This is a genomic window from Mediterraneibacter sp. (assembly GCF_030825015.1).
Classification (GTDB): domain Bacteria; phylum Bacillota; class Clostridia; order Lachnospirales; family Lachnospiraceae; genus Mediterraneibacter.
In genome coordinates, this window is the sequence record NZ_JAPJQP010000005.1 from 1 (window position 1) to 57,671 (window position 57,671).

The window sequence follows — 57,671 nt, forward strand, 5'->3', positions numbered from 1 at the left end:
TGTTTGTCTTGGTCAAAAATCACTACTAGCAATTCTTTCCCTCTTTACTGTTTGGCATTGAACACTTAATGAGGTCTTTCACGAATTTTGTGTGAAAGCCGTTCGACGTAGTCGAACCTCATTTCGGATCAATGTAGTTCTTAAAAATTTTTCTCTTTAAAGAAATTTTCAAGGGTTGTTGTCTATTGTTCAGTTATCAAGGTTCTTTCTTTGTTCTGTCTCAAGCGACAGCTTTTATATTTTATCAAAAGCACTTTCGTTTGTCAAGAACTTTTTTATTTTTTTGCTGACCGCTCAAGCGACAGCTTTAATAGATTACCACATCGCCGTGAGATTGTCAACAACTTTTTTTCACTTTCTGTTTTTCGCCTCCGCGTTCTCAGATAAGTTCTTTCGTTGTCTTTCGCTATCCGTCTTTTCCAGTTTCCATTCTTTGGCTGTTCCGCCTCCGCGTCTCCAAAAGTCTGTCTCTGTATTTTGAATAGCTGTCATCAGCGACAAGTGATATCCTATCATGTACAGCGGTAATTGTCAATGTTTTTCTTGTTTTTTATTTATTTCAGACAATTCAAACAATTTTCCTTTTTCTTCTTTCTTTTCAGTCACAGCCACTGCCCGGACCGAGGCAATGTTTCTCCATAATATTTTTATCAGATTTATGAATGTTTCTGCAATCACCGAAAGCGCCAAAAGGCACTTTTCGGGATTGTAAGCGATCGCCAAGGTATCAGGCAAGCCCAAACTTCGGCTCGTCGCCATCTCAAAAAAACAGTCCGCTTTCGGAACTTTCAAATCACTCCGACTGCCGAACTGTTTTTATTTGCTCTTTATCCCTGCTTTATTTACGAATCACATTGCTGCTTTGTTATCGTTAAATATGTTTTCCCATCTCATACGCTTTTTCTAATGCCTCATGTCCTTTAATAGTCCCCGGTTCATTCACTCCCCCTGCAAATACACTTCCCACCAGATGCGCTCGCTCAAAACAGTCTATCCACCCAGTCAATCCACTGACTGCCCGCTCAGGAACTCCCGGTTCATCTTCTGCTGCAGACGACAGCATATAAATATCCGTAAACTTATAATCTGAATCATACAAACTGTTTGCCCGGTCAATCATTGTTTTCATCTGACCGCTCATTTCATAATAATAGATCGGAGTAGAAAATGCGATAACATCTGCGTCATGCATTTTTTGTGTAATCACATTTGCATCATCGTCAATGACACAATGTCCCAATTTATGACATGCCATACAGCCTTTGCAAAACGCAATCGTTTTATCTTTTAACGAAAGTATCTCCACCATATTTCCGGCAGCTTCAGCGCCTGATGCAAATGCCTCCGCAAGTTCTTCTGAATTGCTGTTATTCCTTAAACTTGTACTGATTACAAGAACCTTTTTCCCCATAAATTGACCTCCGTATACAAAATATCATTTTAAAACGATATTTCTGCCTCTCTTTACTTACATTTTTGCATGTACCAATTTTAATCTGTGAAAATCATTGCCTTCCAGCTCCTGCCGAAGATTCCACAGACGCTTAATTTGCCTGCAGTCACCGGAAGAGCCAAAAAGCACATTCCAGGATTGTAAGCGGTTCCAAGATCTCGGGCAAGCCCGGACTTTGGCTCATCGCCATTGCAAAAAATTGCCCAGTCCTCACGGTCTGAGCAATTTCTCGCTTTCAGCCTGTTTTCACAGACTTATTTATCATTTTCATCGTTCATTTGGAATTAGAATTACATCATACCCATTCCACCTGCACCGCCTGCCGGCATAGCCGGTGCATCTTCTTTAATTGTGGCTACAACTGATTCTGTTGTCAGGAGTGTAGATGCAACACTCGTTGCGTTCTGTAAAGCGCTTCTTGTCACCTTAGCCGGATCGAGAATACCTTTGCTTACCATGTCGACATACTCTTCTGCATAAGCGTCAAATCCGACTCCCGGATCAGATTCTCTTACTTTATTTACAATGACAGCTCCTTCAAGACCTGCATTTGCAGCAATCTGGTGAAGCGGAGCTTCCAACGCTTTCAAAATAATCTTAGCGCCTGTTTTCTCATCGCCTTCCAATTCCTCTGTCAATTTAGCAACTTCTTTTGATGCATGGATGTATGCAGAACCGCCGCCTGCGATAATTCCTTCTTCTACTGCTGCTCTTGTTGCATTAAGCGCATCTTCCATACGAAGTTTCGCTTCTTTCATTTCTGTTTCTGTCGCAGCGCCGACACGGATCACCGCTACACCACCCGCAAGTTTTGCAAGTCTTTCCTGTAATTTTTCTTTGTCAAATTCAGATGTTGTCTCCTCGATTGCTTTCTTAATCTGTGCAATTCTGTCTTCAATCGCCTTCTTATCTCCGCATCCGTCTACAATGACAGTATTTTCTTTCTGCACTTTCACAGATTTTGCACGGCCAAGCTGATCCATTGTCGTCTCTTTCAGATCAAATCCAAGTTCTTCTGAAATAACCTGACCGCCTGTCAAAATCGCGATATCCTGAAGCATTTCTTTTCTTCTATCGCCATAACCCGGTGCTTTCACTGCAACAACATTAAATGTTCCGCGCAGTTTATTAACGATCAATGTTGTAAGCGCTTCGCCTTCGATATCTTCTGCGATAATAAGCAGTCTTGCGCCTGACTGGACAATCTGCTCAAGTACCGGAAGGATATCCTGAATATTAGAAATCTTCTTATCTGTGATCAAAATATACGGATCATCAAGAACGGCTTCCATCTTTTCCATATCTGTTGCCATATATGCTGAAATGTAACCACGGTCAAACTGCATACCTTCTACAAGATCAAGCTCTGTCTGCATTGTCTTGGACTCTTCGATCGTAATAACTCCGTCGTTCGATACTTTTTCCATCGCATCTGCAACCATCTGTCCAACTTCTTCATCGCCTGAAGAAACTGCCGCAACTCTTGCGATCTGCTCTTTTCCGTTTACTTTACTGCTCATAGCGCGGATTGCCTCAACCGCCTTATCCGTTGCTTTTTTCATTCCTTTTCTAAGAACGATCGGATTTGCTCCTGCTTCAAGGTTCTTCATACCTTCATGTACCATTGCCTGTGCAAGCACTGTTGCTGTTGTTGTTCCGTCTCCGGCTACATCATTTGTCTTGGAAGCAACTTCTCTGATAAGCTGTGCTCCCATATTTTCAAAACCATCTTCCAATTCAATCTCTTTTGCAATCGTCACACCATCGTTTGTAATAAGCGGCGCACCGAAAGATTTATCAAGAACGACATTTCTTCCTTTCGGTCCAAGTGTTACCTTTACTGTATCCGCCAACTGATTTACACCTTTTTCAAGCGCTGTTCTTGCTTCAGATCCGTATTTGATTTCCTTTGCCATCGCTAAACATCTCCTTATTCTTCTCTATTATCATCTATCTGCTGCTATTTTTACTCTGTTACGATTGCGAGAATGTCACTCTGTTTTACGATAATATACTCTTCTCCATCCAGTTCCACATCTGTTCCTGCGTATTTAGAGTAAATCACTTTATCTCCTGCATTCACCTGCATTACTACTTCTTTTCCATCTATATTTCCGCCCGGTCCTACAGCGATCACTTCTGCTTCCTGCGGTTTTTCTTTCGCCTGTCCCGGCAAAACAATACCGGATTTCGTCGTTTCTTCTGCTTCTAACTGTTTCAAAACAATTTTGTCACCCAACGGTACTAATTTCATTGTAATTCCTCCTTAATTTTCGTTTGTTAGCACTCTTTTATTACGAGTGCTAAACTTCATGAATATAAAATAGCACTCCATTTTCAATTTGTCAACACAGTTTATGAGGATTTTATAGAAAAAATAACGAAACGTATCTACACACGTTTCGTCATTTTTCTTCCTTCATATACATTATAAAATCCATTTTCGATCCGAAGTTTCAAAAACTTCCGGTCATCACGGCAATATCTCTCTTTCACAACGCCTGTACAATACAAAAGCTCCGTCCTTGCCGAAATATAACATCTGTATTTTGCATCAAGCGAAATTACCGTCAGTTCATCCTCTTTCAGTTCAAGATAGATATAATCCTCTTCCGGATCATATTTTTCAACTCTGCATTGTCTTGTAGACTCATCAAATATTCCATCTGCAGATATGATCTTCTCCATACGCAGATCTACGGGATTTCCTTCGTACATCGTCCTTCCTCCTGCCTGTCTTCCTCTGACTTTTCAACCTTGCCAAGAACTACATACGCTCCTTCTTGATTTTCTCAAGTTCTTCGAACACATAGTCATTCAATACTTTTATATAAGTTCCCTTCATTCCTGAAGAACGGGATTCGATCACTCCGGCGCTTTCAAATTTGCGCAGTGCATTCACGATAACCGAGCGTGTAATCCCCACTCTGTCTGCCACTTTGCTTGCCACAAGAATCCCTTCCGTTCCGCCAAGCTCATCAAAAATATGAATGATCGCTTCAAGTTCAGAAAAGGAAAGTGTACTGATCGCCGATTGCACAATATGTTCCTTACGTGTCTCTTCCGCACTCTCTTCATTTACAGAACGAAGCATCTCCAAACCGACAACAGCCGTTCCGTACTCACTCAAAATAATGTCATCAATCGAATACGTTTTGTCCTGCTTATAAATAAACAATGTTCCAAGACGTTCCCCTGCAATATCGATCGGAGTTACAATCGCCTGGCATCCCTGCACAGCGTCCGCTGAAAATCCAAGTGTTTCCAAATTCACATTTTCTTTCGTAGAAAGAATGCTGAGAAGTCTCTCGTTTAACATCTGATCAATGTGAGAGCCGACTGCTTCTGTAATCAGCTCATTAATTTCCTGCACTTTCGAACTTTTACTTACGCCGAGAATTTTTCCTTTCCTGCTTACAACAAGAACGTTCGAATCAAGAATTTCGGTCAACACCGCACAGATATCATTAAATACGACCTTACTTGAATTATTGTTATGAAGCAATTTATTAATTTTTCTTGTTTTGTCTAACAGTTGTACGCTCATTATTTCCTCCGTTTGCTTTTTAAAGCCAATAATTGTATACACAAATCCAGATAAACAAATAGATAATAATATGCTATCACACAATTTTTTGAATTTCAATACATTTCCAATTTTTACTTCTTTTTTGTTCTCTTTTTTATAAATTTTCTGCGTATAAACAATTTTATTCCTTATTTTTCGATTGTTTTAACATATCCGCACTTTTCATCTGCACAGACAAGCTTATTTCCCTTCTCCACCATATATCCTCCGCAATCAGGACACTTTTCTTTTGAAGGCTTCTGCCATGACATAAAATCACATTCCGGATTATTCTCACAGCCATAATATTTTCGCCCTTTTTTTGTTTTGCGGATCACAACATCTTTTCCGCATACCGGACACGGCACACCGATCTTTTCGAGATACGGCTTCGTATTCCTGCATTCCGGAAATCCCGGACATGCGAGGAATTTTCCATGAGGTCCGTACTTCACTACCATGTTTCTTCCGCACTCCTCGCAGATCACATCCGTTACTTCATCTTCAATCTTCACGCTTTCAAGCTCAATCTCTGCGCGCTTTACCGCTTCATCCAAATCAGGATAAAAGTTACGGATCACATCTTTCCATGCAACTTTTCCTTCTTCAACCATATCAAGAAGTCCTTCCATATTTGCCGTAAAATTCGCATCTACAATGCTGGGGAATGACTGTTTCATAATATTGTTTACCACTTCCCCTATTTCCGTCAAATACAGATTCTTTGCCTCTTTTGTCACATAACGACGTCCGAGAATAATAGAAATTGTCGGAGCATATGTGCTTGGACGCCCGATTCCAAGCTCCTCTAACGCTTTTACAAGCGTCGCTTCCGTATAATGAGCTGGTGGCTGCGTAAAATGCTGTTTCTTATCAAAACTTTCCTTTGTAAATACAGAATCCATACTCAAATGTCCTACTAAAACATTTTTCTCTTCTTTTTCTTCATCGGCTTCTGTATACACTGTGCGGAAACCATCAAACACAAGTCTTGAAGTAGAAACCGCAAACCGATATTCTTCAGCGGCAATCTTAACCGATGTAGACTCATATTTTGCCGGCATCATGCGGCTTGCCGCAAAACGTTTCCATATAAGCTGGTAAAGACGAAACTGATCTCTTGTAAGAGAGTCTTTGATAGACGCCGGAGTCCTGCTGATATCTGTCGGTCGGATTGCTTCATGAGCGTCTTGTATTTTCTTGCCTTCCGCCTGTTTTTTCTGACCTGCCGCAACGTATTCTTCTCCATATACAGATGCAATATATTCTCGAGCCGACGCATCCGCTTCCTCTGCGATACGGGTGGAATCTGTACGCAGATAAGTGATAACACCGACTGTTCCGCCGCCCTTAATATCAACGCCTTCATACAGCTGCTGCGCAATGCGCATTGTTTTCTGGGTTCCAAAATTCAACGCCTTTGCAGCTTCCTGCTGCAGCGTACTTGTCGTAAACGGAAGCGGCGCTTTTCGGATCCGCTCACTTGTTTTTATATCATCCACTTTAAATTCCGCATTTTCGATCTTCTCAACGATCTCATTCAATTCTTTTTCTGATCTGATCGTCATTTTTTTCTGATCTGTTCCATAAAACTTCGCTGTAAGCGGACGTTTTTCTCCTTTAATCTTCAGAATCGCATCAAGCGTCCAATATTCTTCCGGAATAAAAGCGTCTATTTCTTCTTCCCGATCCGCCACAAGGCGAAGAGCTACCGACTGCACACGACCTGCGCTCAGTCCTCTCTTTACTTTTGCCCAAAGCAGCGGACTGATCCTATATCCTACCATACGGTCAAGAACGCGTCGAGCCTGCTGAGCATCCACCAAATTCATATCAATATCCCGCGGAGCTTTTAGCGATGCTTTCACCGCATTTTTCGTAATCTCATTAAAGGTGATTCTGCGCATCTTCTTTTCATCCAGCTTTAGCGCTGTCGCAAGATGCCATGAAATCGCCTCTCCTTCACGGTCAGGGTCGGTTGCCAGAAAAACTTTATCTGATTTCTTCGCCTCTTTTCGCAAAGCTGCAAGAATATCACCTTTTCCCCTTATTGTAATGTATTTCGGTTCGTAATCGTGTTCAACGTCAATTCCAAGCGAACTTTTCGGAAGATCCCGTACATGTCCCTGCGAAGCCGCAACAGTATAATTACTGCCCAAAAACTTTTTAATTGTTTTCACTTTCGCAGGAGACTCCACGATAACAAGATAATGTGCCATAAAAAATAACTCCTCCATCCAGGCGGTATATGCCCATTTTTAACCCCAAACTATCTCTCAAATTACTAAATGCAGCTTAAAGCAGACTGCAAACTATTTTTTCCTCAAGTGATAATATAATAATTTTTTGATATCTCCCGTATGTACCCTCGCAATTCCAAAGAAACCAGAATCTCCATAACCTTTCGGACTTCCAATTTCGTTTCCCGCAAAATCTCTTCCACACTCTTTGGGTACAAACCGAGACAACTATACAACAATTCCTCTTGAGTTTCAAGCGTTTTTTTATTTTTGCTGTCTTTCCCGCTTTTTTTATTCATTTCCGGTGATCCATCTGTTTTTTGTTCAGATAAGTTCCATTCTTCCAATATCATTTCCGGTGAAAGTAAAATTCCCGCCCCCTGACGGATCAATTCATTGCATCCAATGCTCATTTGACTATTCACCGGTCCCGGAAGCGCGTACACCTCTTTTCCCTGCTCCAATGCCATATCTACTGTGATAAGAGAGCCGCTTTTTCTCCCCGCTTCCATAACCAGCACCGCATCAGACAGACCGCTTATAATCCGGTTTCGAGCCGGAAAATGCTGTGGAAGCGGAGGCGTCTTTGGCGGTAATTCCGAAAGGATTCCTCCCCCCTGCTCAAGAATATCTACATAAAGCCCGATGTGTTCCCTTGGATAGCATACGTCCACACCACATCCAAGTACCGCAAACGTCTTTCCCCTTCCCATCAAAGCTCCTCTGTGTCCCATTCCATCAACTCCCCGTGCCATCCCGCTGATAATCTGTATTCCACATTCTGCCAGTGCTTTCCCGAAATCAACCGCATACTTTTCTCCATAGGGGGTACAGCGCCTTGCCCCAACTAAAGCCACCTTTTTCGCTTCTTCATCCGGGAGATTGCCTTTCACATAAAGCGCATATGGATAATCTGTAATCTGCTTTAGATTTTTAGGATATTCCTCTGCAAAACAGGGGATAAAACGAATTTCTTTTTTGCGTAGTCTGTCATACTCTTTTTCCAAATCTTCTTGCTGTTTCGCCTGTAAAATTTTATTTCGTTCTCTTTCATTCAAGAACTCCATTTCTTTCAACTGCATTTCCTCCATAGAATAAATCGCTTCTGCCGTTTTCATACACTGACGCAGACGGATTTTTTTTCGCACATTTATTCCTTGTATTTTCGCAAACCAATATTCATATTCCATATAAGACCCTTTCAAATTATAATTCTGTTTTTACGTCATCCTTTTCCTTGTTTTCAACTATCTGTCCACTCTATTTTCCATTCTCATCAAGTATGCTTTCTGTAATCCATGCGATACCCCAGTGATTCTTTCAAATGACTTATCGTGATTGCTTCACTTGCTTCCAAATCCGCAATCGTTCTTGCTGTTTTCAAGATCCGGCTATATCCCCTTGCCGTCAGCCCCATAGTGGAAAACGCCTGCTCCATCACTTCTTTTTCCGCTTTGCCCAATCTGCAGTACTTGTTTAACGCCTTCCCTTCCAACATTGAATTTGTCGCAATCTCCGTTCCTTTGTATCTCTGTCTTTGTATGTCCCTGACACGGCAGATCCTTTTTCGTATTTCTTCCGAACTTTCTCCTTTCCTCTCATCTGACAAATATTCGTATTTTACACGGGGCGCTTCCACACAAAGATCGATCCTGTCCAGAAAAGGACGGCTGATACGATTCTGATATGTTTGGATCTGCATCGGCGTGCAAGTGCACTTTGCATCAGGAAAACATCCGCACGGACACGGATTCATCGCTGCCACAAGCATAAAATTTGCCGGAAATGTATAATTGCCGCATGTCCGTGACAGATTCACATATCTCTCTTCCAGCGGCTGCCTGAGCACTTCTAATGTATCTCTTTGAAATTCAGGCAGTTCGTCAAGAAACAGCACCCCTCCGTGAGCCAAACTGATTTCTCCGGGATGCGGAATCATCCCGCCTCCGACCAGCGCAGCCTTCGTCGCCGTATGATGTACTTCACGAAACGGACGATCTGTGATCAGCGGTATCCTCTCATCAACCAGACCCAATACACTATATATTTTTGTGATTTCCAAACTTTCCTTTAAATCAAGCGGCGGCAAAATACCGGCAATGCACTTTGCAGTCATTGATTTTCCGCTGCCCGGAGGGCCGATCAGCAGAAGATTATGACCTCCGGCAACCGCGATTTCCGCCGCCCTTTTGACAAATTCCTGCCCTTTCATATCCGCAAAATCGGGGAATTTTGATTCTCTTTGAACTGTTTTTCTGAAATTTTCATCCGTTTGTATTCTTTCGTTTTGGGCATTCTTTCTCTTTCTTCCGTACCTCATTGCCTCAACCGTTTCCTGTAGAGTTGCAACTCCTATAATCTCCATTCCACTGACAAGCGACGCTTCCGTTACGTTTTCAGACGGAACAATACATCTGCCTATTCCTTTCTCTTTGGCTTCCATTACGATGGGCAAAACCCCGGATACTTTTTTCACACTTCCCCCAAGACTAAGTTCTCCGATGATTAAACATTCTTTTTCTGTTTTTTGAATCTGTCCTAAAGCAGTTAAAATTGATACCGCAATGGGTAAATCAAACGATGCTCCATGTTTTCGCATTGTTGCAGGCGACAGATTCACAACGGTACGCTTTGCCGGATACTCAAACCCTGAGTTTTTGATCGCAGTTTTCACTCTTTCTCCCGCTTCTTTTACTTCTGATGACAAATAGCCCACCATATGAAATACCGGCAGCCCGTTCGACACATCTGCCTCCACATGGATAAATTCCACTTTCAGGCCTTCAATCACCGCAGATAAAATTGTGCTGAAACTCATTTTCACTCCTTTCTATGAGTTTCCTGTTCTCCTTTGTCACAAATAACAAAAAATCTTCTATCACTTTATTGCTGATTTACGCACTATTTATATAGAAGAAACACCACTTAACAATAATTGAATTCCGACCGATTCGGTCAGACACCTCTTTTAGAGGTTAGATTGCCGAAGATGAATTTCTTCGGGAATGTAGATTTATGATAATTCATAAAGGAAACACCGTCAAGAAAAATGACCTGATTATACAAAAATGAGAGTGAAATCTTTATGCAACGTATTGTCTCAAATCCATATTACTTTTTGCCCTGTCCGATATTTTGCTTCTCGCATAATCTCCTGCTGTTGTATATGTATTTCTATTTGGAAAAGCACGCACAACATGTCTTTTACATAAACTATATCAAATGTGCTAAGAGGTGTTATCTTGAAATCATTCCCAAATCCGCTTACTCCGTCGGAAGAAAAATATTATATCCGTAAATACACAGAAGGTGACCTCGAGGCAAAACACATTCTAATCGAACGTAATCTAAGACTTGTCGCACATGTGATCAAAAAATATCAAAATTCCGAAGAAGAATCTGAAGATTTAATCTCTATCGGTACAATCGGACTAATCAAAGCCGTTGTCACATTCAATCCTGACAAAGGAAATCGCCTTGCCGCCTATGCTTCCAGATGCATTGAAAATGAAATTTTGATGTATCTTCGTTCTAAGAAAAAATCTGCAAAAGAAATCTCTCTTTATGAACCAATCGGCACAGACAGAGAAGGAAATGAAATCAAATTATACGATATTATCGAAACCGACGAAGAGGAGATCGCAGAAAAAATACATCTGAAAGAAAACATCCAAACACTTTATGAAAAAGTCGAAAAAGAATTATCGCAGCGGGAACGTATTATTTTAAAAATGCGTTACGGACTCTATAACGGGGAAGAATATACGCAGCGGGAAATTGCAAGACAACTTGGAATTTCCCGTTCTTATGTCTCACGAATCGAAAAGGGCGCTGTGGAAAAATTGCGAAAATGTTTTTCCAAACAAGAATAATCTCCGGAAGTGCCAAAAGGCACATTCCGGGATGTAAACGATCCCAAAGTCTCGGGCAATCCCGGACTTTGGCTCGTCGCCATTGCAAGAAAAAATCCGAAAACGGGCAGATTTGAACTACTTCCCGCCCGCTCTTAACATGCAATTTTGTAACTGTTATATATAACTATTTGTCATTTTCGAGATCAAGTTCCCAACGTTCTTCAATAACGCCATGCCCCCACTCGGATTTATCATAAGATGCAGCCCTATAAAATCCATGTGTTTCATAAACGTGACGGGCTATAACTTGTGCAGTAATCGTAAGTAAGAAAACTTTCTTATATCCTTTTTCTTTACAAAAATCCAGCGCCATATTCATAAGACGGTTTCCGTATCCACGCTGACGCATTTCCGGTTCAAGCATAAAGAAACGGAGCTGTGCGGTAGAATCATCCGCTTTTGCGATTGCGATACTGCCAGCCGGAACGCCATTACATTCCAGTATTTTCAGACAATCGGTTTTAGAATTAAAGTTATGAACAAAATGATAAACAATTTCGTCCACATATGCGGAAAATGTTCCGCTGAGATGGCGCTCTGCATAATAAAGTGTCTTATGTCTGGAAATAACGTACTCTATATCACTCTGTGTAAACGGGCGTATTGTTATCACGTCGTTTGCATCACTCAGCTTATTGCGTATCAAAACCATAGACTGCCATACTGTATACTGGTCTTCCTCACTTAATTTATTGAAAATAGCCCCGATATGGTTGCTTTGAATATCACTCAATCGGTTGATCTCTTTTTGTCCCAGCTGCGTTAATCGGATATATCTAATTCGACTGTCAGTTTGAGACTGTGTTTTTTCAATCAGCCCATGCTTTTCGAATTTTGCAATCATTCGACTCATATAACTGCGGTCGATATTCAGCTGCTGAATCAAAATATTTGCCGTACAGCGCTCTGTTTTGCTGATTTCAAGTAAAACATCTTTTTCTGTCAGTGTATATCCTGTATCCAAAATAGCAGAGTCGATTTGTTTCAATAAGCTTTGATAAACTTTGTTGAAGCCTTGTATGTCAGCAATTTGGTCAGCGGAAAACATGATTACCTCCTAATTCCTGGCTTTAGGTGATATTTCATTCCAAAGAGTAAAACCCAGAATTAAAATTCCGCCTATAACCTGCCATATTGTCATTGTTTCACCTAAGATAGCGACAGAAATCAATACTGCAACCAATGGATCGATATAACTGAGAATAGCGGCTTTTTGTCCAGGTAACTCTTTCAGCGAAGAAAAGTACATACAGTATGTTACACCTGTATGGATAAAACCTACAATAAGAAGATTTACCCAGCCTGTAAGATTCAGATTTCCTAATGTCACTCCACCGGTCATTATAACATATGGAATCAAGATAACAATCGCAGAAAGGAACTGCAAAAAGGTTCTATGAATTCCTTCAACATTTTTAATGAATTTGTTAAGCAGAATAACGGCGGCATAAAACAGCGCCGCTCCTAATCCAAACAATATACCGATAAAATCATTACCATTCCTTAAATCACCAATACCGGTAATCAACACAAGACCTAACGTAGACATCAAAAAACATATAATTTGCTTACCGCTCAATTTTTCCTTAAAAAGAATTGGACAAACGACCGTAACAATAACCGGTGCAAAATAATAGCTTAATGTTGCAGCAGAAATAGTTGTATATTTGTATGCTTCGAAGAGTAAAATCCAGTTTATGCCCATTGCAATTCCTGATAATAATAAAAGCAGCAATTCCTTTTTTATTGATCTGAAGTCTATTTTTTGTTTTGTAAATATTAAATATACAAAAATCAATGCAGCCGCAAGAATAGCTCTATATAAAGCAAGTTCTCCCGAGCTTATGGCAATATTTCTTGTGAATATTCCCAATGTACCAAAAATAGCCATAGAAATACTCAACATAATTTTAGCATTTATTCGCCCCTTCATAATCTTTACCACTCCAATTTCTTCGAATTTCTTAATACTTCAATATCACTCATTGATATTTGAATATCACACACATGTTAATACATGTCCCCAGCTTCTGTTATTGCCGATGTAATATACTGCTTTCATTTTCTCTCCTACTTGGCATATTTTTATGCCAATACTTTAAATGTTGACTGAAACAATTATATTATGTATTGTGGACTGTGTCAACTAAATGTTGAACTATAAGAATCAGAATATATAAAAACAGAAACCTTGACCGTATCAATCATAAGATCAGCGGCTTTGCCAGTTTGATCGAAGAGAGGATAGAAAATAAAAATCGCTGAAGTATAAAACTCCAGCGATTTCTCTCATTCATCCTAAAGGTAACCCCGCATATTCTCTGGCGAATATGCCTTTTTGTACCTGATGAAATACTGTTCTTATAACTGCGGACCAGCCGAAACAAGAGCTTTTCCTGCCTCGTTGCTCTCATATTTTGCAAAGTTTTTAATAAATCTTCCCGCAAGATCTTTTGCTTTTTCATCCCACTCTGAAGCATCTGCATAAGTGTCGCGCGGATCAAGAATATTCGTGTCTACTCCCGGAAGTTCTGTCGGAACTTCAATGTTGAAGTACGGGATTGTCTTTGTCGGAGCATTTGCAATATCTCCGTTCAAAATAGCATCGATGATACCACGAGTATCTTTGATGGAGATACGTTTTCCTGTACCATTCCATCCTGTATTCACAAGGTAAGCCTTTGCTCCATTCGCTTTCATTTTCTTTACAAGTTCCTCAGCGTATTTTGTCGGATGAAGCTCAAGGAATGCCTGTCCGAAACATGCTGAGAATGTCGGTGTCGGCTCTGTGATACCCCGCTCTGTTCCTGCAAGTTTTGCTGTAAATCCTGACAGGAAGTAATATTCTGTCTGCTCCGGTGTAAGAATGGATACCGGCGGAAGTACTCCGAACGCATCTGCTGACAGGAAAATTACATTTTTCGCTGCCGGAGCTGCCGATACCGGACGTACAATCTTCTCGATATGATCGATCGGATAAGATACACGAGTATTCTCTGTTACGCTCTTATCATCAAAGTCAATCTTTCCGTTCTCATCAAGAGTTACGTTCTCAAGAAGCGCATTTCTCTTGATCGCATTATAAATATCCGGCTCTGACTCTTTGTCAAGGTTGATTACTTTTGCATAGCATCCGCCTTCAAAGTTGAATACGCCGTTGTCATCCCAGCCATGCTCGTCATCACCGATCAGAAGACGTTTCGGATCTGTAGAAAGTGTTGTCTTACCTGTTCCTGAAAGACCGAAGAAGATTGCCGTATTCTCACCGTTCATATCTGTGTTTGCAGAACAGTGCATAGAAGCAATTCCTTTCAGCGGCAAATAGTAGTTCATCATAGAGAACATACCTTTTTTCATCTCTCCGCCGTACCATGTATTCAGAATAACCTGCTCACGGCTTGTAATATTGAACATAGCCGCCGTCTCAGAATTCAAACCTAATTCTTTGTAGTTTTCTACTTTTGCTTTTGATGCATTGTATACAACAAAATCAGGTTCAAAGTTCTCAAGCTCTTCCTCTGTCGGCTGGATAAACATATTCTTTACAAAGTGAGCCTGCCAAGCAACCTCTACGATAAAACGGATTGCCATACGTGTGTCTGCATTCGCTCCGCAGAATGCGTCAACAACAAACAGTCTCTTATTGGAAAGCTCTTTCAGCGCGATTGCTTTACAAGCATCCCATGCTTCCTGGCTTGCCGGGTGATTGTCATTCTTATATTCATCTGATGTCCACCAAACTGTATCTTTGGAATTCTCATCCATTACGATGAATTTATCTTTCGGGGAACGTCCTGTATAAATACCTGTCATAACATTAACAGCTCCCAGTTCGCTCTCCTGTCCTTTTTCAAAACCTTCAAGGCTCGGATCTGTCTCTTCTTTAAAAAGCAGCTCATAGGAAGGATTGTAAACGATTTCCGTAGTTCCTGTAATACCATACTGACTAAGATCAATGTTTGCCATAATATGTCTTACCTCTCTCTTTCTAAAATGTATATTTCACATCTACGCCTCTTTACATCAGCGTTATGTCCTCATTATACAAAATCATCTTCCAAAAATCAACAATAATATTTATCTAACTCTCATGATTATATGAAAGTTTTATAAATTCTAAATTCATATCCATCCATTTGTTTCTGTTAAAAATAAAATCGCCATTGCAAAAAATGCAGGATTTCATTACAAATCCTGCATTTTCATACTAATAACTTTCTCTAAAAAAATTATACGTTCAAAATCTCCTTCACAATGTCTTTCATTTTGTCTGCATCGCATTCTCTTGTATGTCTGATCTGGGAATTTCGAATCTCTTCGATAGCATTCGGAACTTTCGTTGCCGACAAAGCGCTCAGTTCATCGATCAATTCAAATTCATCCTGATCTGCATATTTCTCATTAATTGCCGTCATCACACTGTGAATAAACTTATACGGACTTGCAGTTGAAGCTACAAGGCATTTCTTTTCATCCTGACTGTCATCGCGATACTGCGCACACACATAAGCCGCCACTGCCGTATGCGTATCCATAACATATCCCGTTTTCTCATAAGTCTTTCTGATTGTCTCTTTCGTCTCCTCTTCTGTTGCAAAACCTCCGATGAAATCACCGAGCTGACCACGCATCTCTTCTGTGATCTCATAAACGCCCTCTTCTTTAAGCTGTCTCATCAGTTCGGCGTTCTTCTCTGCATCCTGTCCTGCGATCGTATAAATCAGGCGCTCCAAATTACTGGAGATCAAAATATCCATAGACGGCGAAGATGTCAGGATAAATTCTCTGTTTCTGTCATAAACCCCTGTCTTAAAGAAATCAAAAAGCACTTTATTTTCGTTAGAAGCACAGATCAGTTTCGCGATCGGAACTCCCATCTGTTTTGCATAATAAGCAGCCAGAATGTTTCCGAAGTTTCCTGTCGGAACTGTCACATTGATTTCTTCTCCTGCCTTGATTTCCTCATTTTCAAGAAGTTTTGCATAAGCGTAAACATAATATACAACCTGTGGAACGAGACGTCCGATATTAATTGAGTTCGCGGATGAAAACTGATATCCCGCGTCTGCCAGTTCTTTTGCCAGCTCTTTATCTTCGAAGATTGCCTTCACGCCGCTTTGTGCATGATCGAAGTTTCCGTGGATTGCCACAACCGCCGTGTTCTCGCCTTTTTGCGTCACCATCTGAAGCTCCTGGATACGGCTGACGCCTCCCTTCGGATAAAATACGATAATCCTTGTTCCCGGAACATCCGCAAATCCTGCAAGAGCTGCTTTTCCGGTATCTCCCGATGTCGCCGTTAAAATTACGATCTCATTTTTTACTTCGTTCTTTTTTGCCGATGTAATCAAAAGATGCGGCAGAATCGACAACGCCATATCTTTGAATGCGATCGTCGCTCCGTGGAATAATTCCAAATGATAAGTGTCTCCTACTTTTACAAGCGGCGCAATCACTTCTGTGTCAAATTTTGAGTCATATGCGCTGTTGATGCAGTGTCTCAATTCTTCTTCCGTAAAATCTGTAAAAAACTGTTTCATCACAGCATAAGCTGTTTCCTGATAAGACATCCCCTTCAATTCATCCATCGTAACGTCAAGCTTTGGAATGGATTCCGGGACAAACAGACCTCCGTCGTCTGCCAATCCTTTTAAGATTGCCTCGGATGCTGTCACTGTTTTTTCGGAGTTTCTTGTGCTTTTATACAATAAATTCATCATTTTACCCTCTTTTTTTCTTTTTTGTAACACAATTTTCAACTACGCATATTGCCGGCTTGTCAGGCTCTTTTTCTTTCCCGCCTTATACAGATCGCCACGATGCCGCATATTGCCATCAGCATCGGATAGATCAGATATGGCATAAAATCAAACGGTGTCAGTCCGGTAAGAGCTGCAGCCGTAAGAAGCTGGGCGCCATATGGAATCAATCCCTGCCCTACAGATGTAAATATATCCAAAAGAGACGCTGATCTTCTGGGGTCAACGCCAAATTCCTCACTGATCTCTTTCGCGATCGGACCTGTCATAACGATCGCCACCGTATTGTTTGCCGTACAAAGATCAACAAGAAATGAAAGCAGGGCAATTCCTCCCTGTGCTCCTTTTTCTCCATGAATCCGGCTTTTGATCTGATCCAGAATAAACTGGATTCCGCCGTTCATCTTCACAAGCGATACGATACATGCCACAAGAATGGATATCACCGTAATATCATACATTGATACGACACCATCTCCTACAACAGTAAACATATCCTCTAAAACAATGTTTCCCGTTATCACTCCGGCTATAAGCGAAATAACCGTTCCGCCGATCAGTACAAGAAATACATTGATCCCGATCAGCGCTCCTATAAGCACAACAAGATATGGAACTACCTGCAAAAAATTATAGTCCAGATTTCCCTTGATATTATACGCTACATCACGCGTCATAAACCAAAAGAACACGACCGTAACAATCGCCGCCGGAAGTACGATCAGAAAATTCATCTTGAACTTATCTTTCATCTCGCAGCCCTGTGTTTTCACCGCTGCGATCGTCGTATCGGAAATCATCGACAAGTTATCACCGAACATTGCCCCGCACACAACAGCCGCCACACAGATCGCCATAGAAAATCCTGTCTGCTTACTGATCCCGACTGCAATCGGAGCAAGCGCCGTGATCGTTCCGACAGAAGTTCCCATCGACACGGAAATAAAGCATCCGATAAGAAACAATCCTGCCACTGCGAAATGAGGCGGAATAAGCGACAATCCCAAATGTACCGTACTGTCCACTCCGCCTGCCGCAGTCACCGCTCCCGAAAAAGCTCCAGCGCAAAGAAAGATAAGACACATAGTGATAATATTTTCTTCTCCGAGACCTTTGGCGATCACTCCCATCTTCTCCTGAAAGCTCACTTTACGATTCTGTAAAAATGCAACGAATAAAGCGATTAAAAATGCAACAACTGCCGGCATTGCATAAAAATCTTTAAACAGGATGCCCGCGCCTAAAAAGATTACTAAAAAGACACCAATCGGCAGAAGCGCAGAAGCCTTTCCCTTTTGTTTTTCATTTCCCATTAAATTCTCCCTTTCATTTTAGATATGATAACAAAAAGGCGGCAGCGCTGCCTGCCGCTTCCCTTTTTGTCTGAATTCCGGCTAAAAGAAGCCAAAACTTTGTATATTATTTCTTTTTACTGTTTGTATAATTGACAAGTCCGCCTGCCGCAATCAACTTCTGCATAAATTCCGGGAACGGCTGTCCTTTAAATTCAGTTCCTTTTGTACGATTGTAAATCATACCGCTGTCAAAATCAACCTCAACCTCATCCCCTGCGTCAATTCCTTTTGCCGCCTCCGGGCATTCAATGATCGGAAGTCCGATATTAATCGCATTCCGAAAGAAAATTCTTGCAAATGTTTCTGCAATAATGCAGCTGACCCCCGCCGTTTTCAAGCAAAGCGGCGCATGTTCTCTGGATGATCCACACCCAAAATTCTTATTTGCCACAATCAGATCCCCCGGCTGTACTTTTTTCACAAAATCCGGATCTATATCTGCCATCGCATGGCTTGCCAGTTCCTGTGCGTCAAAAGAATTCAGATATCTTGCAGGAATGATAACGTCTGTATCTACATTGTCTCCGTATTTAAAAACATGTCCGTGCGCTCTCATGATCTTCCTCCTTCTTTCTGTTCTGCACATTGAGTATCTTGCAGCTCCGCCTTATCGCCTGCCGCACTTATTTTCTCAGGATTTGCAATATATCCTTTAATTGCACTTGCAGCGGCAACTTCCGGAGATGCCAGATAAATGAGCGAATCTACATGCCCCATTCGTCCCACAAAATTGCGGTTTGTCGTGGAAACGCACTTTTCTCCCGCTGCCATCACGCCCATATGTCCGCCCATACACGGACCGCAGCTCGGTGTATTCACGGCACATCCTGCATCAACGAAGATATCAAGCAGACCTTCTTTGATACATTGCTTGTAAATCTTCTGTGTAGCCGGAACAACCATTACGCGCACATCAGGATGTACTGTGTGACCTTTCAGGATCGCCGCAGCTTTCCTCATATCTTCCATTCGTCCGTTCGTACAAGAACCGATCACAACCTGATCGATCTTAACCTGTTCCTCTGCCTCGATCTCATCAATCGTCTTTGCGTTTCCCGGCAAATGCGGAAACGCTACTGTCGGACGTACTTTTGACAGATCAATTTCAACCACATCGTCATACACTGCGTCCTCATCTGCCTCATAAACTGTATACGGTTTCACAGAATGAGCGTTAAGATACTCGATTGTCTTTTCATCCACCGGAAAAATTCCGTTTTTCGCACCGGCTTCAATCGCCATATTCGCCATTGTAAAACGATCATCCATAGACAGTTCTGCAATTCCGCTGCCTGTAAATTCCATTGATTTATAAAGCGCACCGTCTACTCCGATCTTACCGATAATGTGAATGATAATATCTTTTCCGCTTACATATTTTCCCGGTTTTCCTGTCAAAACAAATTTGATCGCCGACGGTACTTTAAACCAGATTTCTCCTGTCGCCATTCCGGTTGCCACATCAGTCGTTCCCATTCCTGTTGAAAACGCGCCCAAAGCTCCGTATGTACACGTATGCGAATCCGCTCCGATGATACACTCTCCGGCAGTAACAACTCCCGCTTCCGGAAGGATTGCATGTTCTACACCCGATTTTCCTTGTTCAAAATACCATTTCAGTCCCTGCTCTTTCGCATATTCGCGAATCGCTTTGGAATTTTCCGCCGATTTGATGTCTTTATTCGGTGTAAAATGATCCGGAACAAACACAACCTTATCTTTATCAAATACTTTATCCGACATCTGCTTGATGATCGGCAGAGCCATCGGTCCTGTAATATCATTCGCCATTACAATATCGAGCTTCGCTTCGATCAACTGACCCGCTTCAACAGATTCCAGTCCTGCATGAGCAGCCAAAATCTTCTGCGTCATCGTCATTCCCATTTTTAAGACCCCCTTTATCATTCATGATATGATCTTTGCCACATCTTTTTATTTCTTTGCGATATATCCTTTTGCTGTAAGCGCTTCTGCACAGAGCACTGCTCCGCCTGCCGCTCCTCTTACTGTATTATGTGACAGTCCGATAAATTTAAAGTCATACATACTGTCCTCTCTGAGACGTCCGATAGACACTCCCATGCCGCGCTCATAATCTACGTCAGCTGTCACCTGCGGGCGGTTTTCTTCCTCAAGATACTGAATAAACTGCTTCGGCGCGCTCGGAAGTTCTGCTTCCTGCGGAAATCCTTTAAAGTTTACCAGTTTTTCAATCAGCTGTTCTTTTGTCGGTTTCTTTTCAAAATTGATAAATACTGCCGCCGTATGTCCGTTTAATACAGGAACGCGCACGCACTGACATGTAATCTTCGGAAGTTCTGCTTTTACGATCTCGCCATTCTCTACTTTTCCGAGAACTCTAAGCGGCTCCTGCTCGCTCTTTTCCTCTTCTCCGCCGATAAACGGAATAATATTTCCCAACATTTCCGGCCAGTCTTTAAATGTTTTTCCTGCTCCTGAAATCGCCTGATATGTCGTAACAACAAGTTCTTTCGGGCCAAATTCTTTCCATGCTGCCAGACACGGAGCATAACTTTGGATCGAACAGTTCGGCTTTACGGCAATGAATCCTCTCGTTGTACCGAGACGTTTCTTCTGGTCTTTGATCACTTCAAAATGTTCTGCATTGATCTCCGGCACTACCATCGGAACGTCCGGAGTCCAGCGATGTGCGCTGTTGTTTGATACGACCGGAGTCTCTGTTTTTGCATACGCCTCTTCAATCGCTTTGATCTCGTCTTTACTCATATCAACCGCACTGAAAACAAAATCTACAGTCGAAGCTACGTGCTCCACATCGTTTACATTAAGAACAACAAGCTTTTTCACAGCCTCCGGCATCGGCGTATCCATTTTCCATCGATCGCCTACCGCTTCCTCATATGTCTTTCCTGCGGAACGCGGACTTGCCGCAACCGTTACTACCTCAAACCACGGATGATTCTCAAGCAGAGAAATAAATCTCTGACCTACCATTCCTGTCGCACCTAAAATACCTACTTTTAATTTCTGTTCCATCTTCTTTCTCCTTTTTCCTGTTGTTTTCTCTGTTATCTCCATTATCTTCTATCTATATCTATAAAAGCCTGACAATATGAACTACTCTATAAAGCAGGCTGTTCTTTCAGATATTGACGCTCTTCCCTGATTACCGCTTCCATCGCATTCTTGCCCGGCGCGCCGATCGTATTACGCATCTCCACACATGTTTTCATACTGATCGCATCATAAATATCCTCTTCGAAAACAGGAGAAATCGCCTGAAATTCTTCCAAAGACATATCATCCAAAGCTATCTTTTTTTCGATACAGTATAAAACAAGTCTACCGACAATCCCGTGGGCATCCCGGAACGGAACTCCGTGATTCACGAGATAATCCGCAGCGTCCGTCGCATTTGTAAAACCATGCTTTGCACTTTCTTCCATGCGGGCATTATTAAAACGGATCGTTTTCAGCATTCCCGTAAATAATGCAAGACATCCTTTTGTCGTGTCGATCGCATCAAATACAAGTTCTTTATCTTCCTGCATATCCTTATTATATGCGAGCGGAATCCCTTTCATCGTCGTCAGAAGCGAGGTGAGCGCTCCGTAAACTCTTCCTGTTTTTCCACGTACAAGTTCCGCAATATCAGGATTTTTCTTCTGCGGCATAATACTGCTTCCCGTACTGTAAGCATCATCGATCTCAACAAATTTGTATTCATTCGTATTCCAAATGATCACTTCTTCTGAAAATCTGCTCAGATGCATCATAATCGTCGACATAGCAGATAAAAGTTCGATCAGATAATCTCTGTCCGAAACGGAATCCATACTATTTAATGTCGGACCGTCAAATCCAAGAAGCTGCGCTGTGTATTCTCTGTCCAGAGGATAAGTTGTTCCTGCCAAAGCTCCGCTTCCGAGAGGACAAAGATTCATCCGTTTATAAATATCCTGCATTCTCTGATGATCGCGTTTAAACATCTCAAAATAAGCACCCATATGATGCGCCAGTGTGATTGGCTGTGCCTTCTGCAAATGTGTAAATCCCGGCATATACGTCTCGGTATTTTCTTCCATCAATTTCAAAAGGACTTCCAGCATCTCTCTTAACAGCCCGTCAAGATTGATAATCTCATCCCGTGTATATAACTTCATGTCCAAAGCGACCTGATCATTTCTGCTTCGTCCCGTATGTAACTTTTTCCCCGCATCCCCGATCCTGTCGATCAGGTTCGCCTCTACGAAGCTGTGAATATCCTCATATTCTTCTGTGATCTCAAGTGTTTTATTCTCTACGTCTCTTCGGATGCCTTCAAGACCCTCTATGATCTGATCCTTCTCTTCCCCGGTCAGGATGCCCTGTTTTTCAAGCATCGTCACATGCGCGATGCTTCCTCTGATATCCTGTTCATAAAAACGCTTATCAAAAGAAATCGAAGCGTTAAAATTATAAACTAACTGATCTGTTTCTTTCGTAAAACGACCGCCCCATAACTGTGCCATTCCATCTCCTCTTTTCTGTCCTGCATTTTCCACCTAGTTTAACACATTAACGTGTGAAATGTCTATACCTTTTATAAAAACTGTTACTATTCTCTGTCACGACTGAGCTGCTGCTTCTCTCTGTTCATGTTCTCTCATTGAAAATTCACATCCACAGTAATCCTGTCTGTACAATCCATATTCTTTCGATAATTCTACAGACCGTTTATATCCGTTGCGTTTCTTAAAATCCGACACCAAATACTCTACTCCATACTTTTGTCCGATCTGCAATCCAATCTCATTTAATTTCTGAGAATTTTTCAGCGGACTGATGCTTAACGTCGTTGTAAAATAATCAAATCCGCCTGCCGCCGCCTGTTGTGCCGCTTCTTCAAGACGAAGTTCATAACATTTCATGCATCTTGCCCCGCCCTCTTTCAAATGTTCCATTCCTTCTGCCATTGCATAAAACCGTTCCTTATCGTACTTCCCTGCAAGAAAGGAAACCGGATATTGAAACTGCATGTCTTTTATCAGTTTCTGCTGCTCTATAATCCGTTTTGTATACTCACTTTCCGGATAAATATTCGGATTATAATAAAATACTGTAATCTTAAAATAATGTGACAAATATTCCAACACATAACTGCTGCACGGCGCACAACAGCTATGGATCAAAAGCGTCGGAACCCGACGCTCCTCTTCCAGACGTTTCAATATTTTATCTAATTCCTTTTGATAGTTGATCTTCTGAACATTCATCTTAACCGTTCTCCTGTGCGATATATTCTTTTCCGTTTATTCTATGTATAAGATATCACCTCTTTTTCTAAATTACAATGTTAATCCGTTTCCTATAAAGCAATACGTTATAAACGAACACACTGACGCCGGCTCTCATACATTAATCTTAGATACTTAAATAAGAACGGAAGTGACTCTGTGAAACCTTTACTTGAATTAAACAACATCAGTTATTCTTATCATACAATAAACGGAGAAACAAAAGCTTTATCCGATATTTCTTTTCAGCTTGTCCCCGGAGAATTTACCGCCGTTGTCGGTCCTTCCGGATGCGGGAAATCCACGCTTCTTTCTTTGATCGCAGGACTTATGGAAGCAGAGCACGGAACAATCTTTCTAAATGGTGAACCATCGGAAAAGAAATCAAAAGAAACTGCAAAAATCGGCTATATGCTGCAGCATGACCATCTTTTCGAATGGCGGAGTATTTTTAAAAATGTCCTGCTCGGCGCTGAACTTAATAAAAGTGTATCTCGAGAAACAAAGCAACATGCAAAGGATCTTCTGCGCCAATATGGATTAGAACGTTTTATCAACTCCCGACCGTCCGAACTGTCCGGCGGAATGCGGCAGAGAGCGGCGTTGATCCGCACTCTCATGTTAGATCCCGAACTGCTCCTTTTAGATGAGCCTTTTTCCGCGCTTGATTACCAAACACGCCTTACTGTCAGTGACGATATCGGAAAAATCATCAAACATTCAGGGAAAACCGCACTTCTTGTAACTCATGACCTCTCAGAGGCAATCAGTCTTGCCGACAGGATCATCATATTGACAAAACGCCCCGCGCACATTGCACGTATCGTTTCGATTTCATTTCCCCTTGAAAAAGATACCCCGTTAAATCGCAGGAACGCCCCTGAATTCAAACAATATTTTAATGAAATATGGAAGGAGCTGAATCAAGATGAATAAACAATCCAGCGGGCAGAAACTTTTTTTAACCCGTCTCCGCCGCCATCATATGACCGTTTGCATCAGCCGTATCCTTATCCTGATCACTTTTCTTTTTCTTTGGGAAATATGTGCGCATTTCGAAATCATAGACTCCTTTATTTTCAGCAGTCCTTCAAAAATCACACTTTGTTTTTGGAAAATGATGAAAGACGGATCTCTTTTACAGCATATCGGCATCACTTTATACGAAACATTTGTCAGCTTTATACTCGTCATAGTTTTCAGCATCCTGACGGCAATCTTACTTTGGTACAGTAAAAAACTGTCAGAAATACTCGAACCGTACCTTGTTGTCTTGAACAGTCTCCCGAAGTCCGCACTCGCCCCTCTTCTCATCGTATGGCTTGGCGCAGCGCCGAAAACGATCATTATTGCCGGAATGTCTGTCGCAATTTTCGGAAGTATCTTAAATCTGTACACTGCTTTTATTAATGTCGATCAGGAAAAGATCAAACTGATCTACACGCTGCACGGAAAACGCAGGCATGCGCTTACAAAAGTCGTGCTGCCTGCCTCCGTTCCGGCAATCATAAGCAATATGAAAGTCAACATAGGACTTTGTCTTGTCGGAGTCATTATCGGAGAATTTCTCGCCGCGAAAAGCGGACTCGGATATCTGATCATCTACTCCAGTCAGGTTTTTAAGATGGATTGGCTTCTCATGTCGATTATTTTGCTCTGTATGATGGCGATGGGATTGTACGCTCTGATCAATGTAGCAGAGAAACGGGTATTAAAAAGATATTGAATCAAAAAAGAAACAGAGACGGAAAACTTTCTGACATAATTTCCCTGTCTCTGTTTCTTTTTCCCAAGTCTTATTCTGAGTCTGTTTTACTCTTTTCCTATCCGAAGAACTTAGACCAATATCCCTGCACAAAGATAAATAACACGATCAGCGGAAGGATATATGACACATAGATCCGTGACCATTTCGGGAATTTAATTCCCTCTCCTGCATTGGCTTCCTTACGGAAATTCCTCCATCCCCAGCCGTAGCGGCTTGTACAAAATACCAAATATACAAGGCTTCCAAGCGGAAGGAGATTATTGCTGACGATAAAGTCTTCCAAATCAAGGATTGTACTTCCTGCACCGAGGGGCTGGAATCCGCTAAGCAGATTAAATCCAAATACACACGGAAGAGAAAGTAAAATGATCGCGACCAGATTCACCGCCACCGCTTTTCCTCTTGAACATCCCGTCAGATCCATTGCAAATGAAATGATATTTTCAAACACCGCAATGATCGTCGATGCCGCCGCAAACAACATGCAGAGGAAAAAGATGCTTCCCCAAATTCTGCCGCCTGCCATAGCGTTAAATATATTCGGTAATGTAATAAAAATAAGATTCGGACCGCTGTCCGGATTTACCCCAAAAGCAAAACATGCCGGGAAAATAATAAATCCCGAAAGAAGCGCCACACATGTATCAAGAATCGTTACGCAGACTGCTTCTCCTGTCAGACTTCTGGAACGATCTATGTAACTTCCAAAAATTGCAATGGCTCCGATTCCGAGACTCAACGTAAAGAACGATTGTCCCATCGCCGCAAACACAACTTCCATCAATCCCGCTTCTTTTACTTTTGCAAAATCAGGAACAAGATAAAATGCCAGTCCTTCTCCGGCGCCTGAAAGTGTAACAGAGCGCACCGCAAGAACGATCATAAGCGCAAGAAGCATCAGCATCATAACTTTTGTAATTTTCTCCACGCCTTTCTGAAGTCCGATACGACAGATAGCAAAACAAAGCGCTACAACAATAATCATGCAGACAGTCATAATTCCCGGCTGACCCATCAGCGTACCAAATTCCTTTTCGATCCCTGCTGAATCCAAGCCTTTAAAACCTCCTGCCGCCATTTTAACAAGATACAGAAGCAGCCATCCTCCGATCGTTGTATAAAACATCATAAGCAGATAGTTTCCTGCCATGCCGAACCATTTATACCAATGCCATTTTGTACCGAGCGGCTCTAATCTGTCAAAAGATAATGCCACACTGCTTTTAGAAGCTCGTCCCACCGAAAACTCCATTACCATGATCGGCAGACCGAGTATCAACAAGAACAGCAGGTAGATCAATACAAACGCCGCACCTCCATACTGCCCTGTAATGTAAGGAAATCTCCATACATTTCCAAGACCGATCGCGCATCCCGCTGAAATCAGAATAAATCCAAGACGGGAGCCGAATTTTTCTCGCTTCATAAAATTCCCTCTCTTCCCTTTCATAAGTCGCTTTTCATATGCCGCTTTTTATGAAGCGCCTCCTATGCATGATTTTTCATGTGCCGCTCTTCACAAAGCCTTTCTCATATGTCACTCCTTATGTATCCGTTTTAATGTTGTACAGCATTATAACTGCACAACTATTAATGTACCATATATGCCCACTTGTTTTCTACTGTTATTTACAAATTATTCTGTATTTTTATACTCCGCCTATTTTTATAACAGTTCCTCCATACCACAGTTACAAAATCCGGGTACAAACTTATTTACAAACAAAACTCTTACATATGCCATTTAGCCGTAAGCGAAGATTTAGCTGCGATAACAGTGAAAAAGACAGCACCCCTGCAAATCTACTGCAAATCTGCTCATTTATTTTCCCGCGCATCCTCATAAAACGCATCAAGAGAACTTACAACCATTTGAAATGTAAGCCGGGCCGCATATTCAGGCGGCATCGTTTCTCCCTTTTCAAGCCATGTTCTAATAAAACCAAGGCATCCGTTAAAACAAAATGAATAAAAATATTTCATTTCCGCAAACTTTTCAGGAAAGCGTTCTGCCAACAGATCGCGGCTGTTTTCTTCTAAAAACTTCTCAATCCGTCTGATAAATGTAATATCTCCGTATGGACCAAGAAGGGCACAGCCGATTTCTCTGTTATCACTTAACACGCGAAACAGATCTTCTATGAACAAATAAGTCGTATCTTTCTCAATCTTGATCGGATGCTCCATAATCGCCCGTTCTATTTCCTCGATCATATCATCTTCAATCTCTTTTAGCAGAGACGGAATATCCGAATAATGTAAATAAAACGTCGAACGGTTAATATCAACTTCATCTACCAGTTCTTTTACTGTAATCTGTCCAATACTTTTTTTCTTCATAAGACGGGCAAGTCCTGTCCGAAGCTGATTTTTTGTTTTCCTCACCCTGCGGTCTGTCTTTCTTTCCATATCACTTTCTCCTCGCATAATATCGCTTTACATACATCAACATATTCTTCAGCATTGTCGTTTATCCGACAATTCAAGCTTTTATTAATGGTTGTAAATCAGTTTCTACCTTAATATAATACTCTTTATCAAGAAAATCAACATTATATCTATTAATATACGAGGAGTTTTGATATTATGAAGAAATCATTCCATATTTTTCAGCGTGATCTCTCACGGCTTTTGCACAACAAAGCGGCAGTTCTTGTTCTGATCGGCGTGTGCCTGCTGCCTTCTCTGTATGCATGGTTCAATATTGCAGCCAACCTGGATCCCTATGGCAACACAGCCGGGATCAAAGTCGCAGTTGCCTGCCTTGACAAAAAGGCATCTGCGAAAAATCTTTCGGTCGATGCAGGAAAAGAAATTGTCAAAAATCTGAAAGAAAACAAAAAACTCGGATGGACGTTTACTTCAGAAAAAGAAGCTGTCAACGGAGTAAAATCGGGAAAATATTATGCTGCTATCATTATTCCCGAAGATTTCAGCAGCTCTCTGCTCAGCATTTTATCCGGCGACTTACAGACGCCGCAGCTTGATTATTACATAAATGAAAAAGCAAACGCTATCGCCCCTAAAATCACAAGCACAGGAGCAACCACGATTCAGGCGCAGATTAACAGCACCTTTTCTTCTGTTGCTTCCGAATCTATTTCCGGCATATTAAAGCAGTCTGCATCAGACCTGTCTGCCACACTTGGATCTGTCAATTCCGATATCACGAAAACACTTGATAAAACCGAGGAAAATATCGTCTCCTACGAACAATTTCTAGAAAACTTTAGTACAAATGCGCAAAAATCCGGCAGTCTGATCGAGCAGGCAAAATCCGCCTCCACTTCCTTAAAATCAGCCGCCCAATCAGGATCCGCCGCTTTAAACAAATCATCCCTCATCCTTTCCGGCACCCGAGACGCCGCAGGAAATTTCTCTTCTGCTCTTTCCTCTTCCCTGACACAAGGAGAAATTCTGCTTGGACAGGCACACAGCGCCGCATCAACGGGACTTACCGATCTTGAAAGCGCCGCACGTTCTGTCAACGGATCGATCGGAAACGCGCTTAATTTTGCAGACTCCACTGCCACATTAAACGGAACGATCCTAAACGAACTGAATCAATTAGCCGCCCTTATTCCAGGCTCTCATCTAGATTCCGCTATTGCCGGCCTTCAGACTCAAAATGCCGATAATCAGGAAATGATCCGTGCCTTGAGCGCAGGCAATACCGGAATTCAAAACGCCATCAACACAACCGCTTCCACCCGTGAACAACTGTCTGAGGTCACATCCGCTAATATCGATAACCTTCACGCGCTTCGTGCTGCTTTGGATGAAAACATTTTGCCGCAGCTAAATCAGACATTAGATACGTTCTCCTCTTTGACCGGAGAAATGAGCGGTCTGCTGACAACCCTTCCGTCCTCTTCCGATCAGGTAAACGTCCTGCTGGATCAAATGAATACCGGACTTTCAAATACAGTAACTGCTCTTGAAGGTACAAAGACCGCACTTGCAAATGTTCAGGATCACCTTAGTTCCATCCGCGCAGACTTAAATGCACTTTCAGGTTCTGACATATATGAAGCGCTTCTTTCATTAGAAAAAGTCGATGAACAATCGATCTCTGCCTTCATGTCTTCTCCTGTAAAAATAGAAACAGAAAGTTTCTATAAAGTAGCAAACTATGGATCGGCAATGACGCCTTTTTATACAAATCTTGCGATTTGGGTCGGCGGTATCGTTCTTATTGCGATTTTTAAATTAGAAGTAGATAAAGACAGTTCTATGCTCCGTTACTCTTCTTCCTCCCTCTATTTCGGACGCTGGCTGTTATATATTACTGTAGGAACGGTTCAAGGATTCATCGTCTGCGTCGGAGACGTTTTCCTAAAAGGCATTGAATGTGCACATCCCGTTGCTCTTGTCTTCACCGGAGTGATCTGCTCGTTTGTATATGTCAATATCATTTACGCACTTTCAATCTCCTTTAAACATATTGGGAAAGCATTGTGCGTCCTCCTTGTCATCCTGCAGATCCCCGGATCGTCAGGCACATATCCGGTAGAGATGACTCCGGCATTTTTCCAAAACATCCATCCGCTTCTTCCGTTTACTTACGGAGTATCTGCAATGCGGGAATGTATTGCCGGAATGTATGGGAACACATATGTTCACAATCTGCTGCTCCTTCTCCTTTTCGTTCCTGTCTCCTTACTGATCGGACTTGGAATAAGACCTCTGCTTTCAGGTCTAAATCGACTTTTCGATATAAAACTTGCAGAAACCGACCTAATGCTTGGAGAGACACCCGACAGAAGCATCGGACGCAGCGTACAGCTTTCCCTCTTACTGAAAGCCTCTTTATCACAAGAAGAACTTCAGATACAAACTGCTGAAAAAGCACAGCGTTTTGAAAAGAATTATCACCGGATGATCCGATTTGGTTTTTTTGCTATTTTGACCATTCCGCTCATTTTCCTGATCCTTATGTTCAGCCTTGAATCCAGGATAGTATTCCTCATTCTTTGGATCTTATCGATCATTTTGATCGCCGCATGGCTGATCACGGTAGAATATATTCACAATGAACTGATCACACAGCAGGAACTGTCCGGCATGTCCTTTGAAGAAATGTTAAAATTATTCAGAAAAATTGAGGAGAACCGACTATGAAAAACATCATACGCATTGTACGAAACGATATTCATAATATCCGAAAAAATGTAATTGCCCTGATCGTCATCTTCGGTATCACCGTTGTCCCTTCTCTTTATGCGTGGTTTAATATCGCTGCAAGCTGGGATCCATATAAAAATACCGGAAACTTGAAAGTAGCCGTTGCAAGCCTTGATAAAGGATACAACGGAGAACTTCTTCCGGTTCAGATCAATCTCGGTAATGACGTTCTTTCTTCCCTTCGGGAAAATACGCAGCTTCACTGGGTATTTACAGATGCCAAAGATGCGTCGAACGGAGTCAGATCCGGCAAATATTATGCGTCCGTCGTCATTTCCGAAACGTTCAGCAAAGACATGATGAGCCTGTTTTCTTCTAAAGCAACGAATCCGACAATTACTTATTATATTAACGAAAAAGAAAATGCCATCGCTCCGAAAGTAACAGAAAAAGGAGCGGATGCGATCCGTCAGGAAATCAACAGTACGTTTACGGAAACGATCTCGAAAGCAGCTCTCGATGCATTCCGATTTGTCTCTGATGTTTCCGCAGAAAAAGGAGACGCATCACTTGCAGAAAACTTATCCGCCTCACTGTCTGATATCTCCTCTGACCTGAATTCTGCTGCCGGAACCGTACAGGCATTCTCTGCCATGACAGACGCTGCATCCTTAATGCTTGATACGACTTCTTCGATTCTGTCTCAAACCGGAAACGGAACAAAGACAAGCCTCAGCGCACTGACAGATGCAGAAAACGGAATCACTTCCCTTTCTTCTGCTTTATCCGGAACAACCGGCGCAATCAGTCAGGCGTTATCTGACGGAGAAAGCTATTACTCATCCGTCTCTTCCACAGTCGGGACAGCTCTTGACTCTTACAGCTCCAATGCAGAAACAGCAGCAGCTTCCCTTACAGCAGTCTCAAACCGGATACAAACTGTCATCAATGGATATACGTCCCTTGCGGATTCATTAACTGCCATAAAAAATACAAATCCAAATCTCAGTCCTGTGATCGATCCGATCCTGACACAAATTTCTACTGCAATCGAACATCAGACAGATTTAAAAAATGAACTGGATAACGCCGGAACAAAAATTACCGGAGCTGTCCAAAACGCAGCCACTATAAAAACAAAGATCGACGGACTCATTGCCCAGAGCCTGACTTCCGCCGCCGAGGTGAAAACCAGCTATGAGACATCTGTTAAGAGCGAACTGGAAAATTTGGCAGACAGCTTAAACAACACCGGATCTTCTGTATCTGCTCTTTTAACAAAATTAAATGAAAGCGCTTCCGGTCTGACTGATATTACAGACAACGCTTCTGATGACCTTGCTTCTATCCATACTGCACTTTCAGATTCCGCAGCCTTACTGAACAATGTATCCGAACAGCTATCGTCTGCATCCGAGGCGCTCCTGAATCCAAACCGCGACGGACTTACCGCTCTGACTGATTTACTGGCGCAAAACCCGGAGACAATCGCAGCCTTTCTCGCATCTCCGGTCAGTCTTTCAGAACATCCTGTCTATCCGATTGAAAACTATGGATCGGCAATGACTCCTTTCTATTCCACGCTCGCCATGTGGGTTGGGGGAGTTGTACTTGCCGCCATGCTGAAAGTCAATGTCTCAGGCAAAGCTCTGACAGGAGTTGTAAATCCGAAACCTCATGAAACTTACATCGGCAGAAATCTTCTTTTTATAGGGATCGGACTTTTGCAAAGCAGTCTGATCTGCCTGGGAGATCTGCTTTACTTAAACATCCAGTGTCAACATCCGGTTTACTTCCTTTTTGCCGGTTGGTTTACAAGCATCGTATATGTAAGCATCATTTATGCACTGACCGTTTCATTCGGAGACATCGGAAAAGCTGTCTGCGTCATCCTGCTTGTCATGCAGGTAGCCGGAAGCGGCGGAACGTTCCCTATTGAAGTAGCGCCTGCTTTCTTCCAAAAAGTCTATCCGCTTCTGCCATTTACCCACAGCATGAACGCCATGAGGGAATGCATTGCCGGATTTTACAACGCAACCTATTGGAAAGAACTTGGAACATTAGCGCTTTTCCTCATTCCCGCGCTGCTGCTTGGTCTGCTCCTTCGGAAACCAGTCATCCGACTGAACGATTCGTTTACAGAAAAACTGGAAAGTACAAAACTTATCTAAATACAAAAATTTCCGCGTGGATCTTCTCTGCGCGGAAATTTTTTCTTATATTCTCTCTTTATTTTTATCTTTCAGCTCTTATCAACCGGCTTCTCCTTACAGTTTCGCAAGCTTATATCCGGTTGTACTCACAACTGCCGCCGTGTTCCCAAACTCATCCTTGACACGGATCTCATAATACCCCGTCGTCCTGCCGTCCTTTAAGCAGACCGCTTCTGCGATCAGCATCTTGCCTTTCGCCGCTCCAAGATAAGCAATCTGAGAATTCAATGACACCGTCGTATCGCCCTGCCAGTTTGAAGCAACAGCAAACGCAAAATCGGCAAGTGTAAAATAAACGCCTCCCATTACTGCTCCAAGCGCATTCTTATGCTTTGCCTCTAGTGTCAGACTGCACCTCGCATAGCGGTCATCTACTTCGTCTATCACTGCTCCGTTCTCTGCTGCAAACCGATCCTTCTCAAAGAAACGGACGATCTCTTCTGATGGTCTCATTGTTTCTCTGCTTCCTTCTTACCATTCAAATTTTTTCTCCAAATATGCTTTCAGATCTTCGATCTTCACTCGCTCCTGCTCCATCGTATCACGGTCACGCACTGTAACAGCTCCGTCTTCTTCTGAATCAAAGTCATATGTTACGCAGAACGGAGTACCGATCTCATCCTGACGGCGATATCTCTTTCCGATATTTCCACGATCGTCAAACTCGCAGTTATAATATTTGCTCAGCTGTGCAAATACTTTTTCCGCGCCTTCATTCAATTTCTTAGACAGCGGAAGAACACCGATCTTAACCGGAGCAAGCGCCGGATGGAAATGAAGAACAGTACGCATATCCGGTTTCTCTTCTGTTCCGATATTCTCTTCGTCATATGCACTGCAAAGGAACGCCAATACCATACGGTCTGCGCCAAGTGACGGCTCAATTACATACGGAATGTACTTTTCTTTCGCTTCATCGTCAAAATAAGTAAGATCCTGTCCCGATACATTCTGATGCTGTGTCAGGTCATAGTCTGTACGGTCTGCGATTCCCCAAAGTTCTCCCCATCCAAACGGGAACAGGAACTCTACGTCTGTCGTCGCTTTACTGTAGAAAGACAACTCTTCCGCATCATGGTCACGGTAACGTACTTCATCTTCTTTCAGTCCGAGTTCAGACAGCCAGTTCAGACAGAAGTTTTTCCAATAATCAAACCATTCCAAATCTGTGTCAGGTTTGCAGAAGAACTCAAGTTCCATCTGCTCAAACTCTCTCGTACGGAATGTAAAGTTACCCGGTGTGATCTCGTTTCTGAAAGATTTTCCGATCTGAGCGATACCAAACGGAAGTTTCTTTCTTGATGTACGCTGTACGTTTTTAAAGTTTACAAAAATTCCCTGAGCCGTCTCCGGTCTGAGATAAACAGTATTCTTCGCGTCTTCTGTAACACCCTGAAATGTTTTGAACATCAGGTTGAACTGACGGATATCTGTAAAATTATGCTTTCCGCATGTCGGACACGGAATCTGATGCTCTTCGATAAACGCTGTCATCTGCTCCTGTGACCATCCGTCCACAGAACCTTCCAGCTCAATTCCTTTTTCTTCGCAGAAATCTTCGATCAATTTGTCCGCGCGAAAACGCTCATGACATTCTTTACAATCCATAAGCGGATCGCTGAAACCTCCGAGGTGACCGGAAGCTACCCAAGTCTGCGGGTTCATAAGGATTGCACAGTCAACACCGACATTGTACGGGTTCTCCTGAACGAACTTTTTCCACCATGCTTTTTTTACATTGTTTTTCAGCTCTACACCGAGATTACCGTAATCCCATGTATTCGCCAGACCGCCGTAAATCTCTGATCCCGGATACACGAATCCTCTTGATTTTGCAAGCGCCACGATTTTATCCATTGTCTTTTCAACCATTTTTATGCTCCTCACATTTTTTATTCTCAATGGTATTCATTATAACTTGTACAGCCTTATTTTTCAAGCATCATCGCGCAGACAATCTCCATTACTCTCTATGACGTTTTTATACCAATAAGAAGAACAATTTTCTAACAGCATTATTTGTGCATAGCTCCCTTCACCTCAAATTCATACAAGTAAACGTCCTCCAGCGTCGGAGCAACCTCTCTGATCTCATCATACTCTTCCGGACACTTCTGTGTCACTACGCGGACGATAATCTGTCCGTCTTTTCGGAACAGATTACTTATTTCAAACTTTTCTTTCACTTCTTCCAGCTCCTGCTGCCCGATACACATTTCAAACACTTTTCCCTGAATCTTTGCCTGTAATTGTTCGGGACTTGCCTTATCAATAAGCCGTCCGTTTTTCATCAACAGAATTCAAATACATTCCTCCCAGCTGTATTCTAGTATATCTGAATTATAAATTTCAATCCTGCAAAATTGGATAACTTTCATTCACTCTACCTTAATTTTTTTCATTTATCCATTTATAAAGAGAATAAAAATTAAGAACAAGAATTCCTATTGTTAGAAATGCGTGATTTTCATAATTCATATATTCTCTTGTATATAACCAATCGTTAATAAATAATAATATTATAGCAACTAGAACACCTGCTTTGTATTTGTTTGGTTTTAGCCCTTTCATTTTTCATCACCCTATCTTCACGGTCCTATAGCGATAATATCCTGCATTACAAGGAGCGGAATGTCGTGGTTCACATCCCGGGATGTAGCCCGGCACATAGGTTGCATACACCTCATATTTTCCGTCAGGTGGTCCTCCTGTCCCCGCATACACATAATCAACAATAACCTTACAAGGATTAAGATGATGCGGATGTATAAGTTCTACAATACCACAAGCCCCATAAATTATAGATACAATTCCTATCACTGTCTCGCCTGTTATCCGATACTCTGAAGTTGTCTCGACTTTATTTGTAAAAACATGTGTATAATCATTAATGATAATTTCACCATTAGATCACAATGCTATTCTCCGATCACATTTGAAAGAATATTATTTATCATCTTTCTTTAGAATTTTTAAAATATACCAGTATAAAGCTATAATTAATGCATTAAGAAAAACAGCTATTCCAGAAGATATAACATTCAGTCGATCGAAAATAAAAATTGCAACGAATAAAATAACACAAAGAAATAATATTGTTTTTAAAAGTTTCTTTTTCATGCAGGACTCACCTCATATATCCAGTACCCTTGATTGCATGGACCTGAATAACGTGGTTCACATCCCGGAATATATCCCGGAATATATTGCCCATATACAAAATATCCCGTATTGGGTTTCGCATTTGTTTTCAATGCATCAAAAGCAATTTTGCATAAATCAAGTTGGTGATCAAAAATAAGATTTATTGCATATGGAATTGATTGACAAGTACTCCAAATTCCAATAATAACTTTTCCAAGCAACGTTAGGCTTCTACTATTACCTCCATTGTAAACCGTTCCGTTATTATACGCACTTTTATAATCTTTAATGATAATACGCCCATCCGTAAAATATGTTATCTCCGCTCCATTATCTAACACTGTAATTAAATTTCCATCCTCATCATATGATTCAGATTCAATGTTAGAAGGCTCTGTAATATTACATGTACTGCACTTACGTTCCGTAGCATTTGTATTAATCCCCGGAATAACTAACATTAACATTGCTATCGCGGCCATCAAAAAAGCGGTCATTTTATTTGTAAAAATCATTTTATTCATAATTAATCTCCTTTTTTATAACAATCAATCTAATAGTATCTTTTCACTTCAAAATAATATCTCCATTGGTATCACTCCTCACAGCTTATTTCGCAGGATAACATAATAAAACTAAAAATTTAAATATTGTTTAAAAAATCCTTGAAATCATTTTCAGACTCAAATCCTTGACCGGTTTTAATTATTTTTCCCTCTTGTATTATTGCATAATATGGTATCATTTCTATATTATCAAAATATTTTTCAATCTTAGGTAAAAAAACTTCCTTTTCAGCGATTGTATATTTAAGATATACTGGATTTGGGAGTTCCCTATCTGTATCTTCTATAAAAGATTTTAATTTTTGGCATTGGGGACAATCGTCTCTTCCAATAATAACTGTAAAAGTTTCTTTATTTTCCATATAATTTTCAAAATCTTCAACAGTTATTTCCCGCAAACTGATCTTTTTCTCATTGACATTGTAACCAGTTGTAAATACAGATTCCTCTTTTTTATCCTTTTTCATATACAACATATCGAATAACACCATCGCCGCAACTACAATAATGCTTATAACTGCTATTATAATTCTTCTCTTTTTCATTCCCATGTCCTCACTACATCAATAAACTGAAGTAACACCATTGTGAAACAGGCATATCCGATTCCGCACACCACAGTCTCATTTCTAGCGAAGATGCCTAACGCCACCGCCAAACCGACAACTCCTAATATCCAAATACATCTTTTCCATCCGCTTGACTCCCTGCTGATTCGATACCTTCTCAATGCGGTGAAAAATAAAATCACCACCAGAACTCCTGTACACGCCGCCCGTTGTCAAGCTTAAGATTTCCAAATGTTTCAATCCATATAAATAATAAGAGTATTCTTCCCGTGCGATCAGATCATTTTTTATAAACTGCTCAACAATTCCTTCAAACCGATCTTTACTTCTGTTTTTCATCTTTCAGTTTCACCGCATCTTTCGGAATTTCTTCTTGATAAAGAATCCATGAGCATTTGCCTATCATAATGAACTTTGTGACAATACCTGAGCTGATAACTAAAAAATTCAACCATCTTTTATAAATCACTTTCCCAATCATTTGTCCTCTTTCCTCTTTTGTTTGAACTATTTTTTACAGTTCTGATTATACACTATTTTTCTTTGAATTTTTTCAACTTGTAACAAAATGCATGGTTTATTGTAATAACTTGCACTTCACCTCGCTATTTTCTCTGACATTTCTCTGTTTTGGACCTTTATAACAAAAAACAAATCGCAAAGAAACCTTTTCACTCCTTCTATAAAAGATTCAAAAAAAGAAAAACACAGCGCATACTCTCTTCGAATACCGCTGTGTTTTTCCTATATATTCTATATATTGTTTATTTCTCGCCCGTTTCCCACAAGTTTATATTCAATGTGAAACTATCTTTCTCCGATTCCCATCGAACGTCTCCGTTATATTTTTCTGCTATTTGCTTTACACTCGACAATCCAAGTCCATGATTCTGTTTATCTGCTTTCCTCGTATGAAGATCTGACACTGTCTCGCTGCATGAATTTTTACAGCAGATTACAACCCCTTTATTTTGGTATATAACAAATAGATCGATCCATTTTTCTTTTTTGCAAAACATACATGCCTCAATCGCATTATCCAATATATTTCCGAACAAGATTCCTAAATCTGTACCGCAAATTTCCAACTTTTCCGGCAGCTTTACATCGAACTTGGCATGAATCTCTTTCGCCTCGATTTCTGCATACTTCATATTCAAGATTCCGTTTACAACTGCATTCGCGGTAAATAATTTCTGCTCTGCCTTTTCTAACTGCTTCAAAATACTTCGTATTTCCCGCTTTCCTTCTTCAAGCTCTCCTGTTTCAAGATATCCGTATATTCCTGCAATCTGATTTTTCATATCATGCCGGATCTTCCGGATTTCCTGTTGATGCTGCTCCACCTGTTCGTAATGAAGTTTTTGATATTCATATTCTTTTAATCGGTTTTTCATCTCGCCTTCTGCGATATGATATTGCTCCTGCTTTCGGAAAAGAATATATGTAATTATATTAATCGCACCGACAATCACTGTCACGATCCAACCGAAAATCAGATCGGTTGATTCTTTCATAATCTGTACTTCATAAAGATAGATAATCAAAACAGCGCTTAATATCGGAATGATCAGAATGCTTTTCTGCACCTTTCTCTCCGGCGTATTTTTCTTACGCCTACTGAAAAAATACAGGACAAGCACGAGGATCAGCCGCAGTTCTGTAAGAAAACGTTGGAAAAACTGTGTGATACTGCTGTCCAATTTCGGCATTTCGGATGCTTCGATATGAAAAAAATATCCAATACTCAACGCAACAATTCCTTCAATCGTAATTACAAATGCAAAATAAGAACTTCCTACAAATAGTTTCCTCTTCCAATTTCCTTCAAAAAATCCAAGTACAACTACGATAAAAATAATTGACACAACTAGATTAACATTCCTGTTTGCAAAATAGTGATTTATAAAAGATGCTATTGCTGCTATCACGATTAATATTGCAAAATCAATTCGGTTTCCCACAATCCTTTTCGGTTTAAAAAAGCACAAGGCAAATAAATAGCTTATTAAACTATTGACTATACTCCATACATATTCCATCATCTACGTCTTCCCCATTTCTTCATCAAAATAAAATTTTGATATACTATGTTGAAGTTCTTCTTATAACTCCTTGCAATCGGTACTTCCGCTCCTGATCGAAGGATTACCTTTTCCCTCTCCACTTCTTTTAATTTTTCCATATTAATGAGATATGAATTATGTATTCTCACAAACATCGAACCTTTCATCTCGTCCTCAATCTGATCTAATCTTCCGTAAAATTCATGATCTCCGCTCTCTGTATGTACAATAATTTTTCTTCTGCGGCTTTCAATATACTCAATCTCATCATAATAGAAAATAAAATCTTTCGTTTTATCTGTAAATTGAATACAATTTGTTCTTTCTTTAATCGTATGCAACGCGCGCACGATCGTACGACATGCAGTCTCTTCATCGATCGGTTTCACCAGATACTGAAACGCCTGCACGTCGAATGCTTTCTGCATCATCTCACTATGATTTGTCATAAAAATGATCACCGCATTTCTATCCTCTGTTCGGATATGTTCTGCCAATTCCAGTCCGCTCAGCTTCTTCATCTCAACGTCAAGAATATACAGTGCATATGGCATATTTCCTTTCTCAAGCAATTCTTCGGCAGACACGAAGCATTCACATTTTCCTGCCATCCCTGTTATTTCTAAACACTTCTCTACATTTTTTTCAATCGAATTTTGTATAAATTCTTCATCTTCACATATCGCTATTCTCATTTGACCTTACGCTTTCTTCTCTTCCTTTATTATTTTCTTTCACTTTTTTGTCTCAGACTTCTGAAATCTAAGCACAATCCTCGTTCCGAAATACACCACATCAAATAAGAGTCTCTAATATTTCCAGTGATTTAAAACGCTTTCCGACATATATATCCGTCATCCGGCTCATCACATTTCCAAGTTCTGTCAATACTTTTTCTGTCACATTAAACGTATATAATTTCTCAATCGTACTTGTTTCTATATATTGCATACTATACAAAGTCGAAGGATCCAGACTCATCCCGTCCCGTACGTCTTTCATGCATTCGCTGCACACAAGTCCGCCTTTCACCGCGCTGAACACGGCAGGCCTTTCTTTATTTCCGCAAGTCATACACTGAAATACCTGCGGCGCCTGTCCGTTGATCGTCAACGCTTTCAATTCAAATATGTAACGGATAAGCATGTTTGGAATATGCGGGTTTGTCAGCGCCCGAAGCGTCTGATAAAGAAGTTTTAACATTTCCCGCTCATCATTAAATTCTTTCGTATAATAATCTGTAAATTCAAGAAAATAAAAACCGTAATATGCTCCGACGATATCGCCGCGCAGCTCGGCAAAATAATTAGAAATACTCGCCGACTGTATCGTGTAAGACGTCCTCCCCTCATACATCGTAAACGTTCCGAAAGAAAACGGATTGACCGCACCGACAAGCGGACTGTTCGGGCGTCTTGCCCCCCGTGCAAACGCCGAGATCTTTCCCTGTTCTTTTGTAAGTATTACAACACGCCGGTCATACTCGCCGACCGGCATCGTAGAGAGCACCATCCCTGTCAGTATAATCTGATTCACGCCGTTCCTTTCTGCCGGAGCTTCCATCTGCTTTCCGGCTGTTTTTATAATTCAGATAATCATCAATCTTTCCTGATGTCATAAACAATTCCCAGTATTCTTCTTTCATCTGTTCCACCTCTTCTTCCGTGATCTTTAAGAATAGTTTCCCCGACAGAAAAGAAGGTCATACTGTATAAAAAATACCATTTTTCGCAAGAGAGAATTATTGCTTTCTATATTATTCGTCCTCTCGATTATTCGTCCTCACGGTATCCGAAATTTTTCATAAGATAATCGCTGTCACGCCAGTTTTTCTGTACTTTTACCCACAGCTTCAAATTCACTTTACATCCGAGCATTCTCTCGATCTCATAACGCGCGGTACTGCCGATCTTTTTCAGCATACTTCCCTGTTTTCCGATAATAATTCCTTTATGAGAATCTCTTTCACATATGATCGTCGCGTCGATATGCATTACTCTTCGTTCTGCCTTCATCCGATCGATCGCCACTGCGATTCCGTGAGGAATCTCTTCATTCAGGCAGTGAAGCGCTTTTTCACGGATCAGTTCTGCCACGATCTGACGCTCCGGCTGATCTGTGACAGTATCTTCATCGTAAAACTGCGGTCCGTACGGAAGATATTTTAAAATTACTTTTATAAGCTCATCTGTATTATCTCCGGATCTTGCCGATACGGGCACGATCTCTGCAAAATCATATTCTTTTCTGTATGCATCGATAAATGTCAGTATCTCTTCTTTTTTCACCATATCGATCTTATTAATAACAAGAATAACCGGAGTTTTCACTTTCTTAAGCTGTTCGATAATATGACGGTCTCCCGCCCCGATAAAAGCAGACGGCTCAACAAGCCAAAGCACAACGTCAACTTCATTCAAAGAACGCTCTGCAATATTTACCATATATTCTCCAAGCTTATTTTTTGCTTTGTGGATACCCGGAGTATCCACAAAAACAATCTGTCCTTCCTCTGTCGTTAAAACCGTCTGGATGCGATTTCTCGTCGTCTGCGGTTTATTCGATGTAATCGCGATCTTTTGTCCGATCAAATGATTCATTAATGTTGACTTTCCTACGTTCGGTCTTCCGATCAAAGTTACAAACCCTGATTTAAAATCTTCTCTCATATCAATATCCTTTCCTACGCTTAACATTTCTCGTTCTGTCATACTTCTTAACTTAATGTTCGGATCTCCATAAACATCTCTTTTTGTTCTTCTATCTTTTCCTCGCTTCCGATCACGCAGATTTGATCTGCGTCAAGCACCGCTTTTAATATTTTTGCAAGCGCGCGGATATCTTTTTGATCTGCCGAAAGGATCTGCTCTCTTTCCCGGCGGATCATTTCCTCTGTCACGCGGCTCATATACAGGTTCATAGAACGGCTTCCTTTTGCGGCTGGATTCATCGGGCGGTCGATATTACTGATCGTTCCGATAATAAATTTATTCATATCTCTGTCGTCTACATTAAAGTTTTCGAGATAATCTACAACGCCTTCGTAAATCTCCATCGTTTTCTCAAGATTCGGATCGCGGTACGAGATCAGATAACCTTCTCCGATCCGGTTAAAATTGCTCATACATCCGTAAGCTCCGCCTTTCACGCGGACGTTCTGCCACAAATAATCGTAGCTTAAAATCACTTTCAAGATCTGAAGCGCTCCTGTATATTCTTCTCCGCCGTCAATGAAATTGCCGACTCTTGCAACGTACTGTACTTTTGAAGATGTTTTAAATCCTTCGTTTCTTTTTTTACAATGAATGATGCATCTGTTTTCTTTCGCTTCTGTCTGTACCGCATCTGCGTCATTTAGCTGTTTTGATACAGCCGCAAATGCATTTTCCATATAGGCAAGTCCTTCTTTTGCCGAAGTATAGCTGACCATCATATTATCTGCGCAAAAGATCTGTTTTGAAATTGCTTTTAACCGACAGATCAATTCTTCTTTGTGGTCGTCAAAGTTTTCTTCGATCTCTTTTACTATTTCGTAAAATCCGATTCCGTCTGTATCGTCTTTAAATTTTGCAAGAGGCGATGTATATGACAGCGCACGCAAAGCGGCAGTCGTATGTCCCGATGACAAGAACGACATACTAAGGCGTGATTTCAGCATCGCAAGAATTTCTTTTAAACGTTTCTCATCGTCAAGCTTAGAGCAGGTCAGTATTTCCCGCATCATAGAGAAAAGAACGTCCATCTTCGGATACAGTGATTTTCCTTTCATTTCAAATGTCGCTTTGAATTCCTTTTCCTTTACTTTCTGTGCATCTGCATATAATTCAAGCGATGTTCCGATTCCGCCTGTATGGATATTGATCTCATTAAACAGCTCTCCGTACTCGTAATTTTCTGTATCGATAATGCCGAGAACACTTTGCAAAATGCCGACGTACGGAAGATCTTCTTCCTTGATTGCGGAAAGGTCGAACATAAGCGTTACATACCCGATTCCGTTTGTCTCAACGTTATGATAGATCGTTTTCACTCCGTCTATCTCCATCTCTTCGTTATAAACAGGCGCGATTTCAGGAGAAATATCTTCTCTTCCGAGCACCGGGATCTTCGCCAGATCTTCCGGCGCGGATTCTTCTTCCTGATAGGCTTCCAGATCTTTTGTATCCTGCACAAGTTTCTCAATCTCTTCTTCGGACAGACTTTCTTTATACGCCTGCAGTTTTTCTGCAAGCTCCCGATCCATTCTCGCAGTCCTTCCCTTCTCCGGTCGAATAATTACGATCGCCCCATGCGGATTCTCCAAAAGATAATCTCGGATCAACTGCTCAAAATAGCCTGTTTCGATCTGACTTTTCAAAAACTCAAATGTCGGAATCGCCTCCATATGGATAAACGGTTTTTCTTCATCATAAAGCCAGCTGTCGAACAACTGAAGTCCGTACATCAATCCTCTCGGATAACTTCCGAAGTCTGCCTCTCTGAAACGGAACTCATAATAATTCAATCCGGCCTGCAATGCCTTTTTATCAATTCCGCCTTCTGCAATATTTCGCAGCGTATTTTCAATCACTTCCACAAACGCTTCCTTCTGCTCCATATTTGCATTTTTAGAAATAACAGAAAAAATCGGCTGATAAACTCCATTATCATATGATCCCATAATATCTTTTCCGATTCCCGCGTCAAGAAGCGCTTTTTTCAGCGGCGCTCCCGGAGCAGATAAAAGCGCATAATCTAAGATCTGAAATGCAAGATAGAGCTTTTCATCTAAGGAAGTTCCGATCACTTTATTATAAGAAAGATAAGTGTTATCCTCTTCGCTTTCATCGCTTGCTATAGAATATTCCTGAACAATCTCCTGCATTTGTGAAAACGGCTTCTGATATTTAATCTCCGAATCAACCGCAATCTCATCAAAATCAGACAAATACTTTTCATCAAGCCAGTTCAGTTTTTCTTCCATATCCATATCGCCATACAGATAAATATAGCTGTTTGACGGATGATAATATTTCCTGTGGAAATCAAGAAACTGTTCATACGTCAGCTCAGGGATCACTTCCGGATCACCGCCGGATTCATTTGCATACGATGTATCCGGAAACAGAGAATTCAAAATCACCCGGTCAAGCACCCCTTCAGGTGAGGAAAACGCGCCTTTCATCTCATTGTATACAACTCCCGAAAGTTTCAGCTCCTCATCCGGCGCATCCAGTTTATAGCTCCATCCTTCCTGACGAAACGTTTTATCCTGCTCATAAATGTTCGGATAAAATACCGCGTCCATGTAGACATGCATAAGATTCCGGAAGTCTTTATCATTGCAGCTTGCCACTGGATAAACCGTCTTGTCAGGATAAGTCATCGCATTTAAAAATGTATTAAGCGATCCTTTTACAAGCTCTACAAAAGGATCTTTTACCGGAAACTCTCTCGATCCGCACAATACCGAGTGCTCCATAATATGAGGCACTCCCGTACTGTCTGACGGAGGTGTGCGAAAACCGATGGCAAACACTTTATTTTCATCATCATTTTCCATCAGAAGAACTCTTGCCCCGCTCTTTTTATGACGCAGAAGTGTTCCTTTTGAATTCAGATCAGATAAATCTCTGCTTTGTACGATTTCATAAGCTTTCAAATCACATATACTCATTTTTTCTCTCCTTCATATCTCGTTTTCTATTACGTCTTTAATTATTTCTTTTTCTACTATTTCTTTATTATTTCCTTTTTATGATTTCTCTCCTGCAGTTTCTTTTCCCATTGTTCCATTCCTCACTATTCCACTCCGCATTATCCATTCCTCACTATTCCATTTTCTGTTGTCTCTTTCTTGTTATGAGTGGGGCGCAATTTTCATTGTACCACTTCAGGAAAACCTTTACTGAAATGCATTTCTCCATCTTCTGTTATAAATACTGCTTCTGTATCCGGTGTCTGCTCGATCAGTTTTAATCCTTTTTCTAATCCAAGCGCAAAACATGCCGTACTTAATCCGTCACCGTCCACCGACTGCTCTGATAAAACGGTCACAGCCACAAGCCCGTTTTCATACGGATATCCTGTTGACGGATCTAAGATATGATGATACTGTTTCCCATCTTTTTCAAAATATCTTTCATACACACCGGACGAAACAACCGACCTGCCTGCAATTTCTACGGCTGCCACTGTTTCGCTCCGATCGGCAAAAGGCTTCTGAATCCCGATTTTAAACGGCTCGCCATCCGGTTTTTCTCCGATGCATAATACATTTCCTCCAAGATCGATGACTGCGCTTTTCACACCTTCTGACACAAGATATTCTTTTACCTTGTCTGCAATATATCCTTTTGCAACAGCTCCGAGTTCAATTCCCATTCCTTCTTTTTTAAACCGCAGTCTGTTTCCTGTCAATTCTACATTTTCATAACCTACGCAAGCTTGCTTTTTTGCGATTGTTCCCGCATCCGGCACGATCGTTTCTCCCGAAGTAAAATCCCACAAAGAAGACACCGGCTCGATCGTAATATCGAACGCTCCGTCAGACAGTTCGCTGTAATACAATCCTTTTGCGATCAGCTTTGCACACTCTTCGGATAAAAGATAATATCCGTCTTCCTGCGGAAGTGTTCCGTGATTCAACTCGTAAATTTCACTTTCAGGAAGTGTACGGCTGAATATTTTTTCATATTTATCACAAAGTTTTAAAGCTTTGTCAATGATCGCTTCTGCTTTCTTCCCCTCTAAATCATAGATTGTAACGGTCACGACTGTATTTAATTTAAAATCACTTTTGCTGACCGGCTCATCAAACTCCTGATTCTTCATAAAAAACACAATCGCTGCAAACAATATGAAAATAAAAACAACACCAAATATAATTCCCTGCCTTTTCTTCAACTATTTATCCTCCCGGTCATTTCTATTTTTCATTTGTTGTTTTTCTTGCTTTTCTTGCAGTTCTTCGAGTTCTTCCATATCAAACTCAATTTCCGGCAGAAGTTCAAAATAAAAATCCGTATATTTTTCACTTAAAGCAGCGATACATCTCGTCTGCAGCATCTTAAACTTCCTTACAGAAAGCTCGTCCTTATTCAACTTAATATAAGCGCTGATCCATAGTTTTCTTCCTGTTCTGACAATATCATAATAAATATCCACACAACGACTTTCCTGTATGATCGGTTCGACCGTCTGCTTGATCTCTGATACCGTCTCTTCCTCAGGGGAGATCAACAGCAGATCTCTTATTCCTGTAAACACCGTTTTAATCGGGATCGGAAGCATGATCATAGAAAGTACGATCGTAATAAACGGGTCCAGATACGGGGTTAAGTTACCGACTCCTTCAAACGGAAACAAAACCGGAAAGAAAAATACAGCCGTCATTCCAAGTGAAAGCATACTGTCCATCTTCCATCCCTGCATCTCTACTGTAATAAGAGGGGAGTTCATCGTTTTGTTTTTCCGCTTTAAATAAAACGTAACTATAATACCCAGAACACACGCAAATAATTCAAACCACGCGACAACTCCGAAATCAACTGTCCGTCCGCCGTGAAATAAAATATTGATACTGTTCGTGATTAACCCAACCGTAACAGAGATCATTGTAATACCTTTTACAACGATGAACACCGTCTCCATCTGCATATGTCCGAACGGATATTTTTCATTGCTTGGCTTATATAAAAGCGGTATTAAAAAGATAGACGGAAGCAGCATAACAAATTCGATCCCATCATATACACCATCCAGCAAAACAGCCTGAGAGCCTGTCACAATCGCCATCACAAGCTCCACGACAACAAACATCAGATTTGCATACAGCGATACAGACATTGCCTTTTTTTCTCTCTTTGAACTTTTTTTACCGATTCTCACAAAATCACCTTTATCTTTGTCTTTTTCTTTAACCTATATCCATACTATATTACATCATATTCCTAATTCTGTATATCTAAGATTTTACATTTCTTCTTTTCTTCTTCCTTGTTGTCCTGCTTCTATTTTCATCTATTTCCTTTTCATTTTTTGTATTACCCAAAACAAAAGGGCGCTTTGCACACCTCGGAAAACTTTTCTTACATAGGGTCTGACTTCCTGTATAACAAAAAAGATCATGCAAGTTTTCTCCCATGACCCTTTTTCCTGATTCTATTACTTTATAAAAATCATTTTTCAACATCTATTTTTCTAAATATCCGTTTACTTCACAATACTTTGCAGTGATTTCCGCAAAATCATGTTTACTCTATAACAACTGCAGTTCCGCTTGCCGTCACCATCAGCATATTTCCGTCATCTCCGAGAACTTCATAATCGACATCAACTCCCACAACAGCATTCGCTCCTACCGCTGCCGCCCGCTGAGCCATCTCGTTAATTGCATTTTGTCTCGCCATCACAAGTTCTTCCTCATATCCGCCTGATCTTCCGCCGAAAAAGTTCGTAAAAGACGCCGCCAAATCCCTGACAAAATCCACACCGGAAACAACCTCGCCAAAAACAATTCCTCTGTAATCTACAATTCTTCTTCCTTCAACAGAAGGCGTTGTCGTAATAATCATACTTTTCCCCTTTCTTTTTTGTATTTTTCTATTTAATAAATAAATTATATGATATTTAGAACTAAAATGCACTAAAAATTTTGATAATTACGATATACTGCCCTTTCAAGTGGTATTCTTATTAATTCCTCTTTCCGGTTATTCTCTCTCTTTGATAACTACGTGAACTGTATCTCCAGGCTGTTTATGAATCTCTTTTCGAATATCTAGAAGATCGTTCCGAGTTCTATGAATGTCTGTCCGACGTTTTCCACACAGACAGACACAGCGTTTTTACAAGAGATTTTGACAGTATCAATGTAGAACTTCCAACTGCCACCGTCTATTATTATGGAATTGATACAAAGACTTTTCAACCGAAAGTTACCATGCAGTCCTACTCACAGGCTGACGATTGCTTTTATACCGACACGGAATACAGGTCAGTCACATAAAGGCATTTGAAAGACCGCCAGCAAAGGCGGGCGGGGCTGTCAACGTGGGCGAATCCCATTTACTTGCCGTTGACTGGCTCGGCTGGATTTGATAATTTATGCTTAAAATATTCATACAGGTCGCTTACATGGTAAAATACATGATTAGGATTATCCTTTTCCAAAGTATCAGCATTATAAGATTCTTGCCATGCCGCCGAAAAACAAGTTACTCCTATATTTTGGCAGTCTTTTATATCTTGGATAGTATCTCCTATATAGCAAAATTCCTCTTTGGAAATATTATATTTTTTCAAGAGATATTCCATATTCTTTTTCTTGTTCGGAGATATTTCCGAACCATATAATGTTTCGTCAAATAATCTTGATAAGCCCAGTTTTTCTAAAGAAATAGAACAGCTTCTTTCGCCTTTCCCTGTAATCAATGCTACAACAATATTCTTCTTTTTCAAAAAGGTAAGCAGGTTCAATATTCCAGGAAATGCACTTGTAACCTCATTGTGCAGCGATTCGTATTGATAATAAAAATCCTCAATCGCTGATTCCCAATTTTGACCAACAACAGCCCTTACCATACCAATTTCGTTTAGTCCAAACGTACGCAGGATTTCTTCTGTGCTAATTTCATGGCCCGTATAAGGAGATATGCTATTACGAAACGCTGTTATACACATTGGAATAGTATCGGCTAATGTTCCGTCCAAATCAAAAGCAACAACCTTAAACATTACTTATTTCCTCCGTTAATCTTCCGGATTACACGACAGGGATTGCCTACTGCCAGTGAGTTTGCCGGTATATCCTTTGTGACAACGCTTCCGGCTCCTATAACAGAACCGTCGCCTATTGTTACGCCCGGAAGGACAATCACGCCCCCGCCCAACCAGCAGCCGCTTCCAATTTTTATGGGCAGGGCGCAGGTACGACAAAAATACTGTTCTGTTTCCATGTTCCAGTTTGGTGTAAGTCTTTCCGCCAGTTCTACAGGGTGTGTTGCTGTATAAAGCTGTACATTTGAAGCAATCAGTACATTATCGCCAATCGTTATTTTGTTACAGTCTACGAACGTGCAATTCATATTCACGGAAACATTATTCCCAATATAGATATTTCTTCCATAATCGCAGATAAAAGGACATCCGACAGATACATTTGTGCCAATTCCCCCAAACAACTGTTTTAAGATATTTATTTTTTCTGCTTTCTGCTCATATGCGAGGGCATTATATTTCTGCAATAATGTTCTCGCATGACTTTTTATATCCAAAAAGAATTTATCATGGCAGTTATAATATTCTCCCGCCATACATTTTTCTAATTCAGTCATAATATCACCTCCTTGCTTCATGGTAGAAAAAAACCTGTTACAAAGCAAGTAACAGGCTGTCTCCTTATATTCTTTTTGCAAGCACTTCGATAACAAAAATGACAGGGATTTGTGTTGTGCCGTTATATCCTCCGTTAATTCGTCTGGTATTTAAGCTATAAGAAAAATTCCAATCTGACAATTTCGCCAGGGTTGAGAATGGGGAATTTGTAATACTCAGCACGCAACAATTCTTTTTCTTAAACTGGCTGACTGCTTCAATCAATTTTTCAGTCTCACCGCTTTCTGATAATGCTATTATGGCTGTGTTTTTCCAACGGAATGTTTCTATTGGATAAAATACATCTTCCAGTCCTATGGCAAAATGCCCCATATTAGAAAAATATCTTGCTCCGTATTTTGCCAACGCTCCCGATGACCCCATACCTGTAAAAATTATCAAATCAGCTTTTCTAAGAACGTCAATCGCAAACAATAATTTTTCTTCAAAGGCACTTGAATTTGCTCGTGCGAAAAAATCAGAAAGCTCCTGCAAATCTTCCATAGGCGGACAAGTAGCCTGTAAGGTAACTTCTTTTTTCAGAGCCCCTTTAAATTCGGAATATCCCTCGAAATTGTTTTTATTGCAGAAGCGCAATATGGTAGATGTAGATACTTGAAGTTCTTTTGCAAGATCCCTGATAGTCATGTATTGTATTTTATCAAGATCAGAAACAATATATTTGTAAATGCGAATGTCTGTTTCATTGTACTTTTGTATTTCATCGTACGAAAACATACTGCAATTTCCTCCCCGCATTAGCTACCTTAATTATACACTGATTATATGTGCTATACAACACCGGATATTTGTTTATTTTTACAAAAACAAAAATACCTTGCAATCTGATTTCTGATGCTTTCTGATTTCCACTTCCATTCCACTTCAAAATTTGTATTTCTCTTTATTTAAAAATAAGATGTCGCTGTTGCCAACATCTCAATATTTTTTAATTTGTTTTCGGGAGTTTGACAGTTGAATAATTAAAAATCACCTTGCAGGTCTTATAAAACCTGCATTTTTTGTACGAAATCATATCCATTGAAGTCACCTTATACTATGCCTTAATATAACGCGTAGATCTTGCCGATCCGATCCGTTTTATTGCACCGCTCTTTACCATTGCACCGAGGACTGCTTCAACTGTTGTCGGACTGACGTCGGGGAGAATCTTACATATTTCGGCTTTGGAAAGAGGGGTTAGACTGTTTAATACCGTTGCTTCTATGCGGGCTTTCTTTGTAATCTTTTTCCCATGTACGACTGCAAAACGTTTGTCCAACTCTTTATAGCACATATAAAGCATAGACAGGAAATTCTCAATAAATGGGAAATAACTATTTTCATTTGATTCCCAACCGTCAGAAGATTGACGAAGAGATTCGTAATAATAGGCTTTGTAGTTATTGATTTGCTCTTCAAAGGACACATATTTTCCGGCATCAAAGCCATTCTTGTATAGGAGCAGCAACGATAACAGGCGTGACATTCTGCCGTTACCATCTCTGAATGGATGTATGCAGAGAAAATCCAAAATAACGCAAGGAATCAATAGCAGTTGGTTTATATTGGCATCACTACGTGCTTCCATATAGGCAAGTTCTAACTGTTCCATAGCCTTTGGCGTTTCATTTGCAGGGGTGGGACGAAAACGAACGCGCCTGTTTCCGTCTGTATCAATCTCCAAAATTACATTATCGTCTGTTTTATATTGACCGCCATATTCATAACCTGCAAATGCCATCATCATTTCGTGCAAATGCAAAATATCACGCTCACAAAAATCAATACGCTCATAGTCCAAATGAATTTCATTTAATGCATCCCTATATCCGGCAATTTCTGCTTCATTATGATTCAACGGAGCGCTGTTCTGATTGACGATAGCGGCAATACGCTCGTCACTTGTAACAATACCCTCAATAGCATTAGAACTCTTAATCGACTGTACCTTTGCAACTGCCTCTAACTCCGTAAAAATTTGGGTATATTCCTCTTTTCGCACTCCCGCCATTGTTTTCAATGCCGAAATATTTGAAGTAAGATTCACCAAATTTGCAGGCAGTAAGCCATTGTTTAAAAAAGAGTAATCGAATTTCCTCATATCACACCATCCTTTCTGCATATTATTGTAACATATTATATGCAGAAAATCAAGCCACCTTTGTTTTATCTGCATATAAAACAGAATAAATTATGCAGGTATGAGAAAACAATGTGCAGAAACTTATAAAAAGCAGTACAGAATGATTACATACTGCCTTCATCAAATGCTCATTTTACAGCATGCCAGTCTTTTTCAGATATGTAATGCCGTCACTATATCCTCTGAGATAAAATCTCTGCCGTTCCATACTGTCGCACCGAATCTGCATGAAAAAAGGCGTCCATCTGATAAGATGAAACGCCCACGGCAATCAGCGGTCAGACATAAAGCCGGACCGCTGGCACTATTAAATTTTGTCGTTAATAAAACAGCCTCCTTTTTTCTTTATAGTTTTCGTCAATTTTCAACTTGGAAAAGGAATTGAATAAAAGACGACAAACGCTCAACCCCCTTGTATTTACAGGGGAAACGGCTCTTTTTATTTCTATTTCTGAACAATATTAATTATTTTTTTCGGTACATAAATCTCTTTCACGATCGTGCCTGTCAGTTTATCAGCGACTGCCTCTTTTCCTGCCGCTATTGCCTCTTCTTTTGATGCATCAGCAGAAATGCTGATAACTGCTCTTGTTTTTCCGTTAATCTGTACCGGAACTTCAATCTCATCATCTTTCATTGCGCTTTCGTCGTATGCCGGCCATCCTGCTTTGAAGATTGTTTCCGCATGTCCAAGCTGCTCCCACATTTCTTCTGCAAAATGCGGTGCAAACGGGGAAAGAAGAACAGCAATCGTTTCTAATGTTTCTTTATCAATTCCGCCTTCCTTTTTCGCTATTTCGACAAACTTGTTATTATATTCCATAAATCCTGAAATTACAGTATTTAAACTAAAGCTCTCAAGACGGCTCGTGATATCATAAACCATTTTATGACGAAGTTTTATCATTTCTTTTGTCGGCTGAATATCTGCTTCTTTGCTGTCCATAAGCAGATTCCAAAGACGTTTCAAGAAGCGGTTTACTCCGTCGATTCCTCTGTCATCCCATTCTGCATCCAACTCCGGCGGTCCTACGAAAAGTTCGTACATTCTCAGAGAGTCACAACCATAATCATTAACAAGCGCATCAGGTGAAACAACGTTTCCTTTTGATTTACTCATCTTAATTCCGTTCTTTCCTGTAATCATTCCCTGATTGAACAATTTGTGGAATGGTTCGTCAAAATCTACAACTCCGATATCATACAGGAATTTCGTATAGAAACGAGAATACAGAAGATGGAGCACGGCATGTTCTACACCGCCGATGTACATATCTACCGGAAGCATCTCATCTGCTTTTTCTCTGGATACTAATTCTTTATCGTTTTTGCTGTCCACATAACGCAAGAAATACCAGGAAGAGCCCGCCCACTGAGGCATCGTGTTTGTCTCACGTTTTGCAGGTTTTCCACACACCGGACATGTACAGTTTACCCATTCTTCAATTCCTGCAAGCGGTGACTCTCCTGTTCCTGTTGGTTCATATGACTCTACATCCGGAAGTGTAAGCGGAAGGTCTTCTTCCGGTACCGGAACATTACCACAGTCAGGACAGTGAATGATCGGGATCGGCTCTCCCCAATAACGCTGACGGGAGAATACCCAGTCACGCAGTTTGAAGTTGACTGTTGCTTTTCCAAGTCCGCGCTCTTCGATAATATGAGGAGCTTCTTTTTTCAGCACTGCCGATTCCATTCCATTCCACTCACCTGAGTTGATCATTGTTCCCGAAGCTTCTGTATAAGCTTCTGTCATGTTTTCAATTTCTTTTCCGTCTTTGGCAATTACCTGAATGATCGGAATATTGAATTTCTTTGCGAACTCAAAATCACGGTCATCGTGAGCAGGAACACACATGATCGCTCCTGTACCATAATCCGCCAATACATAATCAGACAGCCAAATCGGAGTCTTTTCTCCGCTAAGCGGATTGATCGCATAGCTTCCCGTAAATACGCCTGTCTTCTCTTTATCCTGAAGACGATCTACGTTTGATTTCATTGACGCATCGTAAATATATTTTTCCACTGCTTCTCTTGTCTCATCTGTCGCAAGAGATGCCGCCATCTCATGTTCAGGAGCAAGCACCATAAATGTCGCACCGTAAAGTGTGTCAGGTCTTGTCGTATATACAGTAATTTTCTCATCTCTTCCGTCAACAGGGAAATCCACCTCTGCTCCGTAAGATTTTCCGATCCAGTCAGCCTGCATTTTCTTTACTTTTTCCGGCCAGTCCAGCTTATCGAGATCATTTAACAGCCGATCCGCATAGGCAGTAATCTTCAGCATCCACTGACGAAGATTTTTCTTCGTAACTTCTGCTCCGCAGCGCTCACATTTTCCATTTACAACTTCCTCATTTGCCAAACCTGTCTTACAGGACGGGCACCAGTTGATCGGAAATTCTTTTTCATATGCAAGTCCTTCTTTAAACATCTTCACGAAAATCCACTGCGTCCACTTATAGAAGTTCGGATCTGTCGTATTGACTTCCATATCCCAATCATAGAGCGCTGCAATTTCATTAATCTGACGTTTAATATTTGCCACATTTTCTGCTGTAGATTTTGCCGGATGTACTCCCATCTTGATCGCATAATTTTCAGCCGGAAGTCCGAATGCATCCCATCCCATCGGATGTACGATATAATATCCCTGCTGAAGTTTATAACGGCTCCATACGTCGGAAATTACATATCCTCTCCAATGGCCGACATGAAGACCATTTCCTGACGGATATGGAAACATGTCAAGACAGTAATATTTCTGTTTTTTATTTCCATTATCATCTACTCTTGGATTTACTGGATTTTCTGCCCATTTTTCACGCCACTTTTTTTCGATTGCTTTGTGGTTATACATTATCTTTGTACCCATATGTTTCTCTCCTTCATTCATCGTTATATTATGCATTTTTATTACAATCGGTAAGTACTCTTTCTGCCAACTGATTACAAGCACAACGGCTGTCCTCCGAATGATCAATGCATAAAAGAAAGCCTCCCGTTCCTGAAAAACTCAAGAGACGAAAAGGCTTATTTCCGTGGTACCACTCTTGTTCATCTGATAAAACCAAGCCGTTTTCTTCCTGTCTCCTTCGTCTTAGCCCAACCAAATGCACTCGTTCATTCTATAACGGGAACTCCCGCTTTCGTCTACTCCAAATTCAACGAAAGAACTCCGAGGTGAGTTCAAAACTTACGTTCCTGCCTCGCACCAACCGGCAGATCTCTGAATACGATACGCTTCTACTATTCCTCTTCCATGTTTTTGCAATATCCTTACTTATTATAAATATGTCATTAAAATAAGTCAAGGTATTTTCATCAGAACTACGTCAATTCCGCAATCCGCGACACTCCGACATAGATTTCAGATATTTTGTACCATGTGCTGTAATCTACTTTTCCTGTTTGCGGTAATCCGAACACTTCCTGAAATTTTCTCACGGATTCAGCTGTTGCCTCTCCATAGATACCATCTACCGTAATTTTAGGAATTGCGGGATACGCTCCGGCAATCACATTCAACTGTTCCTGTATCTGCCTTACTTTTTCACCACTTGAACCGATTTCCAATATATATCCCGGCCATGAAGACGGAACACCTGATATTTCCGGAGCGATATTGATATACATATCATCTCCGTAGAAATAGCGAAGGATCTCGATCGGCGTCAACCCTCTATCGCCAAGTTCCTTCGACCCCCACTGTGTCATCCAATCCGGACAGCTCACCCTTCTTCCATCGCAATATTGTGTCAGTATCGGCTGCCTTACATTCGGTCTTGAAAGATAATTTGCAAACAATTCGTCAACGATCACCGATATACTTTCGTACACATTTCTTTCCGGTATCCACTTGTGATCAAATGCCGTGGACGAAGTGATCGTAAAATCGTATCCTTTGTTTCTATACCATTCCGTATAAACGCGATTCAACGTAAACGACATAATTGCAAGCACGTTCGCACGGATCGTATTTGCAGGCCATGTAGCATAAATCTCACTGGAGGCGACATTTTTAATATAGTCTTTATATTTCACATAGTAATTTTTTGCCGTTGAATCTCTCGGAGAACCGTCATGAACAACGATGTACTCCGGTACAACAACCCGGCTCAAAACAATCTCTCCGCTTTCATTGACAGGCTTGATCTCATCCTCTGCTATTTTGGGCGGATATTCGGCATATAAAGTATGAGCAGGGATGACGAAAATCTCTTCCTCTTCCCTGCCCGTATCTGTCGGTCTCATCCTGATATTTTGAATTGCTTTTGTATTTGCCAGAATCTCTGCTCCTGCAATGCTTACAGGTTCAAACCCCGGGGCGCTTACATCCAATGTATATTCCGAATATGGCTGACGTTCGTTGTTCGGATCTAAACTCCACTCTTCCGGCGGAGCGCTCAACTCGATTGTCTCTGACTGTCCCGATGAATCTGTTGTCAGTTGTTCCAACGTATTTTCAGGGACACCGGTATATGAAATTGAAATACGCGCTTCTGAAATCGGATAAGAGTTTACTGATGAAGTCACATTGATCTGCAGCGTTCCCTTATCTATCCCCTCATTCTGCATTGCAGCTTTATACATCTTGTTATTCTCTGTCTCCCGCATATATTCTCCTGTATCAGATTTATTCTCTCTAAATATATATGCAGAATTTCCCATTTAGAACAACTTCATAATATCGTTATACATTACAACTACCATCAAAATCATAAGCAGAGCAAATCCTGCGAAATGTACCATTCCTTCTTTTTCCGGCGGAACACGCTTTTTGCGGATTGCTTCTATGATGAGAAAGACAAGCCTTCCTCCATCCAGCGCAGGAAGCGGAAGCAAGTTCAATATTCCGAGATTGGTCGTAAGTAAAACTCCGAAATTCATCATACTCAGCATCACTACTCCGAATCCTGCCGGAGCTGCTTCCTGATACATATTATCTACTGCACTTACAATTCCGACCGGTCCGGAAAGATCTTTTAATCCCGCCTGACCTGTCACGAGCATACGCAGACTGTCTACTGTATAATTCATCCAATATTTCACTTTATAAACACTGTATTCAATCGATTTAAAAATTCCAGGTTTCACGATATCCCCGCTTGTTACACCAAGAAGCGGGACAGCGTCGCCTTCCAACTGTCGTGGTTCCAGTTTCGCGGTATATTTCTTTCCATCGCGTTCGTATTCTACTTTAAAAGGCGCCTCATCGGCATGTGTCAGCGTATACAGACTGACATCATCCCATATATGCACGTTTCGTCCGTTGATCTCTGTAATAACATCTCCGGCACGAAGTCCTTCTTCCTGTGCGGAATAACCATCCAGTACCCCTGTTATTTCCGGGCTTCTATAACCGGTTATCATAATCAGTATAAAACAAAAAATACATGCAAGAATAAGATTGAAGATTGGTCCTGCCGCAATGACTGACATTCTCGCCCACACGGACTTACTGTTAAAACTTCCCTCGGACAGATCGTCGGCATCATCTTCTCCCATCATACACGCCCCGCCGAAAGGAAGCAGTTTCAGCGAAAATTTCGTCTCTCCGATCTGCTTTCCGAATAATGTAGGTCCAAGACCCAAGGAAAATTCATCTACCCGAATTCCATTTTTCTTCGCAAGAAGAAAATGTCCTAATTCATGAAAGATGATAATAAAACTAAATAATAAGACTGCAATAATGATTCCCATTCGCTACCACCTGTTTTTTATAAATTCATATGTTTCCTGCTCGATCTTTAGTATCTCTTCCACTGTCGGATCTGCAATATTTTTATGGTTTTCCATACAAGCCGAAATAATCTCCGGGATCTCAAGATACGCGATCTTTCTATCAAGAAACATTGCAACGGCCCGCTCGTTCGCAGCATTAAATACAGTCGGAAGCGAACCGCCTTTTCTTCCTGCCTCATACGCCAGCTTCAATCCGTAGAACGTCTCCATATCCGGCTTTTCAAACGTAATCTGTGAAAGCGCAGAAAAATCAAGACGATCACCCGGAAGATATCTTCTCTCCGGATAGTAAAGCGCATACTGGATCGGCAGCTTCATATCCGGCGTTCCAAGCTGTGCGATCACTGCGCCGTCCTCATATTCCACCATCGAATGAATAATACTTTGAGGCTGTACGACAACTTGAATCTGATCGACAGAA

General features: G+C 41.0%; 49 protein-coding genes and 1 other annotated feature (1 of these 50 running past the window's edge). Of the genes, 5 read left to right on the forward strand and 44 right to left on the reverse strand.

Annotated elements, in window-relative coordinates:
- Positions 1-871: 871 nt before the first annotated feature.
- From RCH61_RS04045 to RCH61_RS04080, 8 genes are all read right to left on the reverse strand, one after another.
- Entirely contained in the window at positions 872-1,411 is a 540-nt protein-coding gene (locus RCH61_RS04045; RefSeq protein ID WP_306479954.1) for a flavodoxin family protein, read from the reverse strand.
- A gap of 332 nt (positions 1,412-1,743) precedes the next feature.
- Entirely contained in the window at positions 1,744-3,369 is a 1,626-nt protein-coding gene (groL, locus tag RCH61_RS04050; protein ID WP_306479955.1) for a chaperonin GroEL, read from the reverse strand.
- Between the two features lie 50 nt (positions 3,370-3,419).
- A complete protein-coding gene (locus RCH61_RS04055; RefSeq protein WP_306479956.1) occupies positions 3,420-3,707 on the reverse strand; it encodes a co-chaperone GroES in 288 nt (95 codons plus the stop codon).
- 137 nt (positions 3,708-3,844) lie between these two features.
- The gene (locus RCH61_RS04060; RefSeq protein WP_306479957.1) at positions 3,845-4,171 is read right to left on the reverse strand and encodes a hypothetical protein; all 327 of its coding nucleotides are present in this window, start codon (positions 4,169-4,171) and stop codon (positions 3,845-3,847) included.
- A 49-nt stretch (positions 4,172-4,220) separates the two neighbouring features.
- The gene (gene codY / locus RCH61_RS04065; protein WP_306479958.1) at positions 4,221-5,000 is read right to left on the reverse strand and encodes a GTP-sensing pleiotropic transcriptional regulator CodY; all 780 of its coding nucleotides are present in this window, start codon (positions 4,998-5,000) and stop codon (positions 4,221-4,223) included.
- Positions 5,001-5,170: 170 nt separating this feature from the next.
- Positions 5,171-7,240 carry a type I DNA topoisomerase gene (topA, locus tag RCH61_RS04070; protein WP_306479959.1) on the reverse strand — a complete coding sequence of 690 codons (2,070 nt, stop codon included), beginning with the start codon at positions 7,238-7,240 and terminating at the stop codon, positions 5,171-5,173.
- A gap of 104 nt (positions 7,241-7,344) precedes the next feature.
- On the reverse strand, positions 7,345-8,451 hold the full coding sequence (dprA, locus tag RCH61_RS04075; protein WP_306479960.1) for a DNA-processing protein DprA: 1,107 nt from the start codon (positions 8,449-8,451) through the stop codon (positions 7,345-7,347).
- A gap of 86 nt (positions 8,452-8,537) precedes the next feature.
- Positions 8,538-10,079 (reverse strand): YifB family Mg chelatase-like AAA ATPase, encoded by a 1,542-nt coding sequence (locus RCH61_RS04080; RefSeq protein WP_306479961.1) that lies wholly within the window; start codon positions 10,077-10,079, stop codon positions 8,538-8,540.
- 424 nt (positions 10,080-10,503) lie between these two features.
- On the opposite strand from RCH61_RS04080, the gene sigK reads away from it, so the two are divergent.
- A complete protein-coding gene (sigK, locus tag RCH61_RS04085) occupies positions 10,504-11,133 on the forward strand; it encodes an RNA polymerase sporulation sigma factor SigK (RefSeq protein WP_306479962.1) in 630 nt (209 codons plus the stop codon).
- A 166-nt stretch (positions 11,134-11,299) separates the two neighbouring features.
- On the opposite strand, the gene RCH61_RS04090 is transcribed toward sigK, so the two are convergent.
- The 10 genes from RCH61_RS04090 to RCH61_RS04135 form a co-directional block, all read right to left on the reverse strand.
- Positions 11,300-12,223 (reverse strand): bifunctional helix-turn-helix transcriptional regulator/GNAT family N-acetyltransferase, encoded by a 924-nt coding sequence (locus tag RCH61_RS04090; protein ID WP_306479963.1) that lies wholly within the window; start codon positions 12,221-12,223, stop codon positions 11,300-11,302.
- Between the two features lie 9 nt (positions 12,224-12,232).
- Positions 12,233-13,096 (reverse strand): DMT family transporter, encoded by an 864-nt coding sequence (locus RCH61_RS04095; RefSeq protein WP_306480019.1) that lies wholly within the window; start codon positions 13,094-13,096, stop codon positions 12,233-12,235.
- Positions 13,097-13,536: 440 nt separating this feature from the next.
- On the reverse strand, positions 13,537-15,141 hold the full coding sequence (gene pckA / locus RCH61_RS04100) for a phosphoenolpyruvate carboxykinase (ATP) (protein WP_306479964.1): 1,605 nt from the start codon (positions 15,139-15,141) through the stop codon (positions 13,537-13,539).
- Positions 15,142-15,404: 263 nt separating this feature from the next.
- Positions 15,405-16,892, reverse strand: a complete 1,488-nt coding sequence (thrC, locus tag RCH61_RS04105; protein WP_178006381.1) for a threonine synthase — start codon at positions 16,890-16,892, stop codon at positions 15,405-15,407.
- A 62-nt stretch (positions 16,893-16,954) separates the two neighbouring features.
- Positions 16,955-18,247 (reverse strand): Na+/H+ antiporter NhaC family protein, encoded by a 1,293-nt coding sequence (locus RCH61_RS04110; RefSeq protein ID WP_306479965.1) that lies wholly within the window; start codon positions 18,245-18,247, stop codon positions 16,955-16,957.
- Positions 18,248-18,353: 106 nt separating this feature from the next.
- On the reverse strand, positions 18,354-18,845 hold the full coding sequence (leuD, locus tag RCH61_RS04115; protein ID WP_178006379.1) for a 3-isopropylmalate dehydratase small subunit: 492 nt from the start codon (positions 18,843-18,845) through the stop codon (positions 18,354-18,356).
- Positions 18,842-20,176: a 3-isopropylmalate dehydratase large subunit gene (gene leuC / locus RCH61_RS04120; RefSeq protein WP_178006380.1), complete on the reverse strand. Its 1,335-nt coding sequence runs from the start codon at positions 20,174-20,176 to the stop codon at positions 18,842-18,844. Before leuC ends, leuD begins: the two co-directional genes overlap by 4 nt.
- Positions 20,177-20,224: 48 nt before the next feature.
- The gene (gene asd / locus RCH61_RS04125) at positions 20,225-21,310 is read right to left on the reverse strand and encodes an aspartate-semialdehyde dehydrogenase (protein ID WP_306479966.1); all 1,086 of its coding nucleotides are present in this window, start codon (positions 21,308-21,310) and stop codon (positions 20,225-20,227) included.
- Positions 21,311-21,396: 86 nt separating this feature from the next.
- Complete coding sequence (gene argH, locus RCH61_RS04130) at positions 21,397-22,785, reverse strand: argininosuccinate lyase (protein WP_306479967.1); 1,389 nt, start codon at positions 22,783-22,785, stop codon at positions 21,397-21,399.
- Positions 22,786-22,881: 96 nt separating this feature from the next.
- Positions 22,882-23,529 (reverse strand): epoxyqueuosine reductase QueH, encoded by a 648-nt coding sequence (locus RCH61_RS04135; protein ID WP_306479968.1) that lies wholly within the window; start codon positions 23,527-23,529, stop codon positions 22,882-22,884.
- 180 nt (positions 23,530-23,709) lie between these two features.
- Between RCH61_RS04135 and RCH61_RS04140 the strand changes: the two genes are divergently transcribed.
- Both RCH61_RS04140 and RCH61_RS04145 read left to right on the forward strand, forming a co-directional pair.
- The gene (locus RCH61_RS04140) at positions 23,710-24,486 is read left to right on the forward strand and encodes an ABC transporter ATP-binding protein (RefSeq protein ID WP_306479969.1); all 777 of its coding nucleotides are present in this window, start codon (positions 23,710-23,712) and stop codon (positions 24,484-24,486) included.
- Complete coding sequence (locus tag RCH61_RS04145; protein WP_178007591.1) at positions 24,479-25,276, forward strand: ABC transporter permease; 798 nt, start codon at positions 24,479-24,481, stop codon at positions 25,274-25,276. The genes RCH61_RS04140 and RCH61_RS04145 overlap by 8 nt, the downstream gene beginning before the upstream one ends.
- A gap of 97 nt (positions 25,277-25,373) precedes the next feature.
- Here the strand turns inward: RCH61_RS04145 and RCH61_RS04150 are convergent, their stop codons facing one another.
- Positions 25,374-26,744: a sodium-dependent transporter gene (locus RCH61_RS04150; RefSeq protein WP_306479970.1), complete on the reverse strand. Its 1,371-nt coding sequence runs from the start codon at positions 26,742-26,744 to the stop codon at positions 25,374-25,376.
- Positions 26,745-27,136: 392 nt separating this feature from the next.
- Positions 27,137-27,727: a TetR/AcrR family transcriptional regulator gene (locus RCH61_RS04155; RefSeq protein ID WP_178007595.1), complete on the reverse strand. Its 591-nt coding sequence runs from the start codon at positions 27,725-27,727 to the stop codon at positions 27,137-27,139.
- Between the two features lie 177 nt (positions 27,728-27,904).
- Here RCH61_RS04155 and RCH61_RS04160 point away from each other — a divergent pair, with 177 nt between their 5' ends.
- Complete coding sequence (locus RCH61_RS04160; protein WP_306479971.1) at positions 27,905-30,439, forward strand: YhgE/Pip domain-containing protein; 2,535 nt, start codon at positions 27,905-27,907, stop codon at positions 30,437-30,439.
- Entirely contained in the window at positions 30,436-32,613 is a 2,178-nt protein-coding gene (locus tag RCH61_RS04165) for a YhgE/Pip domain-containing protein (RefSeq protein ID WP_306479972.1), read from the forward strand. Before RCH61_RS04160 ends, RCH61_RS04165 begins: the two co-directional genes overlap by 4 nt.
- Before the next feature lie 96 nt (positions 32,614-32,709).
- On the opposite strand, the gene RCH61_RS04170 is transcribed toward RCH61_RS04165, so the two are convergent.
- The 24 genes from RCH61_RS04170 to dxr all read right to left on the reverse strand — a co-directional run.
- A complete protein-coding gene (locus RCH61_RS04170; protein ID WP_306479973.1) occupies positions 32,710-33,108 on the reverse strand; it encodes a PaaI family thioesterase in 399 nt (132 codons plus the stop codon).
- 18 nt (positions 33,109-33,126) lie between these two features.
- Positions 33,127-34,527: a glycine--tRNA ligase gene (locus tag RCH61_RS04175; protein WP_306479974.1), complete on the reverse strand. Its 1,401-nt coding sequence runs from the start codon at positions 34,525-34,527 to the stop codon at positions 33,127-33,129.
- A 143-nt stretch (positions 34,528-34,670) separates the two neighbouring features.
- Positions 34,671-34,949, reverse strand: a complete 279-nt coding sequence (locus RCH61_RS04180; RefSeq protein WP_306479975.1) for a hypothetical protein — start codon at positions 34,947-34,949, stop codon at positions 34,671-34,673.
- A gap of 822 nt (positions 34,950-35,771) precedes the next feature.
- On the reverse strand, positions 35,772-36,323 hold the full coding sequence (locus RCH61_RS04185) for a hypothetical protein (protein ID WP_306479976.1): 552 nt from the start codon (positions 36,321-36,323) through the stop codon (positions 35,772-35,774).
- Between the two features lie 119 nt (positions 36,324-36,442).
- On the reverse strand, positions 36,443-36,910 hold the full coding sequence (locus RCH61_RS04190; protein WP_306479977.1) for a thioredoxin family protein: 468 nt from the start codon (positions 36,908-36,910) through the stop codon (positions 36,443-36,445).
- A gap of 84 nt (positions 36,911-36,994) precedes the next feature.
- Positions 36,995-37,273 carry a hypothetical protein gene (locus RCH61_RS04195; RefSeq protein WP_306479978.1) on the reverse strand — a complete coding sequence of 93 codons (279 nt, stop codon included), beginning with the start codon at positions 37,271-37,273 and terminating at the stop codon, positions 36,995-36,997.
- Positions 37,257-37,415: an AgrD family cyclic lactone autoinducer peptide gene (locus RCH61_RS04200; protein WP_306479979.1), complete on the reverse strand. Its 159-nt coding sequence runs from the start codon at positions 37,413-37,415 to the stop codon at positions 37,257-37,259. The genes RCH61_RS04195 and RCH61_RS04200 overlap by 17 nt, the downstream gene beginning before the upstream one ends.
- A 283-nt stretch (positions 37,416-37,698) precedes the next feature.
- On the reverse strand, positions 37,699-38,802 hold the full coding sequence (locus tag RCH61_RS04205) for a sensor histidine kinase (protein WP_306479980.1): 1,104 nt from the start codon (positions 38,800-38,802) through the stop codon (positions 37,699-37,701).
- A 173-nt stretch (positions 38,803-38,975) separates the two neighbouring features.
- Complete coding sequence (locus tag RCH61_RS04210) at positions 38,976-39,695, reverse strand: LytR/AlgR family response regulator transcription factor (protein WP_306479981.1); 720 nt, start codon at positions 39,693-39,695, stop codon at positions 38,976-38,978.
- A gap of 100 nt (positions 39,696-39,795) precedes the next feature.
- Positions 39,796-40,512, reverse strand: a complete 717-nt coding sequence (gene recO / locus RCH61_RS04215; protein WP_306480020.1) for a DNA repair protein RecO — start codon at positions 40,510-40,512, stop codon at positions 39,796-39,798.
- Positions 40,478-40,645 (reverse strand): hypothetical protein, encoded by a 168-nt coding sequence (locus tag RCH61_RS04220; RefSeq protein WP_306479982.1) that lies wholly within the window; start codon positions 40,643-40,645, stop codon positions 40,478-40,480. Before RCH61_RS04220 ends, recO begins: the two co-directional genes overlap by 35 nt.
- A 127-nt stretch (positions 40,646-40,772) precedes the next feature.
- Positions 40,773-41,669, reverse strand: coding sequence for a GTPase Era (gene era, locus RCH61_RS04225; RefSeq protein WP_004847048.1), 897 nt, complete (start codon positions 41,667-41,669; stop codon positions 40,773-40,775).
- A 47-nt stretch (positions 41,670-41,716) separates the two neighbouring features.
- Positions 41,717-44,656, reverse strand: a complete 2,940-nt coding sequence (locus RCH61_RS04230; RefSeq protein WP_306479983.1) for an insulinase family protein — start codon at positions 44,654-44,656, stop codon at positions 41,717-41,719.
- Between the two features lie 203 nt (positions 44,657-44,859).
- Complete coding sequence (locus RCH61_RS04235) at positions 44,860-45,885, reverse strand: FAD:protein FMN transferase (RefSeq protein WP_306479984.1); 1,026 nt, start codon at positions 45,883-45,885, stop codon at positions 44,860-44,862.
- The gene (locus RCH61_RS04240) at positions 45,886-46,869 is read right to left on the reverse strand and encodes a cation diffusion facilitator family transporter (RefSeq protein WP_306479985.1); all 984 of its coding nucleotides are present in this window, start codon (positions 46,867-46,869) and stop codon (positions 45,886-45,888) included.
- A 365-nt stretch (positions 46,870-47,234) separates the two neighbouring features.
- Entirely contained in the window at positions 47,235-47,555 is a 321-nt protein-coding gene (locus RCH61_RS04245) for a putative heavy metal-binding protein (RefSeq protein WP_306479986.1), read from the reverse strand.
- A 493-nt stretch (positions 47,556-48,048) separates the two neighbouring features.
- Positions 48,049-48,717, reverse strand: a complete 669-nt coding sequence (locus RCH61_RS04255) for an HAD family hydrolase (RefSeq protein ID WP_306479987.1) — start codon at positions 48,715-48,717, stop codon at positions 48,049-48,051.
- Positions 48,717-49,316 (reverse strand): sugar O-acetyltransferase, encoded by a 600-nt coding sequence (locus tag RCH61_RS04260; protein ID WP_306479988.1) that lies wholly within the window; start codon positions 49,314-49,316, stop codon positions 48,717-48,719. The genes RCH61_RS04255 and RCH61_RS04260 overlap by 1 nt, the downstream gene beginning before the upstream one ends.
- A gap of 64 nt (positions 49,317-49,380) precedes the next feature.
- Complete coding sequence (locus tag RCH61_RS04265) at positions 49,381-50,094, reverse strand: MurR/RpiR family transcriptional regulator (RefSeq protein ID WP_306479989.1); 714 nt, start codon at positions 50,092-50,094, stop codon at positions 49,381-49,383.
- 319 nt (positions 50,095-50,413) lie between these two features.
- The gene (locus tag RCH61_RS04270; protein ID WP_306479990.1) at positions 50,414-51,460 is read right to left on the reverse strand and encodes a Fic family protein; all 1,047 of its coding nucleotides are present in this window, start codon (positions 51,458-51,460) and stop codon (positions 50,414-50,416) included.
- 487 nt (positions 51,461-51,947) lie between these two features.
- Positions 51,948-54,380: a leucine--tRNA ligase gene (gene leuS / locus RCH61_RS04275; protein ID WP_306479991.1), complete on the reverse strand. Its 2,433-nt coding sequence runs from the start codon at positions 54,378-54,380 to the stop codon at positions 51,948-51,950.
- A gap of 141 nt (positions 54,381-54,521) precedes the next feature.
- Positions 54,522-54,777: a binding site (T-box leader), on the reverse strand.
- Between the two features lie 58 nt (positions 54,778-54,835).
- A complete protein-coding gene (locus tag RCH61_RS04280; protein ID WP_306479992.1) occupies positions 54,836-56,122 on the reverse strand; it encodes a peptidoglycan-binding protein in 1,287 nt (428 codons plus the stop codon).
- A 54-nt stretch (positions 56,123-56,176) separates the two neighbouring features.
- Positions 56,177-57,208 (reverse strand): RIP metalloprotease RseP, encoded by a 1,032-nt coding sequence (gene rseP, locus RCH61_RS04285; RefSeq protein ID WP_178007284.1) that lies wholly within the window; start codon positions 57,206-57,208, stop codon positions 56,177-56,179.
- 3 nt (positions 57,209-57,211) lie between these two features.
- Positions 57,212-57,671: the end of a 1-deoxy-D-xylulose-5-phosphate reductoisomerase gene (gene dxr, locus RCH61_RS04290; RefSeq protein ID WP_178007286.1), read on the reverse strand. It continues 683 nt past the right edge of the window; 460 of the gene's 1,143 nt are visible here — the last part of the coding sequence; its start codon lies beyond the right edge, outside the window; its stop codon occupies positions 57,212-57,214.

Coding starts and splice junctions, on each gene's coding strand:
- RCH61_RS04045 (WP_306479954.1), bottom strand. CDS start 1,411: ATGGGGAAAAAGGTTCTTGTAATCAGTACAAGTTTAAGGAATAACAGC.
- groL (WP_306479955.1), bottom strand. CDS start 3,369: ATGGCAAAGGAAATCAAATACGGATCTGAAGCAAGAACAGCGCTTGAA.
- RCH61_RS04055 (WP_306479956.1), bottom strand. CDS start 3,707: ATGAAATTAGTACCGTTGGGTGACAAAATTGTTTTGAAACAGTTAGAA.
- RCH61_RS04060 (WP_306479957.1), bottom strand. CDS start 4,171: ATGTACGAAGGAAATCCCGTAGATCTGCGTATGGAGAAGATCATATCT.
- codY (WP_306479958.1), bottom strand. CDS start 5,000: ATGAGCGTACAACTGTTAGACAAAACAAGAAAAATTAATAAATTGCTT.
- topA (WP_306479959.1), bottom strand. CDS start 7,240: ATGGCACATTATCTTGTTATCGTGGAGTCTCCTGCGAAAGTGAAAACA.
- dprA (WP_306479960.1), bottom strand. CDS start 8,451: ATGGAATATGAATATTGGTTTGCGAAAATACAAGGAATAAATGTGCGA.
- RCH61_RS04080 (WP_306479961.1), bottom strand. CDS start 10,079: ATGAGTTTCAGCACAATTTTATCTGCGGTGATTGAAGGCCTGAAAGTG.
- RCH61_RS04090 (WP_306479963.1), bottom strand. CDS start 12,223: ATGTTTTCCGCTGACCAAATTGCTGACATACAAGGCTTCAACAAAGTT.
- pckA (WP_306479964.1), bottom strand. CDS start 15,141: ATGGCAAACATTGATCTTAGTCAGTATGGTATTACAGGAACTACGGAA.
- thrC (WP_178006381.1), bottom strand. CDS start 16,892: ATGAATTTATTGTATAAAAGCACAAGAAACTCCGAAAAAACAGTGACA.
- RCH61_RS04110 (WP_306479965.1), bottom strand. CDS start 18,247: ATGGGAAATGAAAAACAAAAGGGAAAGGCTTCTGCGCTTCTGCCGATT.
- leuD (WP_178006379.1), bottom strand. CDS start 18,845: ATGAGAGCGCACGGACATGTTTTTAAATACGGAGACAATGTAGATACA.
- leuC (WP_178006380.1), bottom strand. CDS start 20,176: ATGGGAATGACGATGACGCAGAAGATTTTGGCTGCTCATGCAGGACTG.
- asd (WP_306479966.1), bottom strand. CDS start 21,310: ATGGAACAGAAATTAAAAGTAGGTATTTTAGGTGCGACAGGAATGGTA.
- argH (WP_306479967.1), bottom strand. CDS start 22,785: ATGGCACAGTTATGGGGCGGTCGTTTTACGAAAGAAACAGATCAGTTA.
- RCH61_RS04135 (WP_306479968.1), bottom strand. CDS start 23,529: ATGAATGTTCAGAAGATCAACTATCAAAAGGAATTAGATAAAATATTG.
- RCH61_RS04145 (WP_178007591.1), top strand. CDS start 24,479: ATGAATAAACAATCCAGCGGGCAGAAACTTTTTTTAACCCGTCTCCGC.
- RCH61_RS04150 (WP_306479970.1), bottom strand. CDS start 26,744: ATGAAGCGAGAAAAATTCGGCTCCCGTCTTGGATTTATTCTGATTTCA.
- RCH61_RS04155 (WP_178007595.1), bottom strand. CDS start 27,727: ATGGAAAGAAAGACAGACCGCAGGGTGAGGAAAACAAAAAATCAGCTT.
- RCH61_RS04160 (WP_306479971.1), top strand. CDS start 27,905: ATGAAGAAATCATTCCATATTTTTCAGCGTGATCTCTCACGGCTTTTG.
- RCH61_RS04165 (WP_306479972.1), top strand. CDS start 30,436: ATGAAAAACATCATACGCATTGTACGAAACGATATTCATAATATCCGA.
- RCH61_RS04170 (WP_306479973.1), bottom strand. CDS start 33,108: ATGAGACCATCAGAAGAGATCGTCCGTTTCTTTGAGAAGGATCGGTTT.
- RCH61_RS04175 (WP_306479974.1), bottom strand. CDS start 34,527: ATGGTTGAAAAGACAATGGATAAAATCGTGGCGCTTGCAAAATCAAGA.
- RCH61_RS04185 (WP_306479976.1), bottom strand. CDS start 36,323: ATGAATAAAATGATTTTTACAAATAAAATGACCGCTTTTTTGATGGCC.
- RCH61_RS04190 (WP_306479977.1), bottom strand. CDS start 36,910: ATGAAAAAGAGAAGAATTATAATAGCAGTTATAAGCATTATTGTAGTT.
- RCH61_RS04195 (WP_306479978.1), bottom strand. CDS start 37,273: ATGAAAAACAGAAGTAAAGATCGGTTTGAAGGAATTGTTGAGCAGTTT.
- RCH61_RS04200 (WP_306479979.1), bottom strand. CDS start 37,415: ATGATTGGGAAAGTGATTTATAAAAGATGGTTGAATTTTTTAGTTATC.
- RCH61_RS04210 (WP_306479981.1), bottom strand. CDS start 39,695: ATGAGAATAGCGATATGTGAAGATGAAGAATTTATACAAAATTCGATT.
- recO (WP_306480020.1), bottom strand. CDS start 40,512: ATGGTGCTCTCTACGATGCCGGTCGGCGAGTATGACCGGCGTGTTGTA.
- RCH61_RS04220 (WP_306479982.1), bottom strand. CDS start 40,645: ATGAAAGAAGAATACTGGGAATTGTTTATGACATCAGGAAAGATTGAT.
- era (WP_004847048.1), bottom strand. CDS start 41,669: ATGAGAGAAGATTTTAAATCAGGGTTTGTAACTTTGATCGGAAGACCG.
- RCH61_RS04230 (WP_306479983.1), bottom strand. CDS start 44,656: ATGAGTATATGTGATTTGAAAGCTTATGAAATCGTACAAAGCAGAGAT.
- RCH61_RS04245 (WP_306479986.1), bottom strand. CDS start 47,555: ATGATTATTACGACAACGCCTTCTGTTGAAGGAAGAAGAATTGTAGAT.
- RCH61_RS04255 (WP_306479987.1), bottom strand. CDS start 48,717: ATGTTTAAGGTTGTTGCTTTTGATTTGGACGGAACATTAGCCGATACT.
- RCH61_RS04260 (WP_306479988.1), bottom strand. CDS start 49,316: ATGACTGAATTAGAAAAATGTATGGCGGGAGAATATTATAACTGCCAT.
- RCH61_RS04265 (WP_306479989.1), bottom strand. CDS start 50,094: ATGTTTTCGTACGATGAAATACAAAAGTACAATGAAACAGACATTCGC.
- RCH61_RS04270 (WP_306479990.1), bottom strand. CDS start 51,460: ATGAGGAAATTCGATTACTCTTTTTTAAACAATGGCTTACTGCCTGCA.
- leuS (WP_306479991.1), bottom strand. CDS start 54,380: ATGGGTACAAAGATAATGTATAACCACAAAGCAATCGAAAAAAAGTGG.
- RCH61_RS04280 (WP_306479992.1), bottom strand. CDS start 56,122: ATGCGGGAGACAGAGAATAACAAGATGTATAAAGCTGCAATGCAGAAT.
- rseP (WP_178007284.1), bottom strand. CDS start 57,208: ATGGGAATCATTATTGCAGTCTTATTATTTAGTTTTATTATCATCTTT.